General features: G+C 39.3%; 39 protein-coding genes and 1 other annotated feature. Of the genes, 4 read left to right on the forward strand and 35 right to left on the reverse strand.

Annotated features, from left to right (window positions below; genetic code table 11):
- A partial coding sequence (locus tag HMPREF9257_RS09335; protein ID WP_218015543.1) for a hypothetical protein occupies positions 1-294 on the forward strand: 294 nt, incomplete at its 5' end.
- A complete protein-coding gene (locus tag HMPREF9257_RS09630; protein ID WP_006418089.1) occupies positions 285-962 on the forward strand; it encodes a prepilin peptidase in 678 nt (225 codons plus the stop codon). The genes HMPREF9257_RS09335 and HMPREF9257_RS09630, both read left to right, overlap by 10 nt.
- Positions 963-1,010: 48 nt before the next feature.
- Here the strand turns inward: HMPREF9257_RS09630 and rpoC are convergent, their stop codons facing one another.
- The 5 genes from rpoC to HMPREF9257_RS03440 form a co-directional block, all read right to left on the reverse strand.
- Positions 1,011-4,637: a DNA-directed RNA polymerase subunit beta' gene (rpoC, locus tag HMPREF9257_RS03420; protein WP_006418088.1), complete on the reverse strand. Its 3,627-nt coding sequence runs from the start codon at positions 4,635-4,637 to the stop codon at positions 1,011-1,013.
- A 77-nt stretch (positions 4,638-4,714) separates the two neighbouring features.
- Positions 4,715-8,335, reverse strand: coding sequence for a DNA-directed RNA polymerase subunit beta (gene rpoB / locus HMPREF9257_RS03425; protein ID WP_006418074.1), 3,621 nt, complete (start codon positions 8,333-8,335; stop codon positions 4,715-4,717).
- Between the two features lie 311 nt (positions 8,336-8,646).
- Positions 8,647-10,065 carry a DUF4767 domain-containing protein gene (locus tag HMPREF9257_RS03430; protein ID WP_006418082.1) on the reverse strand — a complete coding sequence of 473 codons (1,419 nt, stop codon included), beginning with the start codon at positions 10,063-10,065 and terminating at the stop codon, positions 8,647-8,649.
- A gap of 101 nt (positions 10,066-10,166) precedes the next feature.
- A complete protein-coding gene (locus HMPREF9257_RS03435) occupies positions 10,167-10,778 on the reverse strand; it encodes a class I SAM-dependent methyltransferase (protein WP_006418087.1) in 612 nt (203 codons plus the stop codon).
- 65 nt (positions 10,779-10,843) lie between these two features.
- Positions 10,844-12,016 carry a hypothetical protein gene (locus HMPREF9257_RS03440; RefSeq protein ID WP_006418098.1) on the reverse strand — a complete coding sequence of 391 codons (1,173 nt, stop codon included), beginning with the start codon at positions 12,014-12,016 and terminating at the stop codon, positions 10,844-10,846.
- A gap of 205 nt (positions 12,017-12,221) precedes the next feature.
- Here HMPREF9257_RS03440 and HMPREF9257_RS03445 point away from each other — a divergent pair, with 205 nt between their 5' ends.
- Complete coding sequence (locus HMPREF9257_RS03445) at positions 12,222-13,085, forward strand: Cof-type HAD-IIB family hydrolase (RefSeq protein ID WP_006418095.1); 864 nt, start codon at positions 12,222-12,224, stop codon at positions 13,083-13,085.
- A 9-nt stretch (positions 13,086-13,094) separates the two neighbouring features.
- Positions 13,095-13,667: a thioredoxin family protein gene (locus HMPREF9257_RS08730; protein WP_006418102.1), complete on the forward strand. Its 573-nt coding sequence runs from the start codon at positions 13,095-13,097 to the stop codon at positions 13,665-13,667.
- A gap of 128 nt (positions 13,668-13,795) precedes the next feature.
- Here HMPREF9257_RS08730 and HMPREF9257_RS03455 read toward each other — a convergent pair whose 3' ends face one another.
- The 30 genes from HMPREF9257_RS03455 to gltX form a co-directional block, all read right to left on the reverse strand.
- Positions 13,796-15,289 carry an LPXTG cell wall anchor domain-containing protein gene (locus HMPREF9257_RS03455; RefSeq protein WP_006418099.1) on the reverse strand — a complete coding sequence of 498 codons (1,494 nt, stop codon included), beginning with the start codon at positions 15,287-15,289 and terminating at the stop codon, positions 13,796-13,798.
- Positions 15,290-15,584: 295 nt separating this feature from the next.
- Positions 15,585-16,781: a sensor histidine kinase gene (locus HMPREF9257_RS03460; RefSeq protein WP_006418086.1), complete on the reverse strand. Its 1,197-nt coding sequence runs from the start codon at positions 16,779-16,781 to the stop codon at positions 15,585-15,587.
- A 1-nt stretch (position 16,782) separates the two neighbouring features.
- On the reverse strand, positions 16,783-17,481 hold the full coding sequence (locus HMPREF9257_RS03465; protein ID WP_006418091.1) for a response regulator transcription factor: 699 nt from the start codon (positions 17,479-17,481) through the stop codon (positions 16,783-16,785).
- Between the two features lie 161 nt (positions 17,482-17,642).
- Complete coding sequence (gene rplL, locus HMPREF9257_RS03470; protein WP_006418080.1) at positions 17,643-18,017, reverse strand: 50S ribosomal protein L7/L12; 375 nt, start codon at positions 18,015-18,017, stop codon at positions 17,643-17,645.
- A 31-nt stretch (positions 18,018-18,048) separates the two neighbouring features.
- On the reverse strand, positions 18,049-18,582 hold the full coding sequence (gene rplJ / locus HMPREF9257_RS03475) for a 50S ribosomal protein L10 (protein ID WP_006418073.1): 534 nt from the start codon (positions 18,580-18,582) through the stop codon (positions 18,049-18,051).
- Positions 18,583-18,614: 32 nt separating this feature from the next.
- Positions 18,615-18,741 (reverse strand) — a sequence feature (ribosomal protein L10 leader region).
- 43 nt (positions 18,742-18,784) lie between these two features.
- Positions 18,785-19,480, reverse strand: a complete 696-nt coding sequence (gene rplA / locus HMPREF9257_RS03480; protein ID WP_006418076.1) for a 50S ribosomal protein L1 — start codon at positions 19,478-19,480, stop codon at positions 18,785-18,787.
- 81 nt (positions 19,481-19,561) lie between these two features.
- On the reverse strand, positions 19,562-19,987 hold the full coding sequence (rplK, locus tag HMPREF9257_RS03485) for a 50S ribosomal protein L11 (protein ID WP_006418090.1): 426 nt from the start codon (positions 19,985-19,987) through the stop codon (positions 19,562-19,564).
- 211 nt (positions 19,988-20,198) lie between these two features.
- The gene (gene phnE, locus HMPREF9257_RS03490; protein ID WP_028125376.1) at positions 20,199-21,008 is read right to left on the reverse strand and encodes a phosphonate ABC transporter, permease protein PhnE; all 810 of its coding nucleotides are present in this window, start codon (positions 21,006-21,008) and stop codon (positions 20,199-20,201) included.
- Between the two features lie 11 nt (positions 21,009-21,019).
- Complete coding sequence (gene phnE / locus HMPREF9257_RS03495; RefSeq protein WP_006418083.1) at positions 21,020-21,856, reverse strand: phosphonate ABC transporter, permease protein PhnE; 837 nt, start codon at positions 21,854-21,856, stop codon at positions 21,020-21,022.
- Complete coding sequence (gene phnC / locus HMPREF9257_RS03500; RefSeq protein WP_006418100.1) at positions 21,846-22,616, reverse strand: phosphonate ABC transporter ATP-binding protein; 771 nt, start codon at positions 22,614-22,616, stop codon at positions 21,846-21,848. Before phnC ends, phnE (HMPREF9257_RS03495) begins: the two co-directional genes overlap by 11 nt.
- Before the next feature lie 236 nt (positions 22,617-22,852).
- Positions 22,853-23,899, reverse strand: a complete 1,047-nt coding sequence (locus HMPREF9257_RS03505; protein WP_006418077.1) for a phosphate/phosphite/phosphonate ABC transporter substrate-binding protein — start codon at positions 23,897-23,899, stop codon at positions 22,853-22,855.
- A gap of 135 nt (positions 23,900-24,034) precedes the next feature.
- Positions 24,035-24,925: a DegV family protein gene (locus tag HMPREF9257_RS03510; protein ID WP_006418081.1), complete on the reverse strand. Its 891-nt coding sequence runs from the start codon at positions 24,923-24,925 to the stop codon at positions 24,035-24,037.
- Between the two features lie 9 nt (positions 24,926-24,934).
- Complete coding sequence (locus HMPREF9257_RS03515) at positions 24,935-25,972, reverse strand: MraY family glycosyltransferase (RefSeq protein ID WP_006418094.1); 1,038 nt, start codon at positions 25,970-25,972, stop codon at positions 24,935-24,937.
- Between the two features lie 28 nt (positions 25,973-26,000).
- Positions 26,001-26,825 (reverse strand): ammonia-dependent NAD(+) synthetase, encoded by an 825-nt coding sequence (gene nadE, locus HMPREF9257_RS03520; protein WP_006418071.1) that lies wholly within the window; start codon positions 26,823-26,825, stop codon positions 26,001-26,003.
- A gap of 11 nt (positions 26,826-26,836) precedes the next feature.
- Positions 26,837-28,327 carry a nicotinate phosphoribosyltransferase gene (locus HMPREF9257_RS03525; protein WP_006418103.1) on the reverse strand — a complete coding sequence of 497 codons (1,491 nt, stop codon included), beginning with the start codon at positions 28,325-28,327 and terminating at the stop codon, positions 26,837-26,839.
- Positions 28,328-28,628: 301 nt separating this feature from the next.
- On the reverse strand, positions 28,629-29,792 hold the full coding sequence (locus HMPREF9257_RS03530) for a toxic anion resistance protein (RefSeq protein WP_006418092.1): 1,164 nt from the start codon (positions 29,790-29,792) through the stop codon (positions 28,629-28,631).
- A gap of 53 nt (positions 29,793-29,845) precedes the next feature.
- Positions 29,846-30,907: a substrate-binding domain-containing protein gene (locus tag HMPREF9257_RS03535; protein WP_006418075.1), complete on the reverse strand. Its 1,062-nt coding sequence runs from the start codon at positions 30,905-30,907 to the stop codon at positions 29,846-29,848.
- Complete coding sequence (locus HMPREF9257_RS03540) at positions 30,897-31,520, reverse strand: 5-bromo-4-chloroindolyl phosphate hydrolysis family protein (protein WP_006418104.1); 624 nt, start codon at positions 31,518-31,520, stop codon at positions 30,897-30,899. The genes HMPREF9257_RS03535 and HMPREF9257_RS03540 overlap by 11 nt, the downstream gene beginning before the upstream one ends.
- Positions 31,521-33,170, reverse strand: a complete 1,650-nt coding sequence (locus HMPREF9257_RS03545; protein ID WP_006418072.1) for a substrate-binding and vWA domain-containing protein — start codon at positions 33,168-33,170, stop codon at positions 31,521-31,523.
- 152 nt (positions 33,171-33,322) lie between these two features.
- Positions 33,323-34,105, reverse strand: coding sequence for a hypothetical protein (locus HMPREF9257_RS03550; RefSeq protein ID WP_006418093.1), 783 nt, complete (start codon positions 34,103-34,105; stop codon positions 33,323-33,325).
- Between the two features lie 11 nt (positions 34,106-34,116).
- Positions 34,117-34,662 (reverse strand): transcription termination/antitermination protein NusG, encoded by a 546-nt coding sequence (gene nusG / locus HMPREF9257_RS03555; RefSeq protein ID WP_006418105.1) that lies wholly within the window; start codon positions 34,660-34,662, stop codon positions 34,117-34,119.
- Positions 34,663-34,763: 101 nt separating this feature from the next.
- A complete protein-coding gene (gene secE, locus HMPREF9257_RS03560; protein ID WP_006418101.1) occupies positions 34,764-34,937 on the reverse strand; it encodes a preprotein translocase subunit SecE in 174 nt (57 codons plus the stop codon).
- Between the two features lie 11 nt (positions 34,938-34,948).
- Positions 34,949-35,101: a 50S ribosomal protein L33 gene (rpmG, locus tag HMPREF9257_RS03565; RefSeq protein WP_006418079.1), complete on the reverse strand. Its 153-nt coding sequence runs from the start codon at positions 35,099-35,101 to the stop codon at positions 34,949-34,951.
- 100 nt (positions 35,102-35,201) lie between these two features.
- Complete coding sequence (locus tag HMPREF9257_RS03570; RefSeq protein WP_006418106.1) at positions 35,202-36,164, reverse strand: hypothetical protein; 963 nt, start codon at positions 36,162-36,164, stop codon at positions 35,202-35,204.
- Positions 36,165-36,244: 80 nt separating this feature from the next.
- Entirely contained in the window at positions 36,245-36,853 is a 609-nt protein-coding gene (locus HMPREF9257_RS03575; RefSeq protein ID WP_006418097.1) for an RNA polymerase sigma factor, read from the reverse strand.
- A gap of 46 nt (positions 36,854-36,899) precedes the next feature.
- A complete protein-coding gene (locus HMPREF9257_RS03580; protein ID WP_006418085.1) occupies positions 36,900-37,436 on the reverse strand; it encodes an NYN domain-containing protein in 537 nt (178 codons plus the stop codon).
- 10 nt (positions 37,437-37,446) lie between these two features.
- Positions 37,447-38,247: a 23S rRNA (guanosine(2251)-2'-O)-methyltransferase RlmB gene (gene rlmB, locus HMPREF9257_RS03585; RefSeq protein ID WP_006418078.1), complete on the reverse strand. Its 801-nt coding sequence runs from the start codon at positions 38,245-38,247 to the stop codon at positions 37,447-37,449.
- A 14-nt stretch (positions 38,248-38,261) separates the two neighbouring features.
- A complete protein-coding gene (locus HMPREF9257_RS03590) occupies positions 38,262-38,660 on the reverse strand; it encodes a Mini-ribonuclease 3 (protein ID WP_006418084.1) in 399 nt (132 codons plus the stop codon).
- A 4-nt stretch (positions 38,661-38,664) separates the two neighbouring features.
- Positions 38,665-40,092, reverse strand: a complete 1,428-nt coding sequence (gene cysS / locus HMPREF9257_RS03595; RefSeq protein ID WP_006418096.1) for a cysteine--tRNA ligase — start codon at positions 40,090-40,092, stop codon at positions 38,665-38,667.
- A 157-nt stretch (positions 40,093-40,249) separates the two neighbouring features.
- Positions 40,250-41,728, reverse strand: a complete 1,479-nt coding sequence (gltX, locus tag HMPREF9257_RS03600; protein WP_006418069.1) for a glutamate--tRNA ligase — start codon at positions 41,726-41,728, stop codon at positions 40,250-40,252.
- Positions 41,729-41,828 lie beyond the last annotated feature (100 nt).

Raw genomic sequence — 41,828 nt, forward strand, 5'->3', positions numbered from 1 at the left:
CAAGTGACAACTTCTATATGTTACCATCATGTTAAACGTTTGTCAACAAGTTTTTTTATTTATTTTAAACTTGTTTATTTTCGTTCGCCCTTTGTATCGGCAACAGATAGTATAATATCACCTATTCTAATTCATGTCAACGATTTTTTTAATTTTTTCGTATTTTTTATTTTTCTTCGTTTTCCAGCTTTATTCTTACTTCTACGAGGTTTAGGGTATTTAAATTCTGGCGTTTCTTCCAAGGAATTGACTAGATTTAGGGTATTTAATAAAGGAGGTGCTTTATGTGGTTAGTTTTAGTTTTTGTAGCCGGCTGTTTTTTGGGATCCTTAGAATTATGTTTAGTCCATCGATGGAATCACTTATTTAGTTTTTTTCTGGGTCGATCTGTCTGCGATTGCTGTGGCCGCCACTTATCATGGCGAGAATTAATCCCTATTTTTTCTTATCTTTACTATCGCGGTACTTGTCCCGACTGCAAGCAAATAATTAATCCCATTTACCCCCTAAGCGAGCTTACACTTGGACTTATCTTTTCTATTGTCTACATATATTTTAACAACAGCCTTTATTATTACTTATTCTATAGCATATTATTTCTAATGATCTGTTTTGATTTAAGCTATCAGTATATTCCCGACTTATTTCAAATAGGCCTTTTCATTCTCCTTTTTTATAATTATTTTACTTTCAGGCTTCTTTTTATTTCTTACCACCATTTCTTCATTCTATTTATTTTGACGATACTTTATTTCTTTTTTACTAACTATATCGGCGGTGCAGACCTTAAATTGATTGGAATCCTATGTGTCTGTTTACCTTTTGAATTTATTCCTTATTTTTTCTTTCTTGCTGCATCAAGTGGACTTTGTTGTTGTTTAATCACAAAGGTTAGACAGATCCCCTTCGTCCCCTTCCTTGTATTAGCTTTTCTGCCTTTACATATTTTACTTCAAATATAAAAAGACCAAGCAAGAAACTTTCTTGCTTGGTCTAGATTTATTAATAAATTAATCAACCGAAACTTCTTCAGTTAATTCTTGTGCAATATCCGTTAATTCTTCCTCATGAGTTGAAGTTTGAATATCACGGTAACGACGCATACCAGTACCAGCTGGTATTAGCTTACCTATGATAACATTTTCCTTCAAACCAATTAGACGGTCTTTGTCCCCACGAATAGCCGCATCAGTTAAGACACGTGTCGTTTCTTGGAAGGAAGCTGCTGAAATAAAGGATTTAGTTTCTAGAGCAGCCTTAGTGATACCGAGAAGAACTGGACGAGCTGTCGCAGGTGTTTCGCCTGACATAATGGAGGCCATATTGGCTTTAGTAAAGTCAGCAATATCCATTAAGGAGCCAGGCAAGATATCAGTTGATGCTGGATCCATTACACGGACTTTACGTAACATTTGACGTACCATTACTTCAACGTGCTTATCGCCAATTTCTACCCCTTGGCTACGGTATACACCTTGAACCTCATCTAATAGATAAGTTTCAACAGATAAAACATCCGTAATCCGGAGTAATTCTTTTGGATCAATTGAACCTTCAGTCAGTGGTTGACCCCGTTTAACAGTGTCACCTTCCACAACTTTAAGACGGGCTTGGAATGGCACATTGTAAGTACGCGTATCGGTAATACCCTTAATAGTAATATCTTTAGTACGATCTGAAGCTTTTTCTTCAATGGATTCTACCGTACCAGCTACTTCAGTAATGGTTGCTTGACCTTTAGGATGACGGGCTTCAAAAATTTCTTGGATACGAGGCAAACCTTGAGTGATATCGCCACCACCGGCAACACCACCGGTATGGAAGGTACGCATGGTTAACTGAGTACCTGGTTCACCGATTGACTGTGCCGCAATCGTTCCGACCGCTTCACCGACTTCAACTTCAGCACCTGTGGCTAAGTTACGACCATAACAGTGTTTACATACACCGTGGTCTGTGTCACAAGTGAAGACAGAGCGGATCGTTACGGCTTCAATTCCAGCTGCAACAATCTTAGCTGCAGTATCTTCATCAATTAATTGATTTGGTCCGATAATATCTTGGCCAGTTTGAGGATCTTTAACCGTTTTTTGAGTATAACGGCCGATTAGACGTTCTTCCAGTGATTCAGTCACAGAATTACCGTCCATAATCGCACGAACTTCTACACCTTTATCAGTACCACAATCATCTTCACGGACGATAACATCTTGGGCTACGTCAACTAAACGACGAGTTAAGTAACCAGAGTCAGCGGTCTTCAAGGCCGTATCGGTCATACCTTTACGGGCACCGTGAGTTGAGATGAACATCTCCAAGACGGACAAACCTTCCCGGAAATTAGAAGTGATTGGTAATTCAATAATCTTACCAGATGGGGCTGCCATGTTTCCACGCATACCGGCTAACTGAGTAAAGTTAGAGATATTACCACGGGCACCTGAATCAGACATCATATTGATTGGGTTAAGCGCTGGAAGAGATTCAACCAAGTCATGTTGGATTTGGTCTTTTGCTTTTTCCCAAGTTGAAATAACGCTTTGGTAACGTTCATCTTCAGTAATTAAACCACGACGGTATTGCTTAGTAATCTTTTCAACCCGGTCATGGGCATTTTCTAAAATTCCTGGTTTAGATTCAAGACGGATAACGTCCGCAACCCCAACTGTAATACCAGACCGTGAAGAATATTTGTAACCTTGATTCTTCAATTTATCTAGCATTTCAGATGTTTGCGTTACTTTGAAGCGTTTGAAGACTTCAGCGATGATGTTTCCTAAGTCTTTCTTCTTAAATGGTCCTACAATTGGCATAGCTTCAATCGCTGCCTTCACGTCAGTTCCTTTTTCTAAGAAATACTTATCTGGAGTTTTTTCAATGAGATTTTCATTAGACGCTTCATTTAAATAAGGGAATTCCACTGGCATAATTTGGTTGAAAATAATTTTACCAATGGTTGTCACCATAAGACGGTCTTTTTGCCAATCAGTAAATGGTTTACCTTTAATTGCACGGGCAGGAATTGCAACACGAGTATGTAAGTGAGCATAGCCATTTTGGCAGGCAATTTCAGCTTCTTCAACAGATCCAATTACCATACCTTCACCTTCACGGCCAGTTTCTTCAAGCGTTAGGTAATAATTACCTAAAACCATATCTTGAGAAGGGGTAACAACAGGTTTACCATCTTTAGGGTTCAAGATATGTTGTGCGGCTAACATGAGTAACCGAGCTTCAGCTTGGGCTTCTTCGGAAAGTGGTACGTGAATCGCCATTTGGTCCCCATCGAAGTCGGCATTGTATGCTTCACAGACTAAGGGGTGAAGACGAATCGCTTTACCTTCAACCAAGGTTGGTTCGAAGGCTTGGATACCTAAACGGTGGAGTGTCGGTGCCCGGTTTAATAGAACTGGGTGTTCCCGAATCACTTCTTCAATGACTGGCCAAATCCGGTTATCTTGAGTTTCAATCATCCGTTTAGCTGTCTTGATATTGCCCGCGATTTCACGGTCAACTAATTCTTTCATGACAAATGGCTTGAATAATTCAATGGCCATTTCTTTTGGTAAACCACATTGGTACATTTTTAGACTTGGTCCAACGACGATAACAGACCGCCCAGAATAGTCTACCCGTTTACCTAGTAAGTTTTGACGGAAACGACCTTGTTTCCCTTTAAGCATATGAGAAAGAGATTTTAATGGACGGTTACCAGGACCAGTTACAGCACGACCACGACGACCATTATCAATCAATGAATCGACTGCTTCTTGAAGCATCCGTTTTTCATTTTGTACGATAATATTTGGTGCACCTAGATCTAATAAGCGTTTTAACCGGTTATTCCGGTTAATTACCCGACGGTAAAGGTCATTTAAATCAGACGTTGCAAAACGACCGCCTTCTAATTGGACCATTGGGCGTAATTCAGGTGGAATAACTGGTAAAGCTTCCATAACCATCCAAGATGGTTTATTACCTGAAGCCACAAAGGAATCCAAAATTTCCAAACGACGCACGGCACGGGTCCGTTTTTGACCAGTCGCAGTCTTTAAGATGTCTCTAAGTTCGGCTACTTCAGCTTCAAGATCTACTTTTTCTAATAAGTCTTTGATTGCTTCAGCACCCATCTTAGCCACAAAACGGTTGCCATATTCCCGACGTTTTTCCCGGTATTCAGTTTCAGTTAATAATGATTTAGGTTCCAAATCAGTATCGCCCGCATCAATCACAATATAAGATGCAAAGTAGATGACTTCTTCTAATAAACGTGGACTTAAGTCTAAAACTAGACCCATCCGACTTGGAATACCTTTAAAGTACCAAACATGAGTTACTGGGGCAGCAAGTTCAATGTGTCCCATTCGTTCACGACGCACTTTAGCGCGGGTTACTTCAACCCCACAACGTTCACAAACCCGACCTTTGTAACGGATCCGTTTATATTTACCACAGGCACATTCCCAATCTTTCGTTGGGCCAAAAATTCGCTCGCAGAATAAACCATCTTTTTCTGGTTTCAAAGTACGGTAGTTAATGGTTTCTGGTTTCTTTACTTCACCATAAGACCATGAACGAATTTTTTCTGGGGATGCCAAACCAATTTGCATAGATTCGAAATTGTTTACATCTATCAAAGGGCCAACCTCCTTATTTTTTAAATGATCTGGGAGCGGGACAAAAGTCCAGCCCTTCATCATTTCATTAGCCAATATTATTCTTGATCATCATCGGTCAAAGCGGCAGTGACTTCTTCTGGGTCGTCTACCTCTTCTTCCGCGAACTCTTCTTCAAGTTCTTTATGTTCAGCTTGTTTTTGTTCTTCTTTGAACTTCTCTAAGGCATTGAAGTTGACTACGTCATCTTCGTCTTCATCGTCTTGGAGGTCGATTTCTTGATCATCTTGATCTAGTACTTTTAGGTCTAAACCAAGGGCTTGTAATTCTTTTACAAGGACACGGAAGGACTCAGGAACGCCTGGGCGCGGAATTTGTTCCCCCTTAACAATGGCTTCATAGGTCTTAACCCGACCAACCACATCATCTGACTTATAAGTCAAGATTTCTTGGAGGGTATAGGCTGCACCGTAAGCTTCAAGGGCCCAAACTTCCATTTCACCAAACCGTTGGCCACCAAATTGAGCTTTACCACCCAATGGTTGTTGGGTAACGAGTGAGTAAGGTCCAGTTGAACGAGCATGGAGCTTATCATCAACCATGTGGCCTAATTTCATCATGTACATAACCCCAACGGAAACCTTACGGTCAAACGGTTCACCGGTCCGACCATCATACAGAATGGTCTTGGCATCTTCAGCCATACCTGCTTCTTTAACAGTTTCCCAAACATCATTTTCATTGGCCCCATCAAAGACTGGTGTAGCAATATTGATACCTAGAGAACGAGCAGCCATACCTAAGTGAAGTTCAAATACTTGTCCGATGTTCATCCGAGAAGGAACCCCTAATGGGTTCAACATGATATCAACTGGAGTACCATCTGGTAAGAATGGCATATCTTCTTCTGGCACGATAAGGGAAACAACCCCTTTATTACCATGACGTCCAGCCATTTTATCCCCAACTTGAATCTTACGTTTTTGAACGATGAAGACCCGAACGAGCATGTTAACACCTGGTGATAATTCATCGCCATTTTCACGGGTGAAAATCTTAACATCGTGGACGATACCGCCACCACCATGAGGTACACGTAGCGAGGTATCTCTTACTTCACGGGCTTTTTCACCAAAGATAGCATGTAATAAACGTTCTTCAGCTGATAATTCAGTTACACCTTTAGGGGTAACTTTACCAACTAGGATATCACCATCACGTACTTCCGCACCAATGGCAATAATACCGTCTTTATCTAAGTATTTAAGGGCATCTTCACTCACATTAGGAATTTCACGCGTTATTTCTTCAGGTCCTAATTTAGTATCACGAGCTTCAGATTCATATTCTTCAATATGAATTGAAGTATAAACATCATCTTTAACTAAACGTTCTGACATGATAATGGCATCTTCATAGTTATAGCCATCCCAAGTCATAAAGGCGACCAGTGGATTTTGACCTAGAGACATTTCCCCATTTTGCATTGAAGGACCATCCGCAAGAATATCACCTTTTTCAACTTGTTCACCGGTTCTAACTAATGGACGTTGATTGTAGCAAGTACCCGCATTAGACCGGGCAAACTTAGTTAAATGATAAGAATCAACTGAACCGTCTTCGAGTTGAACTTTGACTTCATTGGCATCAACGTAGATAACCTGGCCATCACGTTTACATAGAAGGGCAGCACCAGAGTCATGGGCGGCTTGATATTCAATCCCGGTTCCGACAAATGGAGCATGTGGTTTCAAGAGTGGCACAGCTTGCCGTTGCATGTTAGCTCCCATCAAGGCCCGGTTGGAGTCATCATTTTCTAAGAATGGAATAGACGCTGTCGCAACCGAAACAACTTGTTTCGGTGACACATCCATATAGTCTACCCGCTCAATTGGGATTTCCAAGTTTTCATCCACATAACGTGCCATAACCGTTTCATTAGCAAAGCTACCATCTTCATTTAACTTAGAGTTAGCTTGGGCTACCACATAGTAATCTTCTTCGTCAGCAGTTAAGTAATCAATTTGATCCGTTGGTTTATGGGTGGCTTTGTCCACCTTACGATATGGGGTTTCAATGAAGCCATATTCATTAATCTTAGCGTAACTTGCTAAGTTATTAATCAAACCAATGTTTGGACCTTCTGGGGTTTCAATCGGACACATCCGACCATAGTGAGTATAGTGAACGTCACGCACTTCATAACCAGCCCGGTCCCGGGTTAAACCACCAGGTCCTAAGGCAGAAAGACGACGTTTATGAGTCAACTCACCCAATGGATTGGATTGATCCATGAATTGAGACAATTGAGAAGAACCAAAGAATTCTTTAATTGCCGCTACTACTGGACGGATATTAATTAATTGTTGCGGAGTCATTGAAGAGGTATCTTGTAATGACATCCGTTCACGTACCACCCGCTCCATCCGAGAAAGACCGATACGGAATTGGTTTTGTAGCAATTCACCGACAGACCGAATCCGACGGTTACCCAAGTGGTCAATATCATCAGACACACCAATACCATAATCTAAGAATAGATAATAGTTTGCAGAAGCAATAATATCAGCTGGCGTTAGAGATCGTACATCTGGCGTGATATTACCATTACCAATAATGTTAATCACTTTCTCAGGGTCACGCGGAGAGTAAACCTTGATAATTTGCACATCAACCGGTTCACCCAAGACTCCTTCTTCTGAAGGATATAATGTTACTAAGTTGATATTATTTTCAAGATAAGGAATTAAAGTATCCATCTTATCATGGGTTAATTCAGTACCCTCAGGGAAGATAATTTCACCCGTTTCAGGGTCAGCAAGGTTTTCCGCCAAGGTTAATCCTTGTAGACGGTATTTAAGATTTAATTTTTTATTAATTTTATAACGTCCAACAGGAGCCAAGTCATAGCGACGTGGATCGAAGAAACGAGCAATTAATAAATTACGGGATGATTCAGCTGTCTTAGGTTCGCCTGGTCTTAGACGTTCATAAATGTCTTTCAAAGATTCTTCAATCCGAGAATCAGCAATATTTTTATGAACATCTTTATCAAGGGTTGCTTCGAGTAAGTCAGATTCCGTAAAGATATCGATGATTTCTTCATCAGATTCAAAACCAAGGGCTCGAATTAATTCGGTCATTGGTAATTTACGGGTTCGGTCGATCCGGGTATAGGCCACACCTTTAGCATCCGTTTCGAACTCTAACCAGGCACCCCGGTTAGGAATAACTGTCGTAGTGAAGGTATGACGGTTTTTCTTATCAACCCGGTCATGGAAATAAACACTTGGTGAGCGGACTAATTGAGAAACAATAACCCGTTCCGCCCCATTAATAATGAAGGTTCCCATTTCGGTCATCATTGGGAAATCACCAAAGAAGACTTCTTGTTCCTTAACTTCTCCGGTTTCTTTATTGATTAAGCGCAAAGTAACATAGATTGGTCGAGAATAGTTAGCATCATGACTACGTGCCTCATTGACATCATATTTAGCTTCCTTTAAAGAATAACCAACAAAATGTAATTCTAAATTCTCTGAGTGGTCAACAATTGGAGAGATATCATCAAACATCAATTGTAATCCTTCATCCAAGAACCATTGATAGGAATCGGTTTGGATTTCAATTAAGTTTGGCATCTCAAGAACTTCATGAATACGTGAATATGATCGACGTTCGGCTTTCTTACCATATTTAACAATATGATGATGACTCAAGCTTTTCACCCCTTTATTTATTAAGACCCAGAAGATGTTACGATTTGTTTACAAAATTTACATTTCATTAACAAAAGCGCAATTACCCCGAAAAAAAGACAAAAAAAAGACAAAAGTCTATGCTCTTACTTGGCACACTCTTTTGTTTTATCCGGACGAAGCCTGGCCTGGACAATATTTCAAGCCATTCTTCTACATCTAATTAATCTTTACATCTATTAACAATACTACATTTTTAATAAAAAAGCAAGCCTCCCTTTAGGGGGACCTCTCTAATTTTTAGTTAGATTCACTTGAATATAAATGCGCATCTAATTATCATTTCTAGTCGCATCCCAATAAGCTTGAATATCATCCACCGTAATGGTAAAGGAAGAAAGCTCATTATATGTTTCCCCATCTAAAAGGGCAACCTTGCCTTCTGGCCCCTGATGCCAACTGACTGAAACAATATTCCCCTTATAGGCAAAAGCATTCCAAGTAAAGACCGGGCCCCCTTGGTCGAGATGATAGGTAAAATTCCCCTTGCCATTCTCTTCCACGGATGAGTAATTGCGAATGCCTTGATCATCTTGGAAATCATAGGATTTCCCTACTACTAGACTATCCTTCGGTAAAATACTAGAATTGGTCGTACGTAAGTACTTTTCAAAATCAGCAATCGTAAAAGTTTGGTCCCGATTCAAATAAAGAAAGCTTAAATCTTTTTCTATAGCATCCAAATTCGATACAGCTGGGGTAATTTGATTAACATCGTAGTAATATGCTAAAGCCGGTAAGCCATAATGAATTCGGATATAGCCCTCAATAAGTGGAGGATCGTCTACGGTTTGGTAAAAGTTATCTTCCAGCAACTGAACTAGCTTAAATCGAAATTGATTGGGTTCCTTCAGCAGAAATTGCCATTCATCCGTTGAGACATTGTGCAGAACCACAGCATCATTATAGTCAGCCCCTTCAGCCGGACCCCACTGATAGACTTGGTCATCAATAGTCACTGTTCGGTTCTGCTCATTAGGGTCGGCATTGCCACCTAAAACTTGTTGATAATCTTGAGCTTGTCCCCCATAGTCGACTAAGAACTGAGCGAATTCCTTAAATATATCATGACCATCTTGAGAAAGTAAAGGCTTGGGTTGACCATGGTCATCTAAGGTTAGCTGGTCACTATTTGACTCTGAATTTTCTTCCAGACTCCGACCACCGCTTTCTTGCCCAAAATTTTCATCTACCGCTTGACTTAAAGCAGCTAAATCTTGGTTACGAGTCGGATTAAAGACTAAAAAATTACCCTCCATCTGTTCCGCAACTAAAGTTTGATAACCGTTAGGTCCCGTCACCATTAAATAAGTAATCACTCGCATAGGCGGATTTTCTTTATCATAAGTTGAATAAATAGCATGGACCACATATTGGTCATCCGGTCCTGCCTCATGGGCTAAGACTGGGACCACATGTTGGTCGCCTACCGCCATATCTTGAAACATATCACGGATACTATAACCAGCGTGATTAAAATCATCCATCTGGTCACCAGGATAATAGCGAACATATGATTGTCCCATATTGACCGCCCAAGCGGTAAAATCTTGGTCAAGCTGACCATACCAGGCCTCAGATTTAATCATCTGGTCTAAGCCGACACTCTCTGCCAAGACAAGCGGCGTTCCTGAAAAGAAAATTAAACCTACAGCTAACCCAGCAATAATTTGTCCCCATATTTTTTTCATAACCTCACCTCAAGATAAGTCTATCATGCTAACAAACAAGAATACAAACACTTTCAAACCGGTAACAAAAAAGACCGGCTTACAAATATGCCGGTCCTACTTTATACTGATTCTTTTGTACTCACAAGAATCCAGTAACCCTTGTCTTGTTTTAACTTGGTCACATTTCCAAAACTTGCTTGAAGATAGTCCATCATAGAAGGTGCTCCTTGTTTCTTTTGAATGACTACCCAAACTTGGCCACCTGGATTTAAATACTTATAAGCCTGATCAACAAAAGCCTGAATCACAGCTTTACCTGCCCTAATCGGTGGATTGGTGATCACAAAATCAAACATGACATCGAGATTGATACTCGTCGCATCCGCTTGAAGCCAAGAAATTGATTCCACCCGATTCAAGTCTTGATTAGTCTGAGCCAAATTCAAAGCCCGTTCATTTAGCTCAACTCCCACTAGGTGAGCTTGGGGATATAGCTTGGCTAGGGCGATGGTCATAGCACCATAGCCCGCACCCAAATCTAAGATTGATTCAGCCAGTTGCACTTCTTGAGCAAAAGTCTCAACTAATAAATGAGAGCCAAAGTCCATTCTCTGTTTTGAAAAAACTCCATTATCTGTTGTGAAATGTAAGTCAAGACCTACCAGCTTCACTTCAATGGTTTGTTGATTACTCTGGCTATGGGGTGTCGCCGTATAATAATGGTCTGCCATAAACTCCTACCTTTCTAACAAATAAGGGACATAATCACTTTTTCTCGGCAAATAAACCAATCGAGCTAGGTTTTACGTACAGAGGTAATTAAAATAATCAGACCCACAATAAACACAATGGCTGATACCGCAAGCAGAACTAAATTGGATAAATCACCCGAGTAAGGTAGAAATCCAAATAACTTATCCTCTTTAGATTCAAAAACCAAAGAACTTGTCACTCGGTCTAATGAACTTGAAGATACAGGAATCAGCGATACCTGTCTCAAAGAAGTTACCGATTCATCCTCACTCTCTGAATTATTTGAATCATTAGAAACTGAAGATAAGGACTCCGCTGTATAGTCGATGGGGGTTATGGTAACCGTCTTAATTCCTTGGGCCTCATCAATTGTTTCGGTGAAATCATGCGAAGGTCTTGTTTGCGCTTCAATGATGGAGCGAATTTTATCGGGAAATTCCCCATTTTCATCACGTTCAATGGTATAAGTATGAGGTAGACGAGCCCCCTTATAGGTTAAACGGTGCAGACGCTCATTGAAATCAATATCGGGGGTATTTACTTGATAGCGAATACCCAGGATAAGGTCATACACTCCATCCGAAACCATCCAGGGTTCATAGTCAAAAAATAAATCTGGATAGGTATTCATAATTTCATTTCCTAACTGGTAAGCTTCATCAATACTAGAAAGTTCTGCTCTAGCATAAAATAAAATATATCGTTTACCTTCACTGGCATCATCTGCATAATTCAAGGTAACCATATAGCCATCGCTAGACCCAACTGGCTTTTTTTCAACTTTAAATTGATTTTGAGCATCCGGATCCTCTTTAATGAGTTGAATAAAAGTATCAGCCTCCCCTTGACTAGCAAATATATTCTTAACAAAGGGGAGATAAGGAATATTTAATAAGTCAGGCGTTTCAACATTCGACGCTTCATGTGAAGTGCCTCTATGCTCCGAATTACCAGTTTCCTCTGATTCATCAGCACTTGATGATTCCTCGCTTGTTTCTCTTTCAGGGATGGATTCTGAGATACTTGTTTCAATCTCACCTGAAGATTCAGGCATACTCGTCGATTCTGGATTTGACTCAGGTAAGGATCCACTCGTATTATCTTGGGCAAAGACCAATTTATTTCCTTGCATATACATGATTGAAGTTTGTAGACCAAAACTAGCCATTATAAGCATAGTAAACAAAGAAATGACACGCTTATATTTCTTAAACATTGTCCCAACCTTCCATTTATCTGTTATAATCACTCACCATTTTAGTATAAATACTCTTATTAAGCAATTATATCTTATCCCAACAAAAGTCAGTAGATAAAAGTCAAATTCTAGCAGTAAAGATATAATTTAAAGTTAATCTATACAATTAATTTACAAAAATCTGTTATACTTTATCCATACAGTAAGATATTGGAGGTCTCTCATGATAAAAGTATTTGCATCCGATATGGATGGGACGCTATTAAATGAATACCATGTCCTAAGTGAACGAACTGTCAAAGCCATTAAGGCTTTACAGGCAGCGGGCATTGAGTTTATTATCGCAACCGGTAGAGCTTATCATTCTGCCTTACCCTTATTAGAAGCTAACGGGATAAAGTGTTCCTTCATTACCCTAAATGGAGCCGTCCTATGGGATCAAGAGGGTAAAATTCATAATCCAACCCCCATCGAATATCAAGAAGTCCTAAATATGGTGGACTATTTAAAAACAAACCAGATTAATTACTCTTTCATGTCGATGGATAATATCTATATCAAAGACAAAGCAGCCCACCAAACCCGTATGCGTAAATTCTTCGAAGAAGAAGCAAAGCGTAAAAAAGTCGATCTATCCGAAATTTCACAAGCACAGCTAGTTGCCAACGAAAAATACCTTAAATCTTTAGATGAATATGATTTAAATCCTGACCATAGTCCAATGAAAATCATGATTTTCTCAGACGAAGCCCAAGTACTTCAAGACTTTCAAGCACAATTTGGGCAAATTTCAAGCTTGGATATTACTTCTTCCGCCCCAGATAACTTAGAAATCACCCATAAAAAAGCCCAAAAAGGGATTGCTATTCAGGCCTACCTGAAAGAAAAAGGAATTAATATGGACCAAGTGGCTGCCATTGGTGATTCGCTCAATGACCGGTCAATGCTCCGCATGGCCCGTTACTCATTTGCTATGGAAAACGGGGTTGAACCAGTGAAAAAAATCGCTAAATACTTAGCCGCACCCAATACCCAGGATGGGGTCGCTCAAGTTATTGAAGCGATTCTTGCTGGGGAATATCAATAGGTGAATTAAATGAAAAAAGCTTATAAAATAACTTGTCTCTGCTTTATTACTAGCAGCCTAGTTGCTTGTGCTAGCTCAGAAAATACGACTTCTAACAAAAATGAACCAGAAAAATCTTCTATCAGTATGATTGCCTTTGAATCAGGTCAGGAGTTATTAGAAGAAAGTCCATCCGAAAAGAAAGCAACTTATGAAAGCCTTGACCAAATCAGACATACCGATGGATCTTTAGCTGACCAAATGTCCTTTAGTCAGATTCAAGCAATTACTAGTGAAGAAGAGTTAGCTCAACGAATGAAAGCATCAGATCAAGAACCATTTATCCTATACTTAGGCTTTGACGAATGTCCTTATTGCAAAGTATTTAGTCCCAAAATCAATCAACTCGCCAGTGAGTTAGATGTGACCCTCCATTACTATAATACCCATACCTTTGATGCCACTGCTTTGGCAGACAAGCTAGGAATTGAAACCGTCCCCCATGCTTTTATTATTAAAGACGGTAAGCCCGTCGAATTCGTTAACCAGAACTCTGACATGCAAGAACTTGAAGACTTCTTACGTGACTTTAAAGCTTTATAAAAAAACAAACCCAGCTTAGGATTGGGCGCTTCAAGCGAAACCATTTAACCTAAGCTGGGCTTTTTTATTTTTATGGCAAATAAAAAGAGACCGAATAACCGATCTCTCTTTAAACTTAATTATTTAAATTAGTTTTCTTTTTTGAATTTAGGAGCAACTAGTCCTAATCCAGCTAAGATTGATAATGCAGCAGCACCGAAGATTACTGAGTCAGAAGCTTCACCAGTTTCTGGTAATTTTTCGCCACCTTTAGCAGCTGGTTTTTCAGCTTTTTTACTTTCATCTTTCATGTCATTAGATGGTTTTTTAGACTCTTCTGGTTTTGTAGACTCTTCTGGTTTTTTAGGATCTGTAGGAGCTGGAGTTTCTTTTTCAGCTTCTTTACGCATTTCATCGCGTTCTTTAACTAATTTGTCTAATTCTGCTTTAGTTTTATCATAAGCATCTTGTAAATCTTTTGAATCTTTACCAGTGATATCTTTAATGATTTCTTGTTGTTCTTTGTTTAAGTTAAGACGGCTTGGATCAGTAGAGTTAGCTTTAGAACCAACTACTAATTCATGTAAGTTAGCTTCTAAGTATGCTTTTTCATTGTATAATTCAGCTAATTTAGCTTTTTCGTCAGCAACTTTAATTTTTGCTGCAGTTAAGTTCTTAGTAGCTGTATCAAGTTCAGTAGTCGCTTTGTCTAAATCTGCTTTAGTAGAGGTTACATCAGCATCAGTTTTCTTAACAGCTTCTTTAGCTGCTGCTAAGCGATCGTTAGCTTCTTTAATTTTAGCATCTACACCGTATACATCAGAAACTTTGTATTCACGGTTTAAGTCAGCCATCTTAGTTGTATGAGCTGCATTTGCTGCTGAGATAGCATCATCAGCTTTTTTGTTAGCTGCTGCTTTTGCATTTTCTTGTTCCATTACTTTTGAATTATATACATTTGTAGCTTCTGTTAAAGCAGTAGCTGCTTGAGCAGCTGCTTGTGCTAATGCATCTAAGTCAGCTTCTGAGAAAGGAGCTTTTTCAGCATCGGCTGCAGCAGCATTGGCTGCAACAGCATCGGCATGAGCTTTATCAGCATTAGCCTTTGCAGTTGTTGCTTCTTCCATTGCGATTCTAGCTGGTTCAGCGATGGCATTTGCTTCTGCAAGTTCAGTTGCACGAGTTTGTTCAGCTAAGTCAATTGCACGTTGTGTTTCTTCAGCTAAAGCGTCAACTTTCTTAGTATATTCGCCGTATTTTGCAGTTAAATCATTTAATGCTTGGTTAGCGTTAGCTAATTCTTTTTTAGCTGCTTCTGAAGCTGCTAAAGCTTTTTCGTAAGCTGCTTTGGCACCATCGTAGTCACCTTTAGCTGAATCGTAAGCTTTTTGAGCTTCTACTAACTTTTCATCTGCTGCTTTAACAGCTGCTTCTTGAGCTGGTAATTTACCTTTAACTTCAACGATTTTTTGAGAAATTTCAGGTAATAATTTAGCATATTGTTCTTGAGAAACATTAACTAATGTTTGGTATTCAACATTATCTGCATCTTTGTAATAAGCATTTACTGCTGGAGTAGCAACTGCTGCTAATGACATTGCTGTAGCTGATAAAGCTACTAATTTAACTAATGATTTTTTCATAAGTCTTTACCTCTTTCTTTTCCTAAATAATAATGTGTCTGCTTCAAAACCTAAGAAACTTAACTTCATAAGAATATTAACAAATTCTTAAGAACTTTGCAAGGCTTTTTCTTAATTTTTTTAAAATTAATTTAAGTGTCTTAAGAAATTCTTAATATCTATGAAATTAGGCCACTCGTTTGGCTGACAATACTTATTATATATAATTATTTAATAAAGTAAAGTATTTCTTAAGGCTTTCTTAATAACAAACAGGTAACAGAATATATATATCCTGTTACCTATTTGTAATATCTTATTCTGTCTGGGGAATAACAATCCGAAAGACCATCTGGTCTTGATCAATCAAGGCATAGGTCTGGCCACCATGGGCATGGACAAAGTTACGGACGATTGATAAGCCTAAGCCTGATCCTGGAATATCATTGGTTCTAGATTGATCTGCCCGGTAGGCCCGTTCAAAGATCATTTCTAATTCATCTTCGGCAATGAGGGTCCCATTATTACGAACTTCAAAAACCAGCCATTTAGACCCCGAGTATTTCGCCTTTAGTAAGGGAATATTATTAGGACGGCCTGCTAAAGTCTTATAATTACAATTGGAAATTTCACGAGCTATCAGGTGAATGACTGTGGCTCCATGCCCATATTTGAAGGCATTGCTAATTAAATTAGCAAAGATACGAGCAAACTTATCCGGATCCAAATACGCTTGGATATCATGTGGCTCAACTTCTACCGTTAAGTCGATTCCTTTTGCTTCCGCTTCCCAGCGAAAATCAGCCACTACTTGCTCCATAAAAGCTTCTAGCGGAATATCCACCTGATTAAGACGAATTAAGGTTTGTTGCGACCGGCTATATTCAAAGAAGTCATTGACTAATTCTTGCATCCGACCTGTTTTACGTAGGACTATGTCCAAATATTTATCATATTCTTGGGGACTCAGGCTATCTTTATTCTTTAAGAGATCTAGGTATCCCACAATTGAAGTTAAGGGCGTTCTTAGATCGTGACCCACATTGGTAATTAATTCATCTTTTGATTTTTCTAATTCTTTTTTTTCTCGGAAGGAATCTTCAATACTATCCAACAGGTTATTAATATTCTGTGCAACGACATGGTACTTATCTTTCTCAGATACTGGAATTCGTTCTGAATAATGACCCTGGGCAAAATAGTCAATCTTAGCCAAAATCGAATCTAAGTGTCGTTTATTTAGAAAACGTTTGGTACTCCAGTAAGTATATAAGACCAGAATGACAATGTAACTGACATTAAATCCCCAAATGGTCGATTTATACAGATTCGGAGTATCAATAATCCAACGCCGAATCCGGGTCTGTAACTCAATATTCGTCGGGGTGGATAGAAAGCTTTTATAAGCGGTTATTAATAGTAAGAAAATAATTGATACGCCACCCGCAACAAAAATAATATGGGAAATGATTTCAAAATTACTAATCCGTTTTTTAATGATTCGCTTAAACATACTAGCCTACAATCTTATAGCCTAGGCCCCAGACCGTTTTAACGATTTTTTCACCATTGGTGGCTGCTTCTAGCTTATCCCGTAAGTGGGAGACATGGACCATGACGGTTTGAGAAGATGGTTTATTACCTTCGGGCCAAACTTCTTGCAAAATATCTTCCGCTGAGAAAACTTGATTTAAATGGGTAGCCAGTAAATAAAGAATATCAAATTCAGACCCTGTCAATTGTACATCTTGACCGGATAAGGTGGTTACAGTATGGGAATCTTTTTCAATAGTTATGGAGCCTACTTCCACCTTGCTAGTGTCTTTAGCTTGAGGGGGTTGATTTAGAAGCTGTTGCCGGCGGAATAAAGATTTAATGCGGGCAATCACTTCTAAGGGGTTAAAGGGCTTGGCCACATAATCATCGGCTCCAGCAAAAAGACCGGTAATTTTATCCGTATCAGTTGCCTTTGCTGTTAGGAAGATGACTGGGAAGTTCAAGCCTTGTTTCCGGATTTCTTCAAGAACCTCTAAACCATTTTTCTTTGGCATCATGATATCTAAGAGAACTAGGTCTATATCATCATTCTTAGCAATTAAATCAAGAGCTTCCACCCCATCAAAAGCTTGAAGCACATCATAACTTTCATTTTTTAGATATATGGTAAGTAATTCAACAATTTCTTTTTCATCGTCAACTACTAGGACACGCATAACAATCATCCTTTCATTTCAATTTCTACTCCATTATACCTTATTTTTAATCAATTCGTCTTTAACTAACCTTATTTAATATAACTGTAAGTTATTTTCAAGCAAAGAAAAAACCAACCCCACTCGGAGGTTGGTTTATTGTTTTAATTTTCGGGTGAAAATTATTTAGCTTTAGCTTCGCCGCCAGCTTCAGTAATAGCTGCAACTAATGCGTCAGCGTCTTCTTTAGAAAGACCTTCTTTAACAACAGCAGGAGCGCCATCTACTAAGTCTTTAGCTTCTTTTAAGCCTAAGCCAGTAGCTTCACGAACAGCTTTGATAACTTTGATCTTAGCAGAACCAGCAGAAACTAATTCTACGTCAAATTCAGTTTTTTCTTCTTCAGCAGCGCCACCAGCAGCTGGACCAGCAGCTACAGCAACAGGAGCAGCAGCAGAAACGCCGAATTCTTCTTCGATTGCTTTTACTAAGTCGTTTAATTCTACAACAGTTGCTGCTTTGATATCTTCGATAATTTGTTCAATATTTAATGCCATTTTAAAATTCCTCCATTTTATATGTTTTTAATTATTTACTTTCAATGACAGCGTTAAGGGCATAAGCCATCTTAAGCGCAGGAGACATTTGTTGTAATACAGATGCAGTATTGCGGATTGGAGCTTGTAATACTTGCGCCAACATCGCAAGGAGTTCTTCGCGTCCAGGCATAGATGCTACTTGGTTGATTACTTCAACGTTCGCTACTTTACCTTCTACTAGACCACCCTTGATACTTAAGTTTTCAGCCTTTTTAGCAAATTCAGAAAGGATCTTAGCAGGTGCTACGATGTCTTCTGATGAAAATGCTACGGCAGTAGGTCCTGCGAAATATTCGTCAAGGCCTTCAATGTTTGCATCCTTAGCTGCACGACGTAAGATAGTGTTCTTTAACACTTGCATTTCAACGCCTGCTTCACGTAATTGTTTACGTAATTCAGTCACTTCAGCAACGTTAAGACCTAGATAGTCAACAACAATCACAGATGCAGAATTTTGTAATTTTTCAGAAATTGCAGCTACTTGAGCTGCTTTTTCTTCAACGGTTACTAATCCTCTTGCCAAATCTTTTTCACCTCCATAAAGTTGATAGAGATTTTTATAAATAAAAATCTCTATGCCACCTTAGACATAGAGATAGATTCCTGATTATTATAGGAACTTCCTCGGTAAGAAATTAAGGCCGGGGCCACTTACTGTCTACGGTCGTTTAACACAGATAGTATTCTAATGGAAATACTTCTATGAGTCAATACTTATTTGTATTTTATAATGCTGCGGCAGCAACATCTAATTTGATACCAGGTCCAAAGGTAGTTGTTAAAGTTAAGCTTTGGATATAAACACCTTTAGCAGATGCTGGTTTCAAACGTAAGATTTCATTATGTAAAGCTTTGAAGTTTTCAACAAGTTTGGCATCATCAAATGATACTTTACCAATTGGAACACTTACAATACCAGCTTTATCGGCACGGTAAGTTACTTGACCAGCCTTGATATCAGTCACGGCTTTAGTTACATCCATGGTAACTGTACCGGTTTTAGGGTTTGGCATTAAGCCTTTTGGTCCTAAGACCCGACCTAAACGACCTACTTGACCCATCATGTTAGGTGTTGCCACCATCACATCGAAGTCTAACCAACCGTCAGAAATTTTGTCGATTAAGTCAGCTTCACCAACGAAGTCTGCGCCAGCGGCTTTAGCTTCTTCAGCTTTTTCACCAGAAGCGATTACGACTACGGTTTGAGTCTTACCAGTTCCGTTTGGCAACACCATTGCGCCACGGATTTGTTGATCTGCTTTACGAACGTCAATATTTAAGTTATATGCGACTTCAACGGTTGCGTCAAAGCCAGCAAAGTCGATTTCTTTTGCTAATGCAACTGCTTCACTTGGTGCGTAGAATTTTTCGCGATCTACTTTTTCAAGGGCAGCTTGATATTTTTTGCCTTTTTTAGCCATTATAATTCCTCCTATACTTGTGGTTTTAGCGGTACTACCTCCCACACCCGATAGACACGGGGCGAGAAGCTGCGATTATGCCTAGTCTTCGACGGTGATACCCATTGAACGGGCAGAACCTTCGATCATACGCATGGCAGCTTCTACGTCTGCTGCGTTTAAATCTTGCATTTTTAATTCGGCAATTTCTTTGACTTGTTGACGAGTCACTGAAGCTACTTTTTTCTTGTTAGGTTCGCCAGATGCTTTAGCGATTCCAGCAGCTTTTTTCAATAGAACTGGAGCTGGTGGAGTCTTAGTAATGAATGTAAATGAACGGTCTTCATATACATCGATTACAACTGGGATAATCATCCCATTTTGATCTTGCGTACGAGCGTTGAATTCTTTACAGAATCCCATAATATTTACTTGTGCTTGACCTAGGGCTGGACCAACTGGTGGAGCGGGGCTAGCTTGTCCCGCAGGGATTTGTAATTTCACTTGGTTTACTACTTTTTTAGCCACGAAAGTTTCCTCCTTATAAATTATATTCGTGATGTGGTTTGCGGAATCGACGATTCCTCCCACTCATTGTGCGTACATGCGCACCGAAATAGTATAACATATCTAAAGACAATAGCAAGTAAAATATATTTATTTATAGAAAAAGCTCCAAGTTTCCATGGTTTTGCACACCTAGGGGAGCTTGGAGCTTAATTTTTTTGATAGGGATTAATTAACCATTGGCCAAACGTTTTCTCAGATAGGAAGAGAAGAACTCAACAAACAAGATTAAGACCACTAAGCCAACCAGAATCGCACCAACTTGAGTCCACCGGTTAGAAGACATAGCGAACTTCAATGGCGCCCCAATCCCACCGGCACCTACCAAACCAAGGATGGTTGCATCCCGTAGGTTCATATCATAACGGAAGATTACGGTTGAAATAAGGGAAGACCAGAGCTGAGGAATAATACCACAACGAATTTTCTCAAAGGTATTACAACCAGCCGCGTCTAAGGCTTCTAGAATAGACTTATCAATGTCATCAATGGTTTCACTGAAAAGCTTGGTTAACATTCCAATGGAAGTGACCGACAGGGTCATGACCCCTGCGAAAGGTCCTGGGCCAGTTACCCGAATAAACATCAAGCCGTAGACAAAACCAGGGATGGTCCGAATGGCCATAACGAGGACCCGAGTAATAATCACAACTGGCATCGGTACCACCTTACTGGAAGCTAAGAAGGCTAATGGGAAGGAGAAGAAAGCTCCAACCAGCGTTCCTAATAGGGCAATTGCCATCGTTTCAATTAATAGATAAGGTACTGATTGCTTAGTCATATTAAATAGGAGTTCAGGATCTGGGTGCAGAATCCCTTGCATAATACTAACCGCAAAGGTAATCCCCTTATTAGCAATTCCCACTTCATCAATGGTAGACCCTGACCAAACAATTAAAGCTACAACCAAGAGGGTCCAGAAAATTGTTTGCAGACGATTAGTATCTTTCTTTTCATACATTTCATTTATACGTTCAATCATCATGCCACCCCCTAAGTTAATTTACTTCTTAAATAACGACTGGTTGTTTCGATAACCCCCACCGTTATGAAGAGACAAAGTAGAATCATACCGACATTTTCATATTCACGCCAACCTAGGTTTTCATCTAAGATGAGCCCAATCCCACCAGCACCAACATATCCTAAGATCGCCGCATGACGGACATTTCCTTCAAAGGTATAAAGAGCCACTGATAGATAAGCTGGCAAGACTTGAGGTTTAATTGCTCCCAAAAAGCTGTAGAGTTTATTTGCCCCTAAAGCTTCCATGGCTTCATAAGGTAACATGTCCGCAGTTTCGATAGCTTCATAGAGTTGTTTAGCCACGAAAGAGAAGGTAAAGATTGAAATAGCTAAAGTACCAGCGAAGGTACCCAAACCAAAGATATAGGTCAAGATAAGGGCAATGACCAAGGTTGGTAGGGTCCTTACTAAGGATAAGAAGAACTTTAAGAAACCAGTGATAAACCGATTTTTGGTTAGGTTCGAAGCTGCCCACATAGCGAAAGGAATTGCTAAGAGCGACCCAATAATAGTTCCTAACACCGACATTTTAATCGTATCAAATAAGGGCGGTAAGACATCTTTAACAAAGTCAAAAGCAGGTGGATACATCCGTTTTAAAATAACAAAGAACTGATGGCCACGTTTTAATAAGACACTTAAGTCAAAACAGGTTAATTTGGCAGAAAGGTAAACTAAGACCAAAACCACTAAAACTATTAGCCAGGTTAAAGAACGTTTTTTATAAATAACTTTCCCATTGGGTAAGGTAATGGCTTGCGGTTTTAACCAAGACTTTGAAGCTTGCGACTGATTATTCGCCATGGTGGGCCTCCTCCGTAGCAGGTGTCTGACCCTTATAAATATGGTTTAAAACTTCAGGGGTTACTTGGTCTGATGGGCCATCATAAACCACAGCCCCTTCTCTAATCCCAATAATCCGATCACAATACTCCAAGGCTAATTCCACATGGTGGATATTAATTAAAATAGTAATATTGTCATCTTTATTAATATTCTTAAAGTCTTGCATAACGACAGCGGCAGTGACTGGGTCGAGTGAGGCGACTGGTTCATCGGCTAAGATAATGCGAGGGTCTTGCGCCAAGGTACGGGCTAAAGCTACCCGTTGTTGTTGTCCCCCAGAAAGTTGGTCAACCCGAGTATAGGCCTTATCCAAAATACCTACTCGGTCTAAAGCTTCTAGGGCTTTAATTTCTTCTTCCTTCTTATAGTAACCAAGCAAGACGCGCCAGAAGGGTAGGTCTGGCACAAAGGCAGATAGGACATTGGTAATAACCTTTGCCCGGGTTACCAAATTAAATGATTGGAAAATCATCCCAACCTTACGACGGAAACGCCGTAATTCTTTCCCTTTTAAGGCGGGAACAGAGACATCATCAACTTCTAAAACACCTTCAGAAATAGGGTGCATTTTATTAATCGTACGAATCAAGGTAGATTTACCAGCACCCGATAATCCGATAATACCAATAAACTCCCCTTGTTGGATTTCTAAATTCACATCTTTTAAGGCTAACACATCATTGCCATAACGTTTATAGACATGTTCAAACTTAATCATATTGTTCTCCTTTTAATACCTTTCAATAACTTAGCGAAAAAGGGAGCGGGCAAGAAGCGGAAATCATGCGATTCCGCTTCGTATGCCCGCCCCCGCAAGGCTGATTAGGATGAAATAAGTTGCAAAGCAAGGCGGTTTCATCCAATCAACTACTGCGCTTAAAATCAGTCTATTCATAAAATGATGGACATAACTATCTCTTTGCCCAGTCAGTTTCCCCTAAGTTAATTATTAAATTATTCAGCGTCTTTATCTTGTTCACGCAAGATCTTTTGAGCTTCACGTTCTGTATCATAGTCTTCAGAGGTTGCTGGTTGGTAACCTTCATGACTATAAATAGCAATAACTTCTTTACCTTCGTCAGTCTTAGCAATGTTGATGAATGCATTAGCAACGGCTTCTTTTAATTCATCTGTCATTACTTCAGAGTTTTTGCTGACAGAAACAGTATCGTTATAAACGTTTGGAGTTATACCAATTACATTAGTTTCTTCCCAAATGCTCTTTTCACGACCCATATCTTTAGTCCAAGCTTCAGCATTGTCACGACGTAAGTCAGCAAAACCAACAATGATATCCACTTGTTCAGAAGCTAAACGAGCCACTGAAGATGGGTAAGAGTCAGATTGAACAACATTTGATAAGTCAGAGATTTGTTTACCATCAAAGTTTTTACCTAACCAGATTGAAGGGTAGATATAACCAGAAGATGAAGAAGATGACATAACAGCCCATTTAGCTGAATCTAAATCTTCCCAAGTTAATTCTTCACCGTCATTAATTTTTTTAGCTAATTCTTGACCTTTTTCAGAAGGACCAGCGATAATTAAGCCTTTGTAGTAAGTAACTTGTTCGTCACTTTGTTCAGTTTCTTTACCATCGTTCCAGTCAGCTGGATTTTCAGAGTCTTTTGAAAGACCTTTACGAGTAGAAGTTAAAACAACATCTACATCATCTTCAAATAAGACATAAGTACCACCAGGAATTAAACCAACATCGATCGTACCGGCAGCCATACCTTCACCAACAGCTTCATAAGAAGTACCTACTGAGATTTCAACATTCTTCACATCGAAACCTTCTTTAGCCAATTCGTCAATTAACAATTGTTTAAGTGGTTCAGTTGCAGTAATAATTTCTTCTGGATCACGAGAAGGTACAAAAGCAACACGAAGTGTATCAATTTCTGTTTTGTCTTGAGCAGAAGCATCAACAGCAAATAAGTTAAAGAAGACAGCAGCGACTAAGGATAAGACCATTAATACGTTAAAGGTTTTTTTCACGGATTTTCCCTCCAAATATTTGATAATTTAATTGTAGCTTACACAATATGGTTAAACAATATGTTAGGGCTTTTCTTTACACAAAATTTACATTTAATTGAATTCTAATCTAAAATTCGAATGTTTTAATCTGAGCTAGTCTTTAGCCAAATCATGATTCGAAATAATTTGCGGCATAATTCCTAAACCAACCGCACCAGGCCCCCCATGAACGCCTAAAACTGGTGTCAAGTATCCAATCCTAAAAGGAAAATTGATTCCTTGTTGGATAAGATAGTATTTCACTGCCAAAGCTTCTTTTAAGGCATCTCCGTGAGCAAGCGCAATTACGAATTTATCGCCAAATTTAGCTTGAGCCGATTGAACAATTTGTAGCCAATGCTTATAGAGACTCTTTTGGGTCCGGACCTTGTCAAAAACCTGGACCGACCCATCTGGTGAAAAGTAAATCAAGGGCTTGATACCCAAGACATTGCCTATAAAGGCTTGTGCTGTCGACATACGACCACCCTTGGCAATAAATTGTAAATCTTCCACGACCACGTAAATTTCAGATTGATCGGCTAACCAAGTTAACTTACTTGCAATTTCATCGCTTGTATAACCTGCATCAGCCATCAAGAGGGCCTGGTGGGCCATATTTTCCATTATAAACGAAGTTCCTTTGGAATCGATGACATAAGTGGCTAGTCGGTCTTGGTAATCTGATGCCACCATTTGCACACTTTGGTAAGTCCCTGAGATCTGAGCGGCCAAAGTAATCACAAAAACCGTATTGTAGCCATCCGCTACTAGTTGGTCAAACAGGTCATAAACCTGGTCTAATCTAGGCTGTGAGGTCTTGGGTGGTTCTGGACTATGGCGTAACCGTTGATAGAAGTCATGCATCACTTGGTCATCACTGACATCTTCATAAATATCACCCTCAGCAAATAAAAGAGACAGACGCAGGATATAAAAGTCTGGGTCTGCCATTAATTGTTTGCTGGGAGTTGCGGTAGAATCAACAATAACTGCTGTTTTCATTTATGAGTCTCAATCCTTTTTACTAGTTTTATTTATCCTAATCATAATTAAGAGGAGCAGTAAGACTAAAGCCATCGCCCCCATTAGAATATATTGGCGGGCACTAGCAAATAATTGAGTTAATATTGCTAAGCTAGAAAATAATAAGGTGATAAAAATCATAATAGCCACAACCTGCCATTCTTTCAAACCTAATCTCAGTAGGCGATGATGAACATGATCGTGGTCAGCCACTACAATCGATTTACCCGTCATGAAACGGCGAAGCACCGCAAAAAAAGCATCAAATAAAGGGACCAGATAGATTAAGACGGGGACTGCTAAAGAATAGAAAGAGGCATTCTTTAAATTTGTCACACTCAAACTTGCATACATAAAGCCAATAAACAAGGCTCCAGTATCCCCTAAATAAATCTTGGCTGGTTGCCAATTAAAAGGAATGAAACCCAGGATAGCTCCGCTTAAGATCAGTAACATGACCAAGATAGAAAGACTTATTGAAATTGAAAAAAAATATGTCGTGACAATTAGGGTAATCAGTGAAATTAAGGTGACTGAACTCGCTAATCCGTCCAAACCATCGATTAAATTAATGGCATTCGTCATCAGAAAAATCCACACCATGGTTAGTAAATAGGTTATTATTTGAAATAAACTATCTGACACAGTGGGTAAAAGGGTCGTCGAAAAAGAGACGTTTGCCCAAAAGTAGATAATATTAGCCGCTAATAAAACACCTGCACTTTTCAACCACGGTTTCAGATTATATAAATCATCTAAAATACCCGTAATTAAGACTAAGGTAGAGGCAAGAAAGAGGGCTAAGAGCGACTGAACTAAAAAAAAGCTAGGATTAAAGAAATAAAAGGCGGTCCAAAAGGCAAAATAAATCCCTAGCCCGCCTAAGGTTACGACTTGCCGATGATTTTTTAAATCATGAACATCTTGATCATAAACCTGACTCTTCTTTCCTAACCAAAGTAAAAGAAGTGAAAAAATAGTCGCTAAAAACCAAGCTAAGGCCGCATATGAAAATAATGGTCCCACACTTTTCCCTTCTCTCTAACACTTGTTTCTACAGGTCACTATAAACATTATAAGGCAAATCACGTTTATGTTGTGATTTACGGTACAGGTCTTCAATCCGTTCTGCTTCTTTATCCGCGATGGCTTTACCTATGAGATAATCATCAATGGCTTGATAAGATACACCTAAGGCTTGTTCATCAGGCAACTGGGGTTTATCTTCTTCTAAGTCAGCTGTTGGCACTTTTTCATAGAGAGCCTTGGGTGCTTCTAAATAAGCCAAAAGTTGCCGTCCTTGACTTTTATTCAACCGCCACAAAGGCATAATATCCGCTGCACCATCACCAAATTTAGTATAAAAACCGGTAATGGCCTCAGCCGCGTGGTCAGTTCCTACAACTAAACCTTGATTGTCGCCCGCTACCGCATACTGAGCAATCATCCGTTGCCGAGCCTTAATATTTCCTTTATTAAAGTCAGATATTTTCATACCTTCATTAGCCTCTACTGCAGCAACAACTGCATCCGTCGCAGCTTTAATATTAATGGTTAGCTCTTGGTCTGCTTGAATAAAGTCTAAAGCCATTTGGGCATCATCTTCATCTGCTTGTAAGCCATAAGGGAGACGGATGGCGATAAAACGGTAATCTGCTTGACCAGTTTCTTGCCGCAATTCTTCAACGGTTAATTGGCATAAACGACCGGCTAGGGTAGAATCTTGTCCGCCAGAAATACCTAGGACTAAACTCTTTAAAAATGGACGATCCATTAAGTATTGTTTCATCCAATCAATGGACCGTCTCACTTCTTGCTCAGGGTCGATACTAGCTTTTACTTTTAAGCTTTCAATAATTTGTGCTTGTAAGGGTCTCATCTTGTCCTCCTTTAAGACACGTTATTTTTTTCTAAGCGGTCGACTTTGACTTGAATTTTCTCACGTAAGGCTTTAATACTCGCCATTTTTTCATCGTATAATTTTTGTGAAAGATCGACAGGATATTGTTCAGGATTTAGGATTCGTTTATATTCATCCCATAAAGCATTATAATTCTTAGATGCATAATCACGGATTTGATTAATTTCAGGTAATTCGTAAGTAACTTGACCCTCTTTCATGACATCAATTAATAAAGGACGCGCATCAAAATCTCGTACGGTTTTATTAATATAAGTATGCACTGGATGGAACATGAATAATTCATCCATTTTATCAGGCGCCTCGTCATCTAGGGCAATATAGTCACCTTCAGACTTACCATCCTTATTTCGGGTAATCCGCCATACTTGTTTAACCCCTGGTGTGGTCATTTTTTCAGCATTAGAAGAAATTTTCATAGTCGGCATCATCACGCCATTTTTATCTTCAATTGAAACTAATTTATAAACCGCACCTAGAGCTGGTTGGTCAAAAGCAGTAATAATTTTGGTACCAATACCCCAGTCATTGATCTTAGCTCCCTGCATCCGTAAGTTCAGAATGGTCTTTTCATCTAAGTCATTTGAGGCAACAATCCGCGCATCTGTGAAGCCAGCTTCATCGAGTTGTTCCCGGATTCGTTTTGATTGATAAGCCATATCACCTGAATCAATCCGAACACCAATGAAGTTAATCTTATCGCCCATTTCTTTGGCAACTTGGATAGCCGTAGGTACCCCAGACCGCAAGGTATCATACGTATCCACTAAGAAAACTACATCTTTATGGGTTTCAGCATAGGCCTTAAAAGCCTTATATTCATCACGGTAAGCTTGAACTAAAGAGTGGGCATGGGTCCCAGAAATTGGAATACCAAAAAGTTTACCAGCGCGGACATTTGACGTGGAATGGAAACCACCAATATAAGCCGCACGTGTCCCCCAAATAGCAGCATCAAGCTCTTGAGCCCGACGGGTTCCGAATTCTGAAACTTTGTCGCCGTGACCCACCACTGACCGAATCCGAGAAGCTTTGGTCGCAATTAAAGTTTGATAGTTAATAATATTTAAAACTGCTGTTTCCACTAATTGACAGTGTCCTAAGGGACCTTCAATCTGCATTAAGGGCTCAGAAGCAAAACATAGTTCACCCTCTACCATAGACCGCACAGTTAGTTTTAGTTTAAGTTCTTTCAAATAAGCCAAGAAATCATCTTGATAGATACCCGTTTCCTTTAAATAAGCTAAGTCTTGGTCTGTAAATTTAAGATTATTAAAATAATCTAGTACACGTTCTAAACCAGCAAAGATAGCATAGCCATTTTCAAAAGGGTTCTTCCGGAAGAATATCTCAAACACAGCATTGCGTTGATCCATCCCAGTCTCCCAGTATGTCTGGAGCATATTAATCTGGTACAAGTCAGTGTGGAGCATTAAACTATCATCTTTATATTCTTTCATGGTTTTTTCCTTCCATTCTGCATACTCAATTAACCGTAAAACTTTTTACTATTATACCATATTTTGTCGCAGTGGTTGATTGGATGGAAACAACTTAGCGTCCCAGTAGTTGAGCGAAAATATGAGCTCAACTACATTTATCCAAGTGCTCCAGCAAGCGAAAATCACAGATTTTAATGCTTCTGTTCCGCCCCCTGTACTCCCTTTACTAAATAAAAACGAATCCTATTTGAGACTAGGCTTTTTTGCCCAACCCCAAAGAGAATTCCTTATCTAGCTACTATCTGGCAGAGAAAGTCTATTATCCTCTCACTGCCTTAACTAAAGCTTCTTTCAAATTACTTTCAATTTGTTTCAATTCACCTTCTGCTTCAGCACGGGCCTGACGTGCATTATTTTGAATGGAAATCGTTTCTTCAATCGTAGTGATTAACTCTTCATTCACCTTTTTCAAAGTAGCAATATCAATGATAGACCGTTCTGCTTCTTTAGCAGTTTCAATCGTATTTTGCCGTAAATTCTTCGCATTTCTTTCCAACAATTCATTGGTGGTATTGGAAATATCCTTTTGCATTTGAATGACCTGGCTTTGCCGGTTCAAGCCTAAAGCAATCACGACTTGTGACTTCCATAATGGAATGACATTATTTACCGCATCCGTCACTTTATCCACCAATAACTTATCATTATTTTGAATTAATTTAATTTGGGGTGCGGTCTGAATAGCTAGAGTTTTTGAAGTTTTTAAGTCAAAAATCCGTTTTTCAAAGCGATTAACCGTATCTTCAAAATCTTTAACTACTTGCATAGACATTGGCTCATTTGAAGATTGTGCCTCTGAATACAATTTAGGAATGGTTACATCCTTTAATTCACGGACTTTTTCTTCCCCAGCCACAATATATAATTGTAGTTCTTGGAAATAGTCAACATTCTTTTCATACAATTTATCATATGTCGCAATGTCTTTGAGTAAAGCCATCCGGGAACTTTCCAATTGAGCTTGAATTTTATCTATTTGGGTCTGCATCACATCATATTTAGCTAAATATCGGTCTACGGATTGACGCATATTCTTCAAGAAAGGAATTTTATCCATTAAAGAGTGGCCACCATCAAGGGAAGCAATATCCAAATCCTTAACCTTCACCATTAAATCTGACATTAAATCGCCCACTGGACCGACATCCTTAGATCGAACCTCTGCGAGAATGGTATCTGAAAATTGGGCAATCCCTTTTTGGGTATTGGAACCATAAAGTGCCAATAATTGAGTATCCTGGATATTAATATTAGCCTTAATTTGATCTATTTTTTCCCGTTTATCTGGACTCAATTGTTCAGTTTCTGCCTCTAGTTGATTGATCATAAGGGCAGTCTCTTCTTGAGTTTGAGGACCGGAACTTAATTCTATATGTTTAGCTTGCATGAGACTGTCCAAGGTGATTTCTTTGTTTTCGTTCATATCTTTTCTCCTTTTTTATATAAATCAAAATAAGAAACATCCAATTCACCCAACTAAGGGGCAATACCATCAACTAAATAAGTCATCACATCATAAGAAGGCATCTGCATAATTTGAGTCACATCGCTAGCAAGCCCTGGCACTTTAAATTGATCTTGGTCTTGGGAACCAGACACAATCGTCCGGTAACCATGGTCTTTCCAAGCTAAATCTTGGACCTTCTTATCAGTCAAAGCATCAATCGCTACTTCCGCCTTTTTATTCAAACTAATAAAGATGTGGCTAGACCAAACGGTTGGCTCAGGATACAAAATAATAATATTATCTTTGACACGTTTATACGTTTCTGGATCCTGGACTGAATACTCTAAGAGTTGACTTTCGTAACCAGCTATAATTGGATAAGAACCCGCTCCTAAAGTTAAGAACTGACTAAATAAATCAGCAGAAGAGGTATTCATATAACCAATTGACTGATAAATTTTTTTGAGATCTGGTAAAAGTTCCTTTGCTTGATCCATAGAAACCATCTTATTCCCATTCATGGCATTGGCTAATAGACCCAGGAACATATTGCCCGAGTTAGAGGCAGATGGATCGGTTGTATCTACCAAAATTTCCCCATATTGATTATTCAAACCAATCTTCTGCCAGCTTTTACCTTCAACCATTAATTTAGCTAGGGTTTGCATATCCACATAATGAATCCCATCTCTTACCGTAATAACACCTGCCTTTTTCAAGGCTTCAACCACGGGTTTATAAGAGTACAATACAATCGGTGTGTTGAATATAATCTCATCCTGAGTCGCCTTCCGACCTTCTTGTTTGAATAACTCCAAGGCTAACTGACTTGAAGGAAAAAGATAATCCTGGTCTTGAATGTCGCCCTTGACCATATCAAAGGAGCCCGCTTTACGATAATCAATGGTCAAATTATATTCTTTCTTTAAATAGTCTTGAAACTCTTCATTTTCAAATAAACCAATCTTTTCACCACCCAAGAAACCGGTTAAGTCAACGGCTTTAGGACGATCTGCTTGCCAATAAGTATAAAATCCACCAGCTAAGATAACCAAAAGTAAAATGATTAAACCCCAGAATTTATTCTTCATCGAGATAGCCACCTCCTAATTCCAATGTCTTCTCTAATAATTCTGTTTCAACTTCTAAATCCCGCATACGATTGACATGATAGCCATCCCGTTGATTAGCAAAAATTTTGTCTAAGATTTTTAAGGCCTCAGCCGTTTTGTGTTCAATTTCTTTAAATTTATCCGAACTAATCTGGGCTGCTTCCATTTGTAAATAATTTTGACTAATTTTATTAGCAGTACTTAGGTAATAATCCAAGAAATGACGGGAAGAGGAAATCTCTTTCGGGTTGGCCTCTAAGTAGGTTAAAATACTCGTTGCTTTTTGAATGAGCTGGGCTAGACGTGAACTAATTTCGGCCTGTTTAATTTCCTTCTTAGTTGCTTTCATTTGCTTCACTTGCAGAACACTTGTTTCATATAAAGCTTTCAACTCAGCACCGTTATTTAATTTCTCTAATTCCACATCACCAATCCGTAAGACCGGACTGGCCAATAAATAGACTGCAAAATAAGTTCCCAAACTAATCAGGGTCGCCAGAAAAAATGGCCAAGACAAAAGGGTAAAGGTCACTAAAAAAAACAGAAGACCTATGACTAGCGCTAATAAATTCTGTTTCGTTACTGGCTTCATCTAGTTATATCCTTTCACTTGTTTGAAAGCATTAATTAAATCTTTACGACCATCAAAGACCCGGGCCTTGGTCAAATCGGCTATTTCTTTCATTTTTCCTTCTTCAGCCTCCCCAAAGAGAATTGAGAACATAGGAATATCGACCTGAGCTTGCTGGTAACGCTGGCTTAAGTCTTTGAAGGTCTTGGCCCCGTTAGGCTGACCATCCGTCAAAATTACAATAGCAGGGGAGTAATCCTCCAAGTCTTGACCATAGTCAGAAACCATGGTATCTAGGGCTGCAATAATTCCTTCATACATAGCAGTATCTCCGCCAACAACATAATCTTGCACATACTGGTTTAAATCAACCAATTCTTGGCCATTCCCCTTAGCCACAGTAGCAGCATCAACCATATCTGAAAATGGAATCACCAAACTGATATCTTGCTGGGTTCCTTGTAAGAGATTGGCCTTAGCGTTTTCAGGGAGTAGGACTTGAGCCATGGCTTCAGTCATTTGTTTATTTCCTTCACCCTCCATGGAACCAGAATAATCTAAAACATAGGCGGTGAGGGCTGGCTTTTTGAATTGAGTTTGATAAAGATTTAAAGCCTCTTGAATGACCTCAGCACTTGGCCAACGAATGGAGGAAATCTGTTTATCTACATCGATACCCCAGTCTTTATTAAAAACTGATCTATTTTTTTCCGCCACTGACCCGGTCCGTGATCGTTTCCCAGTAGCTTCGATTTGTAATTGAGCTTCTTCCGACAATAGGTATTCTTGAAAGTCTAAAAACATGTCCTCAATTTTATCTTGGTTATGATCAACATAGGCTAGAGGAGAATCCGAAAGCGCCAAACCATCCACCGGATAAACTATATAAAGCGGTTCACGTTTTTGCTTCAATAGTTCTTGATTGGTTTGAATAATCAAGGTTTCATAGTTAACCATAGCATCGTAATCTGCTTGCAAGAAGAGGTCAACTAACCAATTTGAAGATCCAGAAGAACGATTAACCCCGGATAATAAATCTTTAATTTGACTTTGGTTGGCTTCATCGTTCAAGTCTTCTAAAGTAAAACCTCCTTGACTCTTAGCAATCGCAGTTAAAAAGCCAAGATAGGCCGAGGCGCCTGAATTGGATTGGGTCGCTGATGTCATAGCAAAGTTTAATTTATCAGCCTTGATGGCTTCAATAATATCCGCAATATAGACATCCTTATCCACAAAGCCTAATTCTTCTGCTAAAGATTGTTTAATCCCGAAAACCACCGGTGTAATCGAAGTAGTCGCTGTATGTTTTAATAAATGATGTTGATCCCCCATATTTAACCAAATACTGGAAGCTGGCCAAACCGCATCATAATCAAGCTCACCAGACTGAAGGAGACGCATAATATCTAAAGATCCTAGATAGTCCATGGTAATATTTACTTTATTTTTATTAGCATAAGCTTTAATAATCGGTTCTAGTTCCTTATTCTCCGAACCCGCAACAATCCTCAAAGTTTCACCAGAATACTCCGTCACATTAAAGTCACCTTGGGCGGTCGGTTCATTCTTCTCTTGACACGCTACAAGGATTGACAAAAAGCATGAAATTAATAGAAAAAATCGCAACGACTTACTTAATTTTTTTGCAGATATCTTTTTAAAAGCAAGCATAAGTCTTCCTCCTATATTTTTCTTTGTCACTTAGATTATATCATCAAAGTGTAAGCGTTTGTGTTATTATATTTATTATTTACAAAAACATTACAATTGATAGCAAAAGAGTCTGAAACACTCAAGTTTCAGACTCTTTTATATTTATAAATTTATTGTGCTTTTTGAAGACGGTAGAAATGCCAAGCAATACCTAAGCTTCCTAATAGAATTATAATCCCTAACCAAAAAAGTAAGAGACTGGCTGACCCAAAATCAGAGCCAGGTCGATGTTTAGCTAATACACCTAGCAAGGCCCAAAGAATTGGCACCATGACTAGACCATTGCCATATTTAGCAAAGGCATATAACCCTAAACCGACAATCACCAATATTAGGACTAGACTAGCAAAAACAGCCAAGCCCCCCGTTCCGGGAAATCCCTTGGAGACAAGATAGGTATTAAAGTTAGCAAACGTAGCTACAATTAACCAACCATAATGTAACCCCCAAGGATATTTTAAGGACCAAAGATGGTCACGTAATAGGGGAGTTGCAGAAATCCGCTTCAGACCATCCAATAAACGTTGATAGTAAATCAAAATGATAATTAAAGCAATTAATAGCAAGTCAGAAGACCAAGCCACCAACCACATCATATTTAAGAATAAAATTTGGAGCAAGATGGGTGCCAGAATAGATCGATAAGCTTCCTTAAATGGCGCTGATATCCTTTTTGAAAAAGGAATAAAAAGGGTAACGGCCATACCAAGGTAAATAAGACCCCAAATTGCGAAGGTAAACCCAGCTGGTGCCAACAAATTAAGATACTTATCTGAAATCTCAGCTTGCGAAGCCTTAAAGAAAATTGCCTGGGATGACAGATAATTAAGCAGTAAGTCTAAGATAAACAGAACAGGTAAGCCATAGTCATACCATTTTGGATTTGTTTTCAATGGCACACCTACTATACATTAGTAGGGCGAACTTGAGCAAAGTCTAATTCAGTGACAGTTTCACGGCCCATCATTTCCAAGACGACTTTAAGCCGTTGGGTTTCTTGACTAATTTCTTCGATTTGACCAGAGAAGTTAGCAAATGGACCATCCACGATATCCACATAGTCACCTACAGCCACATCTAATTCAACTGGCGCTGGTTTCATTGGACGATCACCTAAGATAGCTTCAACTTCTTCTTCTAATAGGGGAGCAGGCTTAGATCCAGCACCATGGGACCCAACAAAGCCAGTTACCCCTGGGGTATTCCGCACTACAAACCAAGCATCGTCTGACATAATCATTTCCACTAAGACATAACCTGGGAAGGTCTTTTCAACCTTTGAAGTACGTTCACCATCTTTAACTTCAGTCACTTCTTCTTCAGGTACTTCTACTCGGAAAATATTATCCTCCATATCCATACTTTCTTTACGAAGATCAATATTTTCTTTGACCTTATTTTCATAACCGGAATAGGTATGAAGTACATACCACTCTTTACGTCCTTCCATTTACTTTCCTCCTATTTTCTTGTAAATAAAAAACCTACGCGTCGTAGGTCTAGAAACTTTGCATATTTATTATAACATGTCTGTCATGAAATAACAGTCTTTTATAACTTAACAATCCAATCTAATAAATTAGAAAAAGCAAAGTCTGTTAGTACAAAATATGTACCAAAGAAAACAATGAGTAAGATGGCAATCCAGGTAAAGTTATTTACTTCTTTTAGGGTTGGCCAGGTTACTTGCTTCATTTCACGAAAAACATTCTTAATATACCCCATGATTAGCTCCTTTATTTGGTTTCTTTATGTAAAGTATGTTTATTACAATATTTACAGAATTTTTTAACTTCAATCCGTTTAGTGTGACCTGCTTGGGTAGGCGTCATTGAGTAATTGCGTTGGCCACAGACGGTACAGGCAAGTGCAGCTTTCTTTTGCGGCACAGCAATCCCTCCTTTTTCTCAATTCATACTCTACAATAATATAAAACAAAAGGAGTAAATGTCAAGCAAACTTGACACCCACTCCCTATTTTCACCTAAATTATTCCTCACTTTGGTCAGATTCAGTATCTGAGGACATGGATTGGCTCTCATTATTAGCTTCCGGTAGGGGTTCACCTAAGATGACATGGCGAATAATCGTCGTCGTATAGGCTAACATCCGTGGGTTAGGTTGGTTAAAGGCTTCTTCATAAATTTCAGGCACAGAATCTAACATCTGACCATCCCAGAAACACATAAAATCAATGGTCATCTCATCTAAACTATCACCGGTTGGAACCATCATCATATTAATCGGCTTAGTCTGATATTCCATATAAGATAAGCCCATGACCCGCGGCGCCTCTTGGGCAATGTCTTCAAATGAAGGTAGGGCATCTTGGCTTAACCAACTTTCTAATTGATCATTACTGATTAATTGGTCAGGACTAAAGGCTTCTTGATCCACCAACATAGCTATTCCTGCATAAACTAGTTGATCATTAGAGAAATAAACGATTAATTCAGCCGTATCAGTACCTTCCTCAGTCCCATCTTGGTAGACATATTGAATCACCGCTTCTGTCTCTGACAAGTCTTCTTGCTGGCCTTCAACTTGCGGCTCAAATTGGGCTTGAAAATCCGCTAAACTAGTTCCCACTTGGTCGTTTTCTTCATAGGCATCGGTAAAATCGAATTTTTCGACAATCTGCTTATAATCTGCATATGCTTGTAAGAAAGCCTGGTTCTGTGTCTTATCTTCATTAACCGCAACATCATAAACAGAGGCTTGGTCTGAACTCGCTTCATCTGATACTTGACTTTGGTCGCCTGAGTTATCGGCTTCCTGGTACTCTGTGGTCGTCGTCTCACTTGTAGCTTGACTACTTGACTCTTGGGACTCAGTTACCCATTCTTCCACAGACTCGACACCAACATTCTCTTGGGCAAAACTAATCACCTGATTGAAGCTTAAGCACAGGGCTAGGGCACATAAACTAGCCGGCACTCTTTTCTTAAACATACGAATCTCTCCTTTTGGGCTTTACCCTTATTATAACTAAACACTATTAGGGTTTAAAGTCTGCTTTCTTTTAGCTACCATCAAATTCTAATGTAACCATTTAATAATTTAATCCGACAACGATCATAAATATTCTGCGCTGATTTAAGATTGATTCCTAATTTTTGACTAATTTCCTGATTTGAGAATCCTTGACGATAAAAGATAAAATATTTTCGTTCAAGGGGAGACAAAGACTCAATAAAGTCTGCCACTATCTCTTTTAAGGCTAAGACTCGGTCCGGTGCGTAGGCATAGCTACAAGATAAGGTTTCTGCCACACTCAAGCCCTCTGCATCTTGGTTGCTCGCTTGCTGGTCAAAAGGTATTTCTACTTTTCCTTGGCCCCGCTTTTTTGTTACTCGACGGCGGTTCAGATTAAACATGCGGTTTTTCAGGGCTGTTTCAAAATAAGCCACAAAATAGGCTTGCTTCTTGGGACAAAAATTATTGACACAAGCATAAAGGGTAATCATCGCTTCCTGGCGATAATCTTCATATTCAATTTGATAGCGTTGGCAAAAGTAAGCATATTTATAAACGAGCCCGGAAAGCCGGACCATCAGACGATTAAATAAATCTTCACAAAAATTTTGTTTTAACTGCAGCACTAACTCATCAATACTAAAAGCTCGGGTTGCTTTCACCATCAAGATGTCCTCCTAAGTTATTTAGAGAAACCCTTTGATTGTTAAGTTAAGCTTGAGGATCATTTTCAATTTGCTTACGTAATTGTTCAAGATGGACAAGTTGATTAATTTGCCAAGGGGTCCGTCTAATTAATTTACTCGAATAATGTTGGTTTACATCTTGTTTTATCTCTTGCTTAGTATACTCAATATCCATCTGCAATTCTTTGGCAGACTGGCGTAAAGCCCCTTGTTGAAAGATCATCCATTGTTCGGCCGCATCACTGGTCGCAACCACTACCCTGGTTAAGGCATTTAAATAATTCTGGACCTCACGCTCAATATAAGAATCAGCTGTTTCTCCTTCTTGCGTAAAGACAACCGTCAAATCGTATTCCTGATAACTCTTAGTAATCCCAGGTACGAATTGGGCATCAAAAACCACAATAATATCTAAGTCACGATATTTACTAAAACCTGAAAGTTCAAAGAGTAAAAGGTCGCGTGCTGCTTGTATTTCATCATGTCTTTGCAAATGTGATAATTCTGGCCAAGCCCCAATCATATTATACCCATCGACAAATAAGATTTCTTTTCGTTGCATAAGTTGCCTCCTAAGGCATCGGGATGCGTTTAGATGCAACTTCATACATAATAATACTTGCCGCTACACTGGCATTGAGACTTTGCACATGGCCCACCATAGGAATGGTAATCGTTTGGTCCGCATGGTCCAGGAGTTTTTTAGAGACCCCCTGACCTTCGTTGCCAATAATGACCGCAATCGGTCCTTGCGAATTCCAGCTTCGGATATCTTGGCCGGCCATATCCGTTGCAAAAATCCAAACCCCTTTGGTTTTTAATTGGTCAACGACTTGGCCAAGGTTAGTGACCCGGACCACAGGTATATGTTCTAAAGCACCCGTTGAGGTCTTAGCCACAATCCCAGTCAAACTCGCCGCCCGTCGTTTAGGAATAATAATCCCATGAACCCCTAGGGCATCAGCTGACCGAATAATTGAACCTAGATTATGGGGGTCTTCAATCCCGTCCAAAATCAAAAAGAAAGGTTCTTGTCCCTTAGCCTCAGCTAGGGCAAAACAATCTTCTAAGCTTTGGTAGGCAACTGGTGGCACTGTCACAACCACTCCTTGGTGGTTCTGACCTTGGCTTAAATCATCTAATTTTGCTTTAGGAACTTCTTGAAAAACAAGCTGACGTTGCTTTACAAGCTCTAATATAGTTTGAATTTTATCCCCCGACAATCCTTTTTGAATAAAGACTTTATTAATCGGCTTCTTTTCTTCTAGAATTGTCAAAACAACCTGACGGCCATATAAAATTTCATCATTTTGTTCCTGGTCTATGACTTTATTTACTTGCTTGCCTCTTATCTTTTTCGAGCCGTGTACCATTACTTAGCCCTCCTTTATGCTTGATCTAGTCGTTGAATTGCATCGCTCATTAATGCTTGCAAGCGTTCTTCCTGGTGACTCAAAAACAGCCAGCCCATTAGTGACTCAAAGCCAGTTGCTTGCCGGTAGTCTTGAATGCTAGCATTTTTGGCCTTGGTATTCGCCTTGTGGTTACGCCCCCGTTTATAGAAAGAAATTTCTTCCTCGCTCAGGAACCCATCCTCAGCCAGCCAAGCTAGCATGACTTGAGCCTGACCCTTAGCTCCGACGTATTTAATGGCAGCCCGGTGTAAGTCATTCACACTAGTTAAGCCGCTGGCTAAGACATGCTGACGGACAGCTACTTCATAAATCGCATCACCTATATATGCCAAAGCTGAACCATTTAATAATTTAGCCTCACTGTCTTTCATAAGATTAGCCTCTTTTCCAAGTGGTTCCTTGCGGGGTGTCATCTAAATAAATACCTTGTTCTTTTAATTGATCACGAATTTCATCTGCCCGTCCAAAATCCTTGGCTTTACGAGCCACATTCCGTTCATCAATTAAAGCTTGAATCTCTTGATCTAATAGGTCTTCCTTAGTTTCAAAAACAAGGCCAAAAATAGCTAATAGATCTTTAAATATCTCTTGCATTTTGCTTAAGACTTTTTCTGAAACTACCTCACTTTGTAAATAGCGATTGATTTCTTTAACCAATTCGAAAATCACCGTCATACCATTGGCCGCATTAAAATCATCGTCCATTGCTTGGATAAAATCAGCCTCTAATTGAGCCAAGACTGCTAGATTTGCTTCATCAGTATCGAGATTGGCTTGAGTCGTTGCATCAGCTAAACGCAAATCTAAACGACGGCTGACTTCTTCTAAGCGTTTAATATTCGTCTGAGCTTCCTGTAAGGCTTGATCATCATAACGTAAAGGCCGGCGGTAATGGACTGTCCCTAATAAATAACGGACCACCATGGGATCAGCTTCTTTTAATAAGTCACGTAAAAGGACAAAATTCCCTAAAGACTTGGACATTTTTTCCCCATCTTCTCCAAAGGTCACAAAACCATTGTGCATCCAGTAATTGGCAAAGTTTTCACCATGGTTATGAGCTTCTGCTTGGGCAATCTCATTTTCATGATGGGGGAATTCGAGGTCTTGACCGCCGCCATGAATATCTAAGGTATCCCCTAGGTACTTGGTAGACATAACGGAACATTCAATATGCCAACCCGGACGACCTGGTCCCCAAGGAGATGGCCAAGAAACTTCACCTTCCTTAGCTGACTTCCATAGGGCAAAATCGAGCGGATCTTCCTTACGATCGGTTTCAGCTGTATCAGTTCGTTGGGAAGCTCCAATTTCTAATTCAGAAATACTTTGATGGGATAACTTACCATAACCGTCAAAACTTTGGGTTCTAAAATAAACATCACCTTGAGAAGCATAGGCATGGTCAGACTCAATCAAAACTTTAATATAATCAATAATCTCTGTAATATGGTCCTTCACTCGCGGATGAATATTGGCCGGTAAAATATTGATGGCGGCTGTATCTTCTTTAAAGGCCGCAATATATTTATCAGATAAGGCTTCGGTACTTAAATCCTCTGCCTTGGCGGCTTTGATAATCTTATCATCAACATCGGTAAAATTGCTGACATAGTTCACTTGATACCCACGATATTGTAAGTAACGACGGACCGTGTCAAAAGCCACGGCAGACCGGGCATTCCCAATATGAATATAATTATAGACTGTCGGCCCACAGACATACATGGATACTTGATTCGGCACTTGGGGCACAAAATCTTCTTTTTGTCGGGTCAACGTATTATAAATTTGAATCGTCATGTAATTTCTCCTTCTCAAAAGCTTTCCCCTATATTATACATGAAAGCCAGGCTAGGACCTATGTATAAGTCATAAGACTTTAACAAAAAACCATTATGTCGTTAGGCTAGCTAACTATCATAATGGTTTTAATTGCTTAATAAATTTTACTTAAGACCTAGCTTAATTGAGCTTTAACTTGTTGGATATGATCTAAAGCTTTCGTTTTTCCTAAAACATCGATCACATTAGCTAATTCTGGACCATGCATTTGACCAGACACCGCAATCCGGATTGGCATAAAGAGCTTACGGCCCTTAATACCGGTTTCTTTTTGGATTTCTTTAATCATTGGTTTAATGTGGTCCGCATCAAAATCAGCATCGGCTAAAGCTTCCAATTTAGCTGCCATAGCATCCACCACCGTCATCGCGGTTTCAGCGGCCATTTCTTCCTTAGCTGTTTGGTCGACCGTCAACTTATCATTAAAGAAGAGGCTAGAAAGCTCAACAATTTGAGCCCCATAAGACATTTCATCATGATAAAGACCGACTAATTTCTTAACCCATGCCATTTCTTCTTCACTTGGATTTTCAGAAACTTTACCCACTTCTTGTAAATGAGGAAGGGCTAGGTCGACGACTGTATCTAAGTCTGCCGCCTTCATATAAGTATTGTTAATCCATTCCAATTTCTTTTGGTCAAAAGAAGCTGGCGAAGTAGATAGACGTTCAACATCAAAGATATCGATAAATTCTTGGCGGGAGAAGATTTCATCTTCTCCCTTAGGTGACCAACCTAATAAAGCAATAAAGTTAAACATGGCTTCAGGTAGGTAACCTAAATTACGGTATTGTTCAATAAATTGGAGAATAGATCCATCACGTTTAGATAATTTCTTATTGGTTTCGGCATTAATAATTAAGGTCATATGGCCAAATTCAGGGATTTTCCAACCAAAGGCATCATAAATCATCATTTGTTTTGGCGTATTAGCAATATGGTCATCGCCCCGTAAGACATGAGAAATTTCCATCAAATGATCATCCACAACCACAGCAAAGTTATAAGTTGGCATACCGTCACGTTTTTGAATGACCCAGTCGCCAGAAATATTTTGAGATTCAAAATGAACTTTACCCTTAACCATATCATTCCATTCATAAGTTACCCCATGAGGTACACGGAAACGAATCACGGGTACCCGGCCTTGGGCTTGGAATTCGGCCTCTTGTTCAGGGGTTAGGTGGGCATGTTGACCACCGTAATGAGGCATCTCACCACGGGCTTTTTGTTCTTCCCGTTCAGCTTCTAATTCTTCTTCCGTCATATAGCAGCGATAAGCCTTATCTTCAGCAATTAATTGATCAATTAAGAGTTGGTAGATATGGGCACGTTCAGATTGACGGTAAGGACCATATTCTCCAGGTTCAGCTGGAGATTCATCCCAATCCATCCCTAACCACTTAAGATTTCTTAATTGGCTTTCTTCACCGTGGGCAATGTTCCGTTTTAAATCAGTGTCTTCAATCCGAATAACAAAGTCGCCCCCATAGTGACGAGCATATAGATAATTAAATAAAGCCGTTCTAGCATTACCAATATGTAATTCACCGGTTGGACTTGGGGCATATCTGACACGAATTTTATCACTCATTTTATAATCAATCTCCTTTAATTTATCTCACACATTTATTAATGACTGGCTTCAATGCGGTCCTTGGAATGGACCGGTTGGGCAAAAATCATCCGACCCG

Source organism: Eremococcus coleocola ACS-139-V-Col8, assembly GCF_000183205.1.
Lineage (GTDB): Bacteria > Bacillota > Bacilli > Lactobacillales > Aerococcaceae > Eremococcus > Eremococcus coleocola.

Bases quoted from the DNA above. Each gene is read 5' to 3' on its own strand.
- HMPREF9257_RS09630 (WP_006418089.1), top strand. From the start codon at position 285: ATGTGGTTAGTTTTAGTTTTTGTAGCCGGCTGTTTTTTGGGATCCTTA.
- HMPREF9257_RS03430 (WP_006418082.1), bottom strand. From the start codon at position 10,065: ATGAAAAAAATATGGGGACAAATTATTGCTGGGTTAGCTGTAGGTTTA.
- HMPREF9257_RS03435 (WP_006418087.1), bottom strand. From the start codon at position 10,778: ATGGCAGACCATTATTATACGGCGACACCCCATAGCCAGAGTAATCAA.
- HMPREF9257_RS03440 (WP_006418098.1), bottom strand. From the start codon at position 12,016: ATGTTTAAGAAATATAAGCGTGTCATTTCTTTGTTTACTATGCTTATA.
- HMPREF9257_RS03445 (WP_006418095.1), top strand. From the start codon at position 12,222: ATGATAAAAGTATTTGCATCCGATATGGATGGGACGCTATTAAATGAA.
- HMPREF9257_RS08730 (WP_006418102.1), top strand. From the start codon at position 13,095: ATGAAAAAAGCTTATAAAATAACTTGTCTCTGCTTTATTACTAGCAGC.
- HMPREF9257_RS03455 (WP_006418099.1), bottom strand. From the start codon at position 15,289: ATGAAAAAATCATTAGTTAAATTAGTAGCTTTATCAGCTACAGCAATG.
- HMPREF9257_RS03460 (WP_006418086.1), bottom strand. From the start codon at position 16,781: ATGTTTAAGCGAATCATTAAAAAACGGATTAGTAATTTTGAAATCATT.
- HMPREF9257_RS03465 (WP_006418091.1), bottom strand. From the start codon at position 17,481: ATGCGTGTCCTAGTAGTTGACGATGAAAAAGAAATTGTTGAATTACTT.
- rplL (WP_006418080.1), bottom strand. From the start codon at position 18,017: ATGGCATTAAATATTGAACAAATTATCGAAGATATCAAAGCAGCAACT.
- rplA (WP_006418076.1), bottom strand. From the start codon at position 19,480: ATGGCTAAAAAAGGCAAAAAATATCAAGCTGCCCTTGAAAAAGTAGAT.
- phnE (WP_028125376.1), bottom strand. From the start codon at position 21,008: ATGATTGAACGTATAAATGAAATGTATGAAAAGAAAGATACTAATCGT.
- phnE (WP_006418083.1), bottom strand. From the start codon at position 21,856: ATGGCGAATAATCAGTCGCAAGCTTCAAAGTCTTGGTTAAAACCGCAA.
- phnC (WP_006418100.1), bottom strand. From the start codon at position 22,616: ATGATTAAGTTTGAACATGTCTATAAACGTTATGGCAATGATGTGTTA.
- HMPREF9257_RS03510 (WP_006418081.1), bottom strand. From the start codon at position 24,925: ATGAAAACAGCAGTTATTGTTGATTCTACCGCAACTCCCAGCAAACAA.
- nadE (WP_006418071.1), bottom strand. From the start codon at position 26,825: ATGAGACCCTTACAAGCACAAATTATTGAAAGCTTAAAAGTAAAAGCT.
- HMPREF9257_RS03525 (WP_006418103.1), bottom strand. From the start codon at position 28,327: ATGAAAGAATATAAAGATGATAGTTTAATGCTCCACACTGACTTGTAC.
- HMPREF9257_RS03530 (WP_006418092.1), bottom strand. From the start codon at position 29,792: ATGAACGAAAACAAAGAAATCACCTTGGACAGTCTCATGCAAGCTAAA.
- HMPREF9257_RS03535 (WP_006418075.1), bottom strand. From the start codon at position 30,907: ATGAAGAATAAATTCTGGGGTTTAATCATTTTACTTTTGGTTATCTTA.
- HMPREF9257_RS03540 (WP_006418104.1), bottom strand. From the start codon at position 31,520: ATGAAGCCAGTAACGAAACAGAATTTATTAGCGCTAGTCATAGGTCTT.
- HMPREF9257_RS03545 (WP_006418072.1), bottom strand. From the start codon at position 33,170: ATGCTTGCTTTTAAAAAGATATCTGCAAAAAAATTAAGTAAGTCGTTG.
- nusG (WP_006418105.1), bottom strand. From the start codon at position 34,662: ATGGAAGGACGTAAAGAGTGGTATGTACTTCATACCTATTCCGGTTAT.
- secE (WP_006418101.1), bottom strand. From the start codon at position 34,937: ATGGGGTATATTAAGAATGTTTTTCGTGAAATGAAGCAAGTAACCTGG.
- HMPREF9257_RS03570 (WP_006418106.1), bottom strand. From the start codon at position 36,164: ATGTTTAAGAAAAGAGTGCCGGCTAGTTTATGTGCCCTAGCCCTGTGC.
- HMPREF9257_RS03575 (WP_006418097.1), bottom strand. From the start codon at position 36,853: ATGGTGAAAGCAACCCGAGCTTTTAGTATTGATGAGTTAGTGCTGCAG.
- HMPREF9257_RS03580 (WP_006418085.1), bottom strand. From the start codon at position 37,436: ATGCAACGAAAAGAAATCTTATTTGTCGATGGGTATAATATGATTGGG.
- rlmB (WP_006418078.1), bottom strand. From the start codon at position 38,247: ATGGTACACGGCTCGAAAAAGATAAGAGGCAAGCAAGTAAATAAAGTC.
- HMPREF9257_RS03590 (WP_006418084.1), bottom strand. From the start codon at position 38,660: ATGAAAGACAGTGAGGCTAAATTATTAAATGGTTCAGCTTTGGCATAT.
- cysS (WP_006418096.1), bottom strand. From the start codon at position 40,092: ATGACGATTCAAATTTATAATACGTTGACCCGACAAAAAGAAGATTTT.
- gltX (WP_006418069.1), bottom strand. From the start codon at position 41,728: ATGAGTGATAAAATTCGTGTCAGATATGCCCCAAGTCCAACCGGTGAA.